The organism is Qipengyuania vulgaris, from assembly GCF_009827325.1.
GTDB classification, from domain to species: Bacteria; Pseudomonadota; Alphaproteobacteria; order Sphingomonadales; family Sphingomonadaceae; genus Qipengyuania; species Qipengyuania vulgaris.
In genome coordinates, this window is the sequence record NZ_WTYC01000003.1 from 222,235 (window position 1) to 276,150 (window position 53,916).

The following is a 53,916-nucleotide window of genomic DNA, read 5'->3' on the forward strand; positions in this document are numbered from 1 at the left end:
GGCGGATTGCTCGGCTATGCGATCGGCTGGGGGCTCTACGACACGATCGGCGTCTGGCTGATCGGTGCGCTCGGCCTGACCGAGGCCTTCCCGGTCGCCGCCTGCCATTTGCGCGAATATGATTTCGAGGCGATCCTGATTGCGGGCGCCACTCCGGTACCCTTCAAGCTGCTGACGATCACGGCCGGCTTCATCGGCATGAACCTCGTCACCTTCGTGCTTTCCAGCATCGTGGGCCGCTCGCTGATCTTCATGACCGTGGGCATATTGTTCCGCGTGTTCGGCGCCCCGATCAAGCGCTTCATCGACAAGTATCTCGGAACGGTGACGACCGTCTTCGTGCTGCTGGTGGTCGGCGGCGTGCTGGTCCTCACCCAGCTGGGCGGCAGCGGCGAAGAGGGCGGGGTGTGTTCCAATCCCCCGCCGATCGCAGCGCGCTAGGCCAGCTTGGCCACGCCTTCGGCCACGATCCCTACCCCGATCAGGATGACCATCACGGCGAACCCGATCTCGAGCGTCCGCTTGCGCCCCGCCAGCCGCTTGCCCGCCATCCGCCCGAGCAGCGTGCCCGCGATTCCGCCGCCCAGCATCCAGCCGATCAGCAGCCAGTCGACCAGTCCCGACAGCGCATAGGACGCCGCCGTTGTCGCGCCCAAGGCGGTGACCACCAGCAGCGAACTGCCGATGGCGAGCGAGATGGGCATGGCGGTCGCGAAGACGAGGCCGGGCACGATCAGGAACCCGCCGCCGATCCCGAAGAAGCCCGCCATAACGCCCACGCCGAGGCCGGTCGGTATGATCCGGCGCAGCAGCGGACGAGCGGTTTCGCGGGTCATGCGGACATCGGGATTCTCGCCCCCGGTGCGCTTGCGCAGCATCAGCGCGCCGACCACCACCATCAGCAGGCCGAAGAGCGCCAGCAGCTTCTCCCCGTCGAAGGCCTTGCCTGCCTCCGCGCCCAGCGCCGCGCCGATCACCCCGGACAGTGCGAAAGAGGCCGCGCAGGCCCAGCGCACGTTCCCGGCGCGGGCATGCCCGGCAAGACCGGTCGCCGCATTGAGCGCCACCGCCACTGCCGCGGTGCCGATCGCCATATGCGGCTCGCCCACGCCTACGAAATAGACCAGCAGCGGGACGGCCAGTATCGATCCGCCGCCGCCCACCAGCGCCAGCACGAAACCGATCAGCGCGCCCGATAGCAGCGCGGGCAGGACGAAGTCGGCGACAGGCATGAGAGCCTCAGACCGCCGAGCGGTTCCACGGCATCAGCGCCAGCAGGTTGGCCATGCCGCACCAGCCGGTCACTCCGGCAAAGGTCAGGCCTGCGCCGACAAAGGCGGACAGGCCGAACCAGGCAGGCGCCACCGCGAAGCCCAGCACCACGCCCGCCAGCACCAGCAGGCCAGCGGTGATCTGCACCTGCCGCATGATCTCCAGCGGAGCCGAACGGTCTTCTTCCACCGGCAGGCCCGCCGCGCGCCAGGCATCGAGCCCGCCTTCGAGGCAGAAGGCCTCGCCTTCGCGCAGTGCGGCCAGCTTCGCCGAATTGGTGCTGGTGCGCATGCCCGAACGGCACAGGAAGACGACCGGCGCCTCGCCGGTGACGGGGCCAAGCGTGTCGAGCGGATGGCTCTCCGCGCCCTGGGCATGCGAGCGGGCGAATTCGTCCGCGCCGCGAATGTCGATCAGCCGGGCGCCGCGGCGTACCAGCTCGCGGGCATTGACGGGGGAAATGGTCGGAAGGCTCATGTCTCGGGTTCCTCGCAATAGAGATGGTGAAGCGTGGCCAGCAGCGTCTCGCAGCGCGGATCGGCGATCCGGTACCAGAGCGACTGGGCCTCGCGCCGGAAAGCCACCAGATCCTCCGCCCGCAGCTTCGCCAGGTGCTGCGACAGCGCCGACTGGCCGAGCCCGACCTCGTCGGCGAGCTCGCCCACGCGCATCTCGCCATGCTCGGCCAGTTTGCACATGATCATCAGACGCCGCTTGTTGCCGAGCGCCTTGAGCAACTCGGCAACACTGCCGGCATTGGCCTCGAACGTAGCGAGGTCCATTGGGGGAAGCGCAGACGGGGGGAAGTTAGATGTCTTGTCCATTAGCTCTTGCTAAATAAGAAAGGCCTAATATATGTCAAGGGCAAGCGAAAGGAGCTTCCCATGAATACCCCCCGGATCCGCGCCTTCTTCGATGAACCCACCAATACGGTGAGTTATCTCGTGTGGGATGCGGCCAGCATGCGCGGCGCGGTGATCGACCCCGTGCTCGATTTCGATCTCGCCGCGGGCAAGGCGGACATCCGCTCGGCCGAGACCATCCTCGATGCAGCGCAGGAGGAAGGCGTCACGCTCGATTGGGTGCTGGAGACGCACGCCCATGCCGATCACCTCTCCGCCGCGCCCTTCATCAAGGCGAAGACCGGCGCGGCGATCGGTATCGGCGAGGATATCCGCAAGGTGCAGAAAATCTTCCGCCCGGTCTTCGGGCTGGACGACCTGAAGACCGACGGGTCGGATTTCGACCATCTGTTCGCCGATGGCGAAACCTTCCGGATCGGCGAGCTCGAGGTCGAGGTGCTGCACGTGCCCGGCCACACCCCCGCCGATGTCGCCTATCACATCGGCGATGCGGTCTTCGTCGGAGATACGCTGTTCATGCCCGATTTCGGTACCGCGCGGGCGGACTTCCCGGGCGGCGATGCGCGCCAGCTCTACCGCTCGATCCGCCGCCTGCTCGAGCTGCCCGGGGACACCCGGCTGTTCATGTGCCACGACTATAAGGCGCCGGGACGTAGCACCTACGCCTGGGAAACCACGGTGGAGGAACAGCGCCGCAATAGCGTCCACGTTCATGACGGCATCAGCGAAGACGAATTTGTCGCCATGCGCGAAACGCGCGACGCGGACCTCGCGGTTCCGCGGCTGCTGCTGCCTTCGGTCCAGGTGAACATCCGCGCGGGCAAGTTCCCGGAAGCGGAGGAGAACGGCGTCGCCTATCTGCGCATTCCGGTGACGCCGATGCGGGAATCGGTGGAGCCGAAGTCCCTGTCTTGACAGCCGAGTAACCCACAGGTTACATGTAACCCATGAGTTACAAAGATCATGTGGAGGAACACGGGATGGTCGATGATTTCGAACGGGCGGAACAGTTCGCACGGGTGCGGGCGCTAATGGCGCCTTTCCTCGGGCTGCTGGTACTCACCATGCAGCAGGGGACGTTCTATGCGTGGGACTGGGGCAGCGATTCGCTCGTCCAGATCTTCGTCTGGCTGAGTTTCGCGCTGGTCATGCTGGCGCTTCTGTTGACCGGGGGCGGTTGGTTCCTGCCGCGGCGCGCACGCGAGCTTGCCAATGACGAGGTGACGAGGGCCAACCGCCAGCGCGGCATAACCGTAGGCTTCGTGACCGCAATGATCACCGGCTTCCTCGTCTGGGCGATCTCGCCCTTCGAACCGCTCCATGCGCAGCGCGCGGCCAACATCATTGTCAGCATGGGCCTGGGCTGCGCCTTGGTGGCCTATGGCATGGCCGAAGTGGCGACCCATGCCGGAGACGCTTGAAAACCGCATCCGCCATTTCCGCGAAGCGCGCGGCTGGACGCAGGCCCACCTTGCCGAGGAAATGGGGGTCAGCCGCAAGACGGTGAACACGGTGGAAAACGGCGTGTTCTCGCCCTCGCTCATAGTCGCCCTGAAATTCGCCGCCGCGCTGGACCAGCCGGTCGAACGCCTATTCAGCCTGACCGTGGATGGCCGCGAGAAGCCTTGGGACTAACGCAGGGCAAAAGCGGCCAATGCGGTGCGGTCGGGCAGCCGGATGCGGCCATAGCTGCGTTCTATCAACCTTTGGCGTTGCAATTCGCGTAGGGCGGCGTTGGCGGTGGCGCGGGTCACGCCGAGGAGGTCTGCCAGTTCCTGCTGGGTGATGGTGACCTCCGCCGCGTCGGGTCCCTCGCCCGCCATGGCGGCGAGCAGCCCAGCCAGCCGCGCCGGGTTGGTCCCGTGCCGCAGGCCCGCCAGCAACGACAGCGTATCCTGCAACTGCTCCGATAGCGCGCCCAGCAGCGCGCGGCTGGAAGCGGGGTAATTGCCCAGCGCATCGAGGAAGGGCCGCGCGCCGATCAGCCGCACCCGGCTGGTCCCGCGGGCAATGGCATCGACGATCCGCGGCTTGCCCGAGAATACCGCCAGCTCGCCATAGGAATCGCCGGGACCAAGCAGCGCCACCGCGCGAAACTCCCCATCGGGAAGGAATTGCCCGACGCGCACCGCGCCATCCTCGATCAGCCAGAAACCGTCGGCCGCATCTCCGCGCTGCTGGATGATCTGCCCGTCGGCAAACTCGCGCAGCCGCGAAATGCGGATGAGATGCGCCTGAAGTCCGCTGTCGAGCGCCGAAAAAAGCATCGGCGTGACCAGCGATCGCCGAGTCGCGCTCAAATGTAAAATTCTGGACATTCTTGCGCTTCGGTAAACGCTAGAAGGTAAATCGACAAGTTCGCCTCGGGGAGAGAGAACCATGCCCGCATCGACCATCGCCATCCTTGCCATCTATCTCGGCTTCGCACTGCTCGAGCTGTGGCGCAGCAATCTGTTCGCGAAGCCACAGCAGACCCGCGACGACGGGATCGTCGAGGCGGCCAGTATTATCGTGCTGCTCGGCCTGACCCAGCCGGCGATCCTGTTCTTTTCCGCCGCGCTCGCCGGAACTGTGGCCCCGCAATATGCAGGCGCGCTGGCCGACCTCAACGTCTTCGCCGCGATCGCGCTGTTCCTCGTGCTCGACGACTTGATGCAATATTGGTGGCACCGTGCGGCGCACACCTTCCCGTGGCTCTACAATCTCCACCGCCCGCACCATAACGCGCGCTACATGAGCGTGCGGCTCGTCTACCGGAACAATCTGTTCTACTACATGATGATGCCGGGCATCTGGCTGTCGGGCGTGCTGATCTACCTCGGCCTTGGCTGGGTCTATGCAGGCTATATCGTGGTCAAGCTGGCGGTGATCACCGGCGCGCATTCGGATGTCGCCTGGGACCGGCCGCTGTACGCGGTCAAGTGGCTGTCACCGGTAATGTGGCTGGTGGAGAGGACCATCTCGACCCCCGCCACGCACCACGCGCACCACGGCCGCCACGCGAGCGATCCCGCGGTCCACTACAAGGGCAATTACGGAAATCTGCTGTTCTTCTGGGACGTAGTGTTCTGCACCGCCAAGATCACGCGCAGCTATCCGGAAAGTTACGGTGTGGAGAACCTGCCGCCGACCACGCTAGGCCAGCAATTGCTGTGGCCGGTGTTCCCGGAGAAGAAGGGGCCGGGCGCGGAGGAAGTGCATGTGGAGCACGAGGCGGTATCGACCTCGGCATGAGGCGCCCGATCATGTTGCGGCTGGTTGATTATCCACCCGGTTTGTCCAAAAACCTTAGCCAATCTCGGTGGGCGGTCCAGCTATTGCGAAGGTAGAGGTTGATTCAGTCGCCGGCTATGCCGCATCCACTCGAAACAATTCACCATCGGCATCGAGGATATAGATTGCGTCAGCATCGTCGATAATGATCTTAACCACCTCGCCGATCTCGCCCACGTCGGGGATGAAATCGGCGGAGCGATTTTCGAACGAACTAACGCCGAAATTGCGATCAAGTGTCCAAATCGTGCCATTGAGATCCCCAAAGACAAAGTCGCCATCAAGGCCCGGAACGCCGTTGCCCAAGGAAATCACCCCGGCCACAATGCCCAGTCCCTGAAGTGCGCCGTTACCAAATTCGTAGATAAAGCTCGGTGAGACTGTAGCGGAGGGGCCACCCGCCATCAGCCGTGTCGTTCCCTCGAGGAACGGCCAGCCGAAACTGGCTGGCGGGCTTGTCTCAATGCTGTTGAGTTCATGTGCCACGCTTCCGCCTTGATCGGCAAAAAAAGGTATGAAACCTTGCTGTGATATCCAGCCACCCGGTTGACGAACGCCTCGTCCAATCACCCTTACGGTGCTGCTTTGACTGGCTTCGGGTCGCGAGACTGATGACAGGTTGCCATATCCGCTGGCACCGCCCACCCGGTTTCCGGTAGGGTCGCCGACTGCGACCAGCACTTCTCCCTGGTCGAAATCCGCACGAAAATTGTAGGCAATCTTTCCAGCGGCGCCTTCCGGCGCTCCCGTAGCTACGCGAACGTCTTGGGTCGAACCTTCATTGATATTGAACCGGAGCGACATTCCTGCTGGCTCGCTGAACAAAACTACCGGAAAAAACGGGCTCGCCCCCAATGTTTCGCTCGCAATGTCCAGCACCGCGCCGCCTGCGGGCAGTGCCACCGTGCGGTAATCGGTGGTCGTACCATCGCGACCATCGACTGAATGAATCTGTCCGGCACGCTCGGCCACCAACAGAGTGCGGCCGAAGAGCAGCGACATGCCGGCCGGCTCGACGAAGCCCGAGGCGATTCGAGTCACACGAAAGCCTTCGCGCTGATTAGCCACCGTGACGGTCAGCGTGCGGCGCACGGTCCCGCCGCGACCATCGCTCGCCTGCGCAACGACAACATAGTCGTTGTCGCTGTCGTCATCTGCGAAGCGATCGTAATTCGGCGCCGCAGTGAAGGTTACCGCTCCGCCCGCGCCGAGCGTGAAGAAGGCAGCGTCCGCGCCGGTCAGCGACAGATTGACCGGATCCCCGTCGGGATCGCTCGCCGAAAGGGTGAACAGGGTCCCGGTGGAATTCTCGGCCACTGTGACGGTGGTCGAACTCGGAGTTAGCGTGGGTGCCCGGTTGGTTGGTGAAGGCGCAGGAGAGCCGCCGCCCCCGCCCCCGCCACAAGCCGCAAGCGAACAGGCGAGAATGACCGCAAGCGCGGACGAAGACTGCGATGACATGACGACCCCCCAAGTAGAGGGAATCGTGATAGATTCCGACCTGAAATCTTACAAGCGGATTCGATCCGTGCGGAAGGCGTCAGCCCTCGAACTTCGTCTCCAGCGTGATCTCAGCGTTCAGCAGTTTCGAGATCGGGCAATTTGCCTTCGCGTCCGCTGCCAGCTCCTCGAACTTGGCTTGGTCCATGCCCGCGACCTTGCCCTTGGTCGACAGCGCGGATTTCGTCACTGTGAAGCCGCCATTCTCCTTTTCCAGCGTCACTTCGGCGCTGGTAGTCACGCGGCCGTCGGTGAAGCCGGCTTCGGCCAGCTTGAAGCTCAGCGCCATGGTGAAGCAACTGGCGTGCGCCGCGGCGATCAGCTCTTCCGGGTTGGTTCCGGGCGCGTCCTCGAAACGGGTGTTGAAGCCATAGGGCTGGGCGGCCAGTGCGCCCGATCCGGTGGAGACATGGCCCTTGCCGTCCTTGCCGAGGCCCTCATAGGTGGCGCTGCCCGAATTCGTGGTTTTCATAAAAAAGCTCCTTTCGGGAATGAGACGTCCCGAAAGGCGCGATGTTCCTTTGCCCAGCGTGCGGGCGGCGATCAATCGTCCCGGTCGCGGCGCCTTTCGCGGCGGCGTTCGCGCCGATCCTCCCGGCGGGCGTCGCGCCTCGCATCGCGGCGATTGTCCCTGCGCGCTTCGCGGCGGGCATCGCGAATGGCCTCGCGTCGGGCCTCTTGCCTGGCTTCCTGCCGTGCCTGCTGCCTGGCGCGCTGGCGGGCCTGCTGGCGCGCTCTCTGCCGGGCCTCCTGCCTAGCCTCGCGTCGTGCGTCCTGCCGTGCATCGTGCCGGTAATCGCGCCTGGCATCCCGCCTCGCATCGCGGCGATATTCGCGCCGTGCCTCGCGGCGTTCCCAGCGATTCCAGTTGGCGCGGATGCGGCGCTGGTCGCGGAGCGCGGCCCTGCGTGCGAGCCAGTAACGCTGCTGGCGTGCATTCCAGCGGTGGGCCTTTCGATTGCGGTCGTAAACGTAGTGGCCGGTGCCCGGATAATAGTAATCGTCGTACCAGCCATAGTATCCGTCGTTATAATAGCCGTCGTCGTAATAGCCGGCGCTGCCGACCGACAGTCCGCCATAGGAACCGACGCTGCATGCGCCTAGTAATGTGGTCGCCGCGGCGAGTCCCGCTGCCTTTGCTAATGAAATGGTCATCCCGATATCTCCTGAAATATTGGGAACCTTCTAGGGCAACTCCATTGAACGCATTCTGAACTCGGGGTCACGTCCCGTTCAGAAATGAAAGTGGCGACTAACGGCAGGAATTTCGTTTCGATTACTGCCGGGGTGCGTCAGATGCCGAAAGCTTTCAGGAAGGCATCGAACAGCCCTTCCAGCCCGCCGCGCAAACCCTTGCGGCGGCCGGCATAGGGCGCTTCCTCCAGCACCAGCACGCCCGCACCGCCTTCCACCCGGTCGCGCAGCAGTGGTTCACGGCCGAGGAGATAGGGCACGAAGGTCTCGTTGCGGGCGACCGAATAGGACAGGTCGGCGGAAAAGCCCGCCAGCTGGTCCTGCCCGAAGCGGCGGCCGCTATCGACCGGCTCCACCCGCACGCCGCGCCCGCCTTTTATCACCAGCCGGGCAGGGCCGTGGAAGACGAGAAAGCGCAATTGCTGCGTCAGCCATGCGTTGAGGCTGAAGAGCCGCCAGTGGCTGGTGATCCGCAGCGGCCTCTCCTGCGGCTGGACTACTGCCGCCAGTGCGCGCGGCTGGAGCACCATGGCAGCGCCTTCTGGCAATTCGATGGCGGTGACTTCGGCGAAGGGATCGTCGTCAGCGGAGATGACCGTCGTCGTGTCGCTGCCGCGGACACGGGTCAGCATGGCCATGCCGCTGGCGAAGCTGGCGAGGGGGGCCTTCCAGTCGAGCAGGGCGCGCGTGCGCAGCTTTGCTTCCGCCGGACTGGACTGGAGGAAACCCTGCCGGACCAGCAGTTCCTGCCCCGCTTCGAGGCGGACGGGGATCGAGGCGCGCGACTGTTCCTGCGGCGCTTTCCCCGCGACGCTGTTCGTACCCGGAACCGCAATCCGGATCGCCCGTCGCCGCTGCGCGAAGGGGGCGACGAGGTAGTAGAGAAAGGTGCGGATCAGATAGGGCAGGAGCAATATGCCCAGCAGCGCCCAGGCCGCAGCAACCAGCACCTCGCGCAGGCTCGTTTCCGACATGCCCCTCGTGGTGTCGGGCAAGGCGCCCATCCTCCATTCCCGCGCTCCTTCATAGGCGCGGCGGGCCCGTGCCAGTTGCTGGCTGGCCGCGAGACCGGCGTTCCGCAGGGTCTGGCGGCTTTCTGCCGCCTCGCAGCGGCGGTCGCGATTAGCCTCGAGCAGTTCTCGTTCGCGAAGGAGGATTTCGCGCGTGGTCTGGTCCAGCATGCTGCGCCGTTCGAACTCTTTCAGATCCGTCTCGGCATTGGCGCAAAGACGAAAGGATACGCGCACCGCATTGGCAGTCGGAATTCTTGGATAGCGTCCGAACTCGGCCTCGGCCCGGTTTACAAGTGAACCGGTGAGCTTTTCCTGGCGGGCGGCTTCGAGCGCGTCGATCTCGGCTTCGAGCGCGGCTTCCTGCAGCTTCGCACGTTGCAGGGCGAGGATGCGCGACGGCCGTACTGCATCGAGAAAGCCATTGCTGTCCTCGATCTCGCGCTGCACCTCGTCCTTTTGGCTGCGCGCCTGTGCCAGCCTCCGGTCGATCGCCGCCACGCCCATTTCCCGGATCGCCGCCTCGCGCTGCACCAGTGCCGATTGCAGCTGTTCGCGTTCCCGACCAATCGTCTCGCGGATCTGGGTGACGGACATGGTGTCCTGCCGCAGGCTTTCGCTGCCGAGTTGCGGTACGATGCGCGGCCAGGCGAGGATGTAGAAAGCGAAGGCGAGGCACAGAACGAGATAAAGCAGGCCCGTGCGCCCCAGCCAGCCGAAAACGGCTTTCACGCGTATTGCCGGGCGGGCCCGCCCCGTCCTTGCCTATCGGCGGAGAATTCGGGGCGACCCGGGTTCACCGATTCGTCTCAGATTATCCCGGTTTCGCTGCCCGCCTTATCGAAGATGTCGAGGATTTTTCCGACTTCCTCTTCGCTGTGCTCGGCGCAGAGCGAGCAGCGCAGCAGCGTCATGTTGGCAGGCGTCGCTGGCGGACGCGCAAGGTTCACGTAGAGCCCGCCTCGGATGAGCGCCTCCCACATGTGCGCGCCCTTTTCGAGATCGGGCATGATCACCGCGATGATCGCGCTCTGCGCCTCCTCGGTCCCGAGTTTGAAGCCCAGATCGCGCAGGCCCTTGTGCAGGGTCCGTGAATTTTGCCACAGATGCGCGCGCTTGTCGGCGGCATCCATCAGCTTGCGGATGCTGGTCGCCGCGGTCGCCACCACGGACGGCGGCAGCGAGGCTGTAAAGACATAGGGCCGGCAGACGAGACGCATGATCTCGAACTTGGGGTGGTTGGAAACGCAGAAGCCGCCAACGGTGCCCACGCTCTTGGAGAAGGTGCCGATGATGAAATCGACATCGTCGATCACGCCTGCATCTTCCACCACGCCGCGGCCATTCTCGCCGATGAAGCCCATCGAATGCGCTTCGTCGACCAGCACCATCGCGCCGTATTTCTTGGCCACCGCGACCATTTCCTTCAGCGGCGCGATATCGCCCAGCATCGAATAGACGCCTTCGAGAATAACCAACTTGCCCGCACCTTCGGGGATCCGGCGCAGGCGCTTTTCCATCGCCTCGACATCATTGTGCTTGAACGGCACGACCTCGGCATTGCCCAGGGCGCAGCCGTCCCAGATGCTGGCATGGCTGTCGATGTCGAGGACGATGTAATCGCCCTTGCCGGCAATCGTGGAGATGATCCCGAGATTGGCCTGGTAGCCGGTCGAGAAGACCATTGCATGGTCCATGCCGTAGAATTCGCGCAGGGCCTCTTCGCATTCCTTGTGGCCCTGGTAGGTGCCGTTGAGGACGCGGCTGCCGGTGGTGCCCGAACCGAAGTCGGCCAAGGCCCGTTTTCCGGCCTCGATCACATCCGGGTCGAAGGTCATCCCCATGTAATTGTAGGTGCCGAGCAGGATGGTCTCGCGCCCGTTGCAGATCGCGCGTGTGGGCGAGAGCACCTTTTCCATAACCAGGTTGAACGGATCCTCGCGGCCCTGCGAAAGAAGACCTTCGCGCAGCGCGATGATGTCGTCGAACTTGGAGAACAGGTCCCTATCGTCGCCTTCGAGCGCTTCGGGCTTGTCCGGCTGGAGAATGCCTTCGCTCATGAATTGGCCTGAAGCTTGTGGACCGCATCGACCAGCTGGCCGTAATTCTCGATCTCGGCCTGCTGGTTCATCGAGATGATGATGTCGAATTCGTCTTCGATCTCGGCCACGAAATCCATCACCGTCAGGCTGTCGAATTCGAGATCGTTCTGGAAGGTCGTCTCGTCCTTGATCTCGATGCCCTTCTTGTTGAAGGGTTCGGCAAGTTCGCGGATTTTCGCGTCTACCTCTGCACGGTCCATGAGTGGGTCCAGTTCTTCAAAATAAGCGGTGCGGCCCGCGGTACTGCGGGTCTGAACGAATGGGGCGGCAAAGCGGTTTCCGGTGCCGCTTGTCAAGCGCGCAGCCGTTTCTCTCAGTCGGAAAGCAGCTTGCGCACGGCGGCCATGAAGGGACCGATCGATACCGGCTTGGCGAGATAATCCTCTGCCCCGGCATCGCGGATGCGTTCTTCATCGCCCTTGCCGGCATAGGCGGTGACGGCCAGAACGGGTATGCTTTCCAGCGACTTGTCGGCTTTCAGCTGGGCGATCAGGTCGACCCCGCTTACATTGGGCAGCTGGATGTCCATGATGACCAGTTGCGGTTCGGATTTCTTCGCGGTGGCCAGAACATTGCTTCCGTCGGAAACCGGCACCACCTCATAACCGTTCGCCTTCAGCACGTCACAAAACAGCTTACGGTTAAGGTCGTTGTCCTCGACAACGAGGATTCTCTTTGCCACGGGGCCAATCACTCCTGCGAATATGGACCGCGGGCTTAGGAGCAAGCGAAAGGGCTGACAATTCCGGGACACGATAAATCGGCGGATCGAGACGAGCGCACGCCGGAGGTGTTCGCGCTGGAAGCCCTCGGCTGGGCGCTGACCGACGAGAAGCGCGCCGAACGCCTGCTCTCGCTGACCGGACTGACCCCCGAACGCCTGCGCCACGGGATCGACGACCGCAGCGTCCAGGCTGCGGTGCTGGACTTTCTCGCGGGTCACGAGCCCGACCTCGTTGCAGCTGCCGATGCCCTGAATACCAAGCCCGAAACCCTTGTCGCTGCAGCGAAGGAATTGAACGCATGACCCGCCCCCTGATCATCTCCGATTGCGACGAGGTGCTGCTCTACATGGTGTCTCCGTTTAGGGACTGGCTGGCCGAGACGCAGGGCGTCGAATTCCGGATGAGCGGTAATGATTTTTCGCAGGCGCTGCGCTGGCAGGATAGCGGCGAGGTGCTGGAACAGGACGAAATCTGGCGCAAGCTAGGACTGTTCTTCGACACTGAAATGCACCGGCAGGATCCCATTCCGGGCGCGATCGAGGGGATCAACGCGCTGGCCGAGGAAGCCGATGTGGTTATCCTCACCAATCTCGTCGACAAGCGGCAGGCGATGCGGACCGAGCAGCTTGTCGGCCACGGCCTCGATGCGCGGGTCTTCACCAACCAGGGCCCCAAGGGTCCGGCACTGCAGAACATCCTCCACGAGTATCGCCCCTCCAAGGCGATTTTCATCGACGATCTGGCGCAGCACCACCGGTCTGCGCGCGAAACGATTTCGGACATCACGACGCTCCACCTGTGCGGCGAACCCATGCTCGCTCCGCACATCGACTGCGCCCATACCTCGGGCCATGCCGATGCGCGGATCGACAGCTGGGACGAGGCGCTGCCATGGCTGAGAGCGCAACTGGAAAGGGAAAACGCATGAGCATCGAAGCCAAACTGGAAGAACTGGGGATCACGCTGCCGGAAGCGGCTGCGCCCGTCGCCAGCTACCAGCCGCTCGTCGTGTCGGGCGGCACCGCCTACGTTTCGGGACAATTGCCCTTCGTCGATGGCAATCTGGTGACCGGCAAGCTGGGCCAGGAGGTGACGCTGGAACGCGGGCAGGAGGCGGCGCGCGCCTGCGGATTGATGATCCTGGCGCAGCTGAAGGCTGCCGGCCTGCTCGATCGGGTGGAAAAAATCGTCAAGCTGGGCGGCTTCGTCAGCAGCGTCCCGAACTTTACCGACCAGCCCAAGGTGGTGAACGGATGCAGCGACCTAATGGCCGAAGTGTTCGGCGAGGCGGGCCGCCACGCCCGCAGCGCGGTCGGCGTGCCGGTGCTCCCGCTCGACGCTGCGGTCGAGGTCGACGCGATTGTCGCTCTTCGCCCCGCTTGATCGGCTGATCGTTCATCCGCCCGATCCCGAGCGGGTCGGGTGGCTGCGCAATTGGACCTACGCCCACCGTGGCTTGCATGGGCCGGGCGTGCCCGAAAACTCGCTTGCCGGATTTGCGCTGGCAGCCGATCGCGGTCTGGGCATCGAATGCGACATTCAGCGCAGCCGCGATGGTTGTGCCATGCTGGTCCACGACTGGGAGCTCGAACGGCTGACCGGCGTAACCGGGCCGCTGGCCGCGCACAGCGCCGAGGAACTGGCGCAGATCGCCTTCCTCGACAGCGAGCACAAGCTGGCGCGGCTCGACGACCTTCTACCCATCGTCGGCGGAAAGGTACCGATCCTCATCGAGATCAAGTCGCGCCGCCGCTATGACGTGAAGCACAGCTGCCGCGCAGTGGCGAAGGCGCTCGAAAGCTATTCCGGGCCGCACGCCGTGATGAGCTTCGATCCGCGCGTTTCCGTCTGGTTCGCGAACCATTCCCCGCAGACGGTCCGCGGCCTCGTTATCCGCGAGGACGATGCCGGGATGACGCAGAAGGCATGGCAGCGGCATATGGCGCTGTGGGCCGCGAAGCCCGAATTCGTCGCCTACCATGTCGCGGCCTTGCCCAGTCCGATGGTATCCTCGCTGCGTGCGCGCGGCATCCCCGTTTTGACCTGGACGGTGGATACGCCCGCGACCCGCGCCAACGGCCTGGCGCACGCAGACGCCCTGATCGCAGAGGGAGAAGGCCTAGCGTGAGCGGGGAAGGGCTAGCCGCGCGAATCGCCGGGTCGGTCGGCTCGATCGATGCCGGGGCGTGGAATGCGCTGGCAGGTGACAACCCTTTCGTCTCCCACGAATTCCTGACCGCGCTGGAAGATTCGGGCAGCGTGGGGCCGGGGACCGGCTGGCAGCCCGTTCCGATGGTGATCTCGTCCGACGGCGGCCCCCCGCTTGCCGCCATGCCCGCCTATGCCAAGGGGCACAGCCAGGGCGAATATGTCTTCGATCACGGCTGGGCCGATGCGTATGAGCGAGCCGGGGGAAGTTACTACCCCAAGCTTCAGATTGCCGTGCCCTTCACCCCTGCCACGGGACCGCGCCTGTTGCTGTCGGATCCGGCGCTGGCCGCGCCGATGCTGTCAGCGGCCGAGCAGCTTTGCCTGCAGAACGAATTTTCTTCCGCGCATGCCACTTTCATCGAGCCGGATCAGATCCCGCTGTTCGAGGAAGCAGGATGGCTGCTGCGAAGCGATATCCAGTTCCACTGGATCAACCAGGGCTTCGCGAGTTTCGAGGATTTCCTCGCCACGCTCACCTCGCGCAAGCGCAAGGATTTGCGCAAGGAACGCGCCGCCGCTCGGGAGGGGCTCGAAATCGTTCGCCTCACAGGAGAGGCCATCCGGCCCGAACACTGGGATGCCTTCTGGCATTTCTATCAGGATACTGGCGCACGCAAATGGGGCCAGCCCTACCTGACCCGCGAGACCTTCGACCTGCTGGGCGAGAGGATGGACGACAAAATCGTGCTGGTGCTGGCGATGGAAGACGGCGAACCCATTGCCGGGGCGCTCAACTTCATCGGCGGTGAGGCGATCTACGGCCGCTATTGGGGGTGCACGAAGCAGGTCCGCTTCCTGCATTTCGAACTGTGCTATTACCAGGCCATCGACCTTGCGATCGAGCGGGGCCTATCGCGGGTCGAGGCGGGCGCCCAGGGCGGGCACAAGCTCGCTCGCGGTTACGAGCCGGTCGAAACCGTTTCCGCCCACTGGATCGCCGACCCGGGCTTCCGTGCGGCGGTGGCGGATTTCCTCGAGCGCGAGCGCGAAGGCGTGGCCGCCGATCGCAATTATCTCGAGCGTCGAACGCCCTTCCGCAAAGGGAGCTGATTCAGGCAACCTTGCGCGTTCCGTGCGCCAACCACTCGCGGGCACGGCGCTGGGCTTCGGCGATTTCGCGTGCGGTCATCTCATCGGACACGTCGGCGCGGCACCAGGACGCTTCCTCGTGCCCCTTCGACGCTGCGATATTGAACCATTTGTGGGCTTCGATCATGTCGGCGGTGCAGCCATGGCTGCCGGTCGAAAAGGCGACCCCAAGGTCATAGAGCGCGTCGAGACTGCCGCTCTCGTACTCGCGCATGTATTCGTTGATGGTGACCTGAGCTGTGTCGCCCTGTTCTATGCGGCCTGCACCGCCTTCGATGGCCTTGAATTGCATGTTCGAAACTCCCCCGTTTCAGATCCGGCCCCCCGCCGGTAAGCCCAAGTTCGCCTGTTATGGTCAATAAATAGTTAACGCCGAACAACATCGAATAGCGCCGGACCGTTTCGGTAGGCTGCGCTTAATCTGTCACAGGCTATGGGACTTTTCTGAAAGCCGCTTGCGGGCATTCTGCGGCGCTCCTATAGGCCGCGCCATCGGAGCGTCGCAGGTGCCGGAAAAATTCGGACCAGCGGGTAGGGCGGCTCTCCGCGAGAGAGAGTTGGGAAGAAGGGTACCAAGCTCAATGGCCACATCGGCTTCGAATGTTTCGGAAAAGCTCGCTGAGGCGAAAGCTTCCGTCGCTCCAGACTATGTCCCCTCGGATGACGAAGAATACATGGGGCCAAGGCAGCTCGCTTATTTCCGCATGCTGTTGCTCGACTGGAAGAAGTCGATCCATGACGCGGCCGGCCAGACGCTGCAATCGCTGCAAGATGGCCCCATCCGCGAACCCGACCTCAACGATCGCGCCTCTTCCGAAACCGACTGGGGGATCGAACTGCGGACCCGCGACCGCCAGCGCAAGCTCATCTCGAAAATCGATTCTGCGCTGCGTCGGATCGATCAGGGTGAATACGGCTGGTGCGAAGTGTCCGGCGATCCCATCGGCCTCAAGCGCCTGATCGCCCGCCCGGTGGCGACCATGACCGTCGAAGCGCAGGAAGCACACGAGCGCCGCGAGAAAATTTCGCGCGACGATTGAAGCCTTTCTCCAAAAGTTAGCGGATTAACCTTTTTCGCCAACCATTGGTTATTATCCTCGACTTAGCCTGTTCTCCAGTGGGGAAGGGTCAGCCGGGATCGCTGATAATCAAGGCGAAAGAGATGACTGCAATAGATACGCGCAATCTGAAGCGCGACAGCCTTTTCCTCATGGCCGACGTGCGGCTCGAAGGCTCGCTCCGGAGCGAGCGGGTAAAGGTCCGGAACCTCTCCGATGGCGGAATGATGGTGGAAGGTGAGCTGGTTGCCTCGCCTGGCCAGCGCGTTGTCGTCACCCTGAAGAAGATCGGCGAAGTTGGCGGCGTGGTGGCATGGAACCAGAGCGCCCGCGTCGGAATTTCCTTCGACGAGCAAGTCGATGCCAGCCTCGCGCGGACCAGCCTCGTCGGCGAAATGCCGGAAGCGCCGCGCTATGCCCGGCCAGCGGTGGCCCCGACGACGCACATCTGGAGCGTCCGCAAGCTCTGATCGGCATGCTTGAACCTGGCTGCGGCGGTGCTAGGTCGAGTTCATGCGCTGCCCTATCCCGGTCCTGCTGATGTCAGCCCTGCTGGGTGCCTGTAGCGCCGGCGCGGACGATGGCGTGGTCGATGTCGCCTATATCGGCAATACGGCATCACTGTTTTCCTCCGATCCGGAACTTGCACCCGGTGCCCGGCTGCTGCGCTCGGCCCAGCGTCAGGGGCTGGTCCGCCTGAACGCGCAGGGCGAAGTTGTGCCCGGACTGGCCGAACGCTGGATCGTAACCGACGACGGGCGAAGCTACATCTTCAGGATAAGGGAATTCGACCTGCCTGACGGGACGCGCCTGACTGCGCAGGCCGTGGCAGACGATTTGCGCAGCACTATCGAATTGCTAGAGGGTACCAGTCTGGGCCTGGATCTGGAGAAGGTGTCCGAAGTGCGTGCGATGACGGGGCGGGTCATCGAAGTCCGGCTGCGCAGCCCGATGCCGGGCTTCCTCAGCCTGCTGGCGCAGCCGGAGCTGGGTGTTGCCTTGCGCAACACCGATGCCGGGCCGATGGTCGCACGCCTCGATGACGGAACGGCCGTTCTGCAGGCAATGCCTCCCGAACAGCGCGGACTGTCGCCGGAAGAGGGCTGGGAAGAGCTGGTCAGCATCGTGCAGATCAGCCCGCTCGCCCCGACCGAGGCGGCGCGCGCCTTCGCGGAGGGGCAAGTGGACGTCCTTCTCGGCGGCCGGCTGGAAACCTTGCCGCTGGCAATCACCGGCGCCCTTTCGCGGGGCACGGTGCGCGTGGATCCTGCCATAGGTCTTTACGGAATCGACGTTGCGCGCCCCGAAGGATTCCTCGCTTCGGCGACCAATCGCGAGGCACTGGCGCTGGCGATCGACCGGCCCACGCTGGTGCAGCAGTTCAACCTCGCCGGATGGACGGGTTCGAACCGGATCGTGGCCGATGGCATGCCCGGTGACGACGAGACGGTGGGCGAGCGCTGGCAAGGCCTGTCGCTGGAGCAAAGACGCGCGCGGGCTTCTTCGATCGTGCAACAATGGAAGGGCGGAGGCGGAGGAGACGTCACGCTATCCATCTTCCTGCCGCAGGGGCCCGGCTCCGACCGGCTCTTTACCGCCCTGGCGCGCGATCTCGCGACGATCGGGGTCGCCCTGGAACGGGTTCAAGACGCAGAAGATGCGGACCTCACCCTGCGCGATACGGTCGCGCGCTATCCGGGTGCACGGTGGTTCCTCAACCAGTTCAATTGCGAGTTTTCCGCGCCGGTCTGCTCGCCCGATGCGGATTTCCTCGTCCAGCTGTCGCTCGATGCGGCGGACCCCGCGGAAGAAGCCTCGTACCTTTCCGAAGCCGAGCAGACACTGACCGCGACCAATCTGTATATCCCGCTGGGCTCACCGATTCGCTGGTCGCAGGTGCGTGCGGGGGTCGAGGGCTTCTCGGAAAACACCTGGGCGTTCCATCCCTTGTTCCCATTGAGCCGCGCTCCCATCTAGCCGTTTATGGAAGATAATCGTCTCACGCCGATCGAACCCGACGACACGCGCGGTCAGGGCTTTACCGATGATTCCGGCGCCCGCCCGATGCGCTTCGATTTTCCGATGGGCAACGATCCGCAATCGGTTCGCCGCCGCGTGGAAGCGATGGAAATCATCCTCGAGCGCAGCATGGTTATTCCGGGGACGAACTACCGTATCGGCCTCGACACGATCGTCGGGCTCGTGCCTGTGATCGGCGATATCGTGACGGCCGCGATGGGCAGCTATATCGTCTGGGAAGCGCGCAATCTTGGCCTGCCGAAATGGAAGCTGTGGCACATGATGGGCCGCGTCGGCCTCGATACCGCAGTGGGCGCGGTGCCTCTGGTGGGCGACGCCTTCGACCTCGTTTACCGCTCGAACACGAAGAACCTGAAGACGATCAGGAAGCACCTCGACAAACATCATCCGCAGACCCGGGTCATAGACCAGTAGTTTGCGCGCGCCGTAATGCGCGCTAGGGCGGCGGGCATGGCTTCCGACGTTACCTATTCGAGCTATCTCGATCTCGACCGCATCCTGTCCGCCCAGCATCCGGCGAGCGATGCGCATGACGAGATGCTGTTCATCATCGTCCATCAGGCCAGTGAGCTGTGGCTCAAGCTGTGCCTCCACGAGCTGGAGGAAGCCCGGACCTGCATCCAGCAGGATCGGCTGCGCCCTGCCTTCAAGATGCTCGCCCGCGTGGCGCGTGCGCAGGGGCAGCTGATCCAGAGCTGGGACGTGCTCAGCACCATGACCCCGCACGATTATTCGACCATCCGCCCCTTCCTCGGCGGATCGAGCGGGTTCCAGAGCGCGCAGTACCGGATGATGGAATTCCTGCTCGGCGGGCGCAATCCTGACATGATCACCATGCACGAAGCAACGCCCGAAGTGGCGGAGGGCCTGCGCGAGGAACTCACCCGCAAGAGCATCTATGCCGAGGCCATCGCGCTGCTGGCCCGGCGCGGGTTCGACATTCCGGACGATATCCTGGGGCGCGATCACGGCAGCGCGTGGGAGCATTCCCCGGCAGTCGAGGCGGCTTGGGCAAAAATTTACCGTGACCCGAAGGAATATTGGGACCTCTACGAACTGGCCGAAAAGCTGGTCGATCTGGAATACCATTTCCAGCGCTGGCGCTTCGGCCATCTCAAGACGGTCGAACGGATCATCGGCTTCAAGAAGGGCACCGGCGGGACCCCCGGTGTGCCCTATCTCGCGGGCGTGCTGAAGGCGGCCTTCTTCCCCGAACTTCTCAGCGTGAGGACCGCCCTGTGAGCAGCTGGAAAAGCAAGCGCCGCATCTGGGACATCAGCCAGGTCCTCCGTCCGGGCCTGCCCGTCTGGCCGGGTGATACCGCCTTCGGTTTCGAGCGCACATGGCGGATGGACGAGGGCTCGCCGGTCAATGTCGGCAGGATGACCATGAGCACGCATTCGGGCACCCATGCCGATGCGCCGCTGCATTATGCCGAAGACGGTCTCGACGCCGCCAGCATGGAGCTCGACCCCTATATCGGAACCTGCCTCGTGGTCGATGCGCGCGGCGTGAACGGCGAAGTCGACGTGGCCGACCTGCCGCATATCGAAAGCGTGGACCGCGTGCTGTTCCGCACCTGGGACGCGTTCCCACATGACGAATGGCGCAGCGACTGGCTGCCGATCGCCGCCGAAACGGTCGAATGGCTCGCGCTGCAGGGCGTCAAGCTGATCGGCACCGATGCGCCCAGCGTTGATCCGCAGGAGAGCAAGACGATGGACGCCCATCACGCCGTGTTGAAACACGACATGCGTATCCTCGAAGGGCTGGTGCTCGATGACGTGCCGGAAGGGCGTTACGAACTGATTGCGCTCCCGCTGAAAGTCGGCGGCGGCGATGCCGGGCTGTGCCGCGCGATCCTGCGGGAGCTTGCGTGATGCTCGACCGGGCAAGAGTCCTCGATGCGGGCGATCCCTTGGAGGAATATCGCGAGCGCTTCCTCGTGCCAGAAGGCGTGATCTACCTCGATGGCAATTCGCTGGGCTGCCTGCCCAAGGCAACGCCAGCACGGATCGAACAGGTGGTGCGCGAAGAGTGGGGGCAGGACCTCATCCGCAGCTGGAACAGCGCCGGCTGGATCGACATGCCCGCCCGCGTCGGGGCCAAGATCGCCCCGCTGATCGGCGCGCAGCCGCACGAAGTCATCGCCTGCGATTCGACCAGTGTGAACCTGTTCAAGCTAATCTCCGCCGCGCTGGCGTTGAGGCCGGATCGCAAGGTGGTCCTCAGCGAACCCGGCAATTTCCCGACCGATCTCTATATGATCGAAGGGTTGGAGAAGCAGGGCCTTGCCGAGCGGCGACTGGCCGAACGGGGCAAGCTGGTCGAAGCGCTGGATGACGGCGTAGCCCTGCTGCTGCTCACCCACACGCATTACAAGACTGGCGAACTGTTCGACATGGGCGAACTGACCCGCGCCGCACATGACGCAGGCGCGCTGGTGCTGTGGGACCTGTCGCATTCGGGCGGCGCGCTGCCGGTGGACCTGAACGGGTGTGGAGCCGACTTTGCCGTCGGCTGCGGCTACAAGTATTTGGGTGGCGGCCCCGGCGCGCCGGCCTATGCCTTCGTTGCCGAGCGGCATCTGGAAGCCGCGCAGCAGCCGCTGACCGGCTGGATGGGCCACGCCGCCCCCTTCGCCTTCAGCGACGATTACGCGGCTGCACCGGGCGTCGAGAAACTGCTGTGCGGCACGCCTCCGATTCTCGGCCTCGCCGCGCTGGAAGTGGGTGTCGACCTCATCGCCGAAATCGGCGTTGAGCGGCTGTATGCAAAAGCGCAGAAGCTTTCCGAATTCTTCCGTCAGTGCCTCGCCGAAAACGGCGTCACCCTCGACCTCGTCAGCCCGGCAGACCCCGCCCGGCGCGGCAGCCAGCTCTCCTTCCGTGCGGGCCAAGCCTATGCGATCTGCCAGGCGCTGATCGCCCGCGGCGTTATCGGCGACTTCCGCGATCCCGATATCCTCCGCTTCGGCTTCGCCCCGGCCTACCTGCGCTTCGAGGACGTGGCCGAAGCCGCGCGGCATCTGGCCGAAGTGCTCGAAACCGGGGAATGGCAGCGCGAGGAATTCCGCGAGCGGGCAGCTGTTACCTAGTGGCTGCTATGGGGTGGATTGCTGCCTTGCGCCCTATGCGAACCTGAGCAACAAACGCACCATGAATCAATTCAAGCGAGCTCAGCTGTTTATCGTTGCTTTTTTTGTATCGCTGCCTCTGGCTGTCGTAGCAGGGCATTGGTTACCAGTAGAGGAGCAAAAGGCCCCGCTTGCGGTCGTAATTCCAATGGCTGTGTTTGGGTTCACCGCGCTATGGGGGTTTCGGTGCAAGAATTGTCACGAATCTATCTTTATGCGGCGGGGTCGCAGTTTTGATTATTCGCTCCCTTGGCCCTCGCGCCGGTGTTGTAGCTGCGGCGCGAAGTTCGATACCTAAGGCGCCATTATAGACCGGAATGGCGTCGTTAGCTGCCATCCCAGCCCGGGCCGCGGCTGTGTCTCGATGATGCACCAAACTCGAGAAGAGCATTTTCCTACAAGAACAGGCCTGTTCTATGTCGGGTTGCCGCTCTTTTCCATCGTCGGACCGTTTCTATCCATGCGATGCCGGCGCGAGGGCTGGGAACCGGATTTCGGGTGAACTTTGGGTGAACTTTGGCGGCTACGCTTCCAGTTCGATGTCCCAATAGAGCCAGTCGCGCCAGGTTTCGTGGAGGTAGTTCGGCGGGAACTGCTTGCCGTGCTGCTGCAACTGCCAGTGCGTCGGCCGGATCGGTTCCGCATAAAGTTGCATGCCCGCCTGCTTCGGTGTGCGCCCGCCCTTCTTCATGTTGCAGGGCGCGCAGGCGGTGGCGATGTTTTCCCATGTCGTCTTGCCGCCCAGCCGGCGGGGGACGACATGGTCGAAGGTGAGATTGTGCTGGTCGCCGCAGAACTGACACGAAAACCGGTCGCGCAGGAACAGGTTGAAGCGGGTGAAGGCGGGAAATTCGCTCGGCTTCACATATTGCTTCAGCGCGATCACGCTGGGAATCTTCATGTCGAGATTGGGCGAATGGACCTCGCGGTCATAGGTCTCGATCACATCCACCCGGTCGAGGAAGATCGCCTTGATCGCCGTCTGCCACGGCCACAGGCTCAGCGGATAATAGGACAGCGGCGTATAGTCCGCGTTGAGCACCAGGCTCGGGCACGATTGCAGGTTGCGCGTCGGATCCTCGGCGCTACTTCGGAACCTGGCGGCCCTTTCCAGCAGTTCGGCCCTGAACACTTTGGCGTTCTCCCCGATCTCTTGGGTCTGATACATCCACTTGCACGGGAAAGCGTCAAGTCTGTTACGCACTTGCTATCCACAGACTTGTCCCGTGCATATCCACATGGGCCGCAGTAGGAAGCACGCATGGTGGTCACCCGTTTCGCGCCGAGTCCCAACGGATCGTTGCATCTCGGCCACGCCTTTTCGGCGATTGCAGCGCATGACATCGCGCAAGAGCGGGGCGGGCGCTTCCTCCTGCGGATCGAGGATATCGACGGCGAACGCTCAATGCCTGAAAAGGCGGCAGAGTTTCGCAAGGATCTCGCCTGGCTGGGTCTCGAGTGGGAAGAGGTGCCTGCGCAATCGACCCGGCTGGCGAATTACGAGGAGGCGGCGCAATACCTGCTGCACGAAGGCCTGCTCTATCCCTGCACCTGCACGCGCAAGGACATCGCCGCGCGCAATCCGCGCATGGGGCCGGAAGGCGCGGTCTATCCCGGCACCTGCAAGGGGCAGTCGCTCGATCCGGACAAGCCGGCGGCGCTGCGACTCGATGTCGACCGCGCGATGGCGGGCCTCGGCGAACTGTCCTGGGAAGACGAGGTGGGCGGCACGCAGATCGCCGACCCACGACCTTTCGGCGATGTCGTGCTGGTGAGGAAGGATGCGCCCGCCAGCTATCACCTCGCCGCGACGCTCGACGATGCCGCTGACGGTGTGACACTGGTCACGCGCGGTGAGGACCTGTTCTCTTCCACGCATGTCCACCGCGTGCTGCAGGAACTGCTCGGCCTGCCGGTGCCGACATGGCACCACCACCCGATCCTGCTCGACGAGGAGGACGAGAAGCTGGCCAAGCGGCGCTGCTCTCCCAGCCTGGCTGATCGCCGGGCGGCAGGAGAGGATGGACGCGCACTGGCGCGCCAGCTTCGCATGGGGGAATTCCCCGCTGGAATTACGCAGTCGAATGCCTAAGTAGACCGCATGAACACATTCCTCATCGTCGTCCTGCTCCTGGCCATGATCATGGTTGTCATCTCGCTCGTGCGCGGAGTGGTCGCGTTCCTGCAAAGCACCAAGATCGATCTGGAAAGCGGCCAGCAGGTCGACGCCACAGAGATGCAGCTGAAGCAGAACAAGGCGATGATGGCGCGTGTGAAATGGCAGGCGGTGGCGATCGCCGTGATCGCGATCATGCTCGCCGTCGCTAACTGATCCGCACCGTGGTCAAGCTCAACAAGATCTACACTCGTACCGGGGACGATGGCACTACGGGCCTAGTCGATGGCTCGCGCCTGCCCAAGCATGCCGTGCGCATGGAAGCGATCGGCGCGGTGGACGAGGCGAACTCCGCGCTCGGCCTCGCCGCCGTGGCGCTGGCCCCCAGCGAGCATGGCGAGGCGCTCAATCGTATCCAGAACGACCTGTTCGATCTTGGCGCCGACCTTGCCACACCGGCCGGGGAGGGTGACGATTTCAGCCCGTCCGAAATGGTCCTGCGGATCGTATCGCCGCAGGTCGAATGGCTGGAGAAGGGTATCGATGCCCTCAACGCAAACCTCGAGCCGCTGACCAGCTTCGTGCTGCCGGGCGGGACCGAGCAGGCCGCGCGCCTCCATGTCGCGCGCGCCGCAGCCCGCCGCGCCGAGCGTGCGATGACGTCCATGGCGGCTACCGAGCCGACCAATCCGCAGGCGCTCGCCTACATCAACCGCCTGTCGGATTACCTCTTTGTGCTCGCCCGCGTTGCCAACGACGGCGGTAAGGGCGACGTGAACTGGATTCCGGGCGCTAATCGCTAGCCAAGGCTCCGCTCCCTCGTTAGACCGCGCGCTTTGCTGCAAGTGCGAAGGGATGTTTCGATGAGCAAGACGATCGCCATTATCGGCGCGGGCCAGATGGGTTCGGGCATCGCCCAGACCATTGCCCAGAACGGCATGGACGTACTGCTCGCCGACGTCAGTCTCGAACTGGCCGAACAGGCCGTCGGCAAGATCGACAAGGCGCTCGGCAAGCTGGTCGGGCGCGGCAAGATCGAGATCGCCGAAGCGGACGCCGCGATGAAGCGCATCACCCCGGTCGGCGACTACGACCGGATGGGCGAGGCCGAATTCATCATCGAGGCGGCGACCGAGAAGGAAGAGATCAAGAAGGCAATCTTCGAGAAGGCGGGCGAGAAGCTGGGCGCGGACGCTGTCATGGCCTCGAACACCAGTTCGATCCCTATCACCCGCATGGGCAATTACGCGCCTGATCCTGCCCGTTTCATCGGCCTGCACTTCTTCAATCCGGTTCCGGTCATGGGCCTCATCGAAGTCATCCCCGGCCTTGCGACCTCCGAGACCACGACTGAGCGCACTAAGGCTCTTGCCGAAGCGCTGGGCAAGGAAGTGGTGCTGAGCCAGGACGAACCCGGCTTCGTCGTCAATCGCATCCTCCTGCCGATGATCAACGAGGCCGTCTTCGTGCTCGGCCAGTCGACGGCCGCAATCGAGGATATCGACAAGGGTTGCCGTCTTGGTCTCAACCACCCGATGGGGCCGCTGCAACTGGCAGATTTCGTCGGGCTCGATACCTGCCTCGACATCCTGATGGTGCTCTACAAGACCACGCGCGACACCAAGTACCGCCCGGCTCCGCTGCTGGTGAAATATGTCGAGGCCGGCTGGCTTGGCCGCAAGACCGGACGTGGTTTCTACGATTATTCGGGCGAAGAGCCGGTCCCCACCCGATAAGGGGCTATAAGACGGGAACGGGGCGGAAGCGCCGCTCGTTCATGGGGAAAGGAGATTTTTCCAATGAGCGACAGCAAGACCAACACCCCCGTCGGCGAAAGCCAGGAAGCGCGGAAGGCGGACCTCGCCCCCGAAACCCATAATGACGAGCAGGACGATCACCGCAACCAAGCGCAGCAAGTCGCCGAGGAAGCGCGCGCCGTAACCACGGAAACCCGCTCGCCGACAGAAAGCGAGAAGGACGACAACAAGTCCGGCCTCATGGGCGATTCGACGCAGGACGCCGTCGATCACATGCGCGATATGGAAAGTTCGGGCCGCGTCGACATGGGCGCCTATCGCGGCGAAGACAATCATGACGACAATGTCGACAAATACGGGAAGGGCCACAAGCCTGACGACCTGCGCGGCGACGGCACCTGATCAGCCGCCGTCGAGGGTACCGTCGTTGAGTATCCAGAGACCGGCAGTGAGCAAGACCGATCCGAACGCCACCGAATAGGCCAGCAGGCGGAAATTCGGCCGCGCGATCGGATCGAACTTGTGTGAATGCAGGCGCTTCATCGTATGGCAGGCACGCCGCTGCGCATTGATCGCGAGCCAGCCGCCGGCAAGAATGAACAGGGTGGCAATCGCCTTCGCGAGCCAAGGCGGATCGAAATCACCGAACACGGCCTTGAAGGCGAGGCCGATGCCGATGGCGGCAAAGGCAGTGCGCATCCATCCGGCGAAGGTGCGTTCCATCGCCATGATATTCCGGTCTTCCGCAAGGTCCGTGCGGACCTCCGCCCAATGGGTGTTCTTGTCAGCGTCTTCGGGCGGATCGTCTTGGGCCATGTTGGATCAACAGAACTGGCGTGAGCGGGGTTCCCGAACAATCAATCAGTTTCGATATCGATCAGCGGCTTGGCGTCGTTTATCAGATAGCTCTTGTCCTCGGGGGTGGTATCGACCGGCCCTTCTGCGGCACCAGCATCCGCATACCAGCTATCCAGTGTCATCGGCTCCTGTGGCGAAGAACGCGCCAGCTCCGGCGAATCGTCGCCCAAGATGGCGGGCGCTTCACTCGGCGTTGAAACTGGCATGGTGGAGCCTGCGGCGTGTTCGGCGAGAAAGGTCCGCTCGGAACTGCGCATCTGCGCCTCGCGGCCGAAATAGCTTTGCAGGAGGTAGAGGCCGCCGCCGCAAAGGGCGATAATCAGGGCGATTCCGATGAAGGTCGAGCGCAGTGACATCGCGCCGCACCGTGGCGTGAAATGGTTAAGATCAGCTTTTTGCGGCTTCGGATTTCAGACGGTAAAGTTCGTCCAGCGCCTCGCGCGGGGAAAGCGCATCCACGTCCAGCGCACCCAGAGCGTCACGAAGGGCATCACGCTTTTCCTCCTCGGCCGCCGCAGTCACGGCGAAGAGCGGGAGATCGCCCAGGCCCGCCGCGAGACCGCCCGTTTCCGCACGGCCCTTCTCCAGCTTGTCGAGCACCGCTTTCGCGCGCTTGATCACCGGCGGGGGTACGCCTGCCAGCTTCGCGACCGACAGGCCATAGCTGCGGTCGGCTGCGCCCCTCGCCAATTCGTGCAAAAGCACCAGATCGCCTTTCCACTCGCGCGCGCGAACATGGTGGAGGCTGAGCGCGTCGCAGGTTTCGGCCAGCCGCGACAGCTCGTGATAGTGCGTGGCAAAGAGGCAGCGGCATTTCAATTGCTCATGCACCGCTTCGACCACTGCCCATGCCAGTGCCATGCCGTCGTAGGTGGACGTGCCGCGCCCAACCTCGTCTAGAATCACGAAGCTGCGCTCGGTCGCTTGCGAAAGGATCGCCGCGGTTTCGACCATCTCGACCATGAAAGTCGAGCGTCCGCGTGCCAGATTGTCCGCCGCGCCAACCCGGCTGAAAAGGCGGTCGGCGAGCCCGACCCTTGCCGCGGTCGCGGGGACGAAACTGCCCGCCTGCGCCAACAGCATGATGAGGGCGTTCTGGCGCAGGAAGGTCGATTTACCGCCCATGTTGGGCCCGCCAATCAGCCACAGCCGGTCGTCCTGCGCGAGCGTGCAGTCATTGGCGACGAAACGCTCGCCCGCCTTGGCCAGCGCCTGCTCGACTACCGGATGCCTGCCCTCGGTAATCTCGAGGCAGGATTCGTCGAGCATCTGCGGGCGCGACCAGTCGCCTTCGGCCGCGCGCTCGGCAAGCGCCGCCGACACATCGATCCGGGCCAGGGCCGCAGCGGTGGCCGCGATGGCTTCGCGCATGGCGACGACCTCGCCGACGAGTTCCTCGAAATGCGCTTCCTCTGCCGCCAGCGCGTGCGCACCCGCTTCGGCGATGCGGCTGGCTTCCTCGTGCAGGCCGATGGAGTTGAACCGCACCGCGCCCGCCATGGTCTGCCTGTGCGTGAACCCGCTGTCCTGCGCCATCAGCTTGTCGCCGTGCTTTGCCGGAACCTCGATGAAATAGCCCAGCACCTTGTTGTGCTTGATCTTGAGAGAGGACGTGCCGGTTTCATCGCGATATTTCGCTTCGAGCGCGGCGATGGCCTTGCGCGCATTTCCGCTGGTTTCGCGCAGAGCGTCGAGCGCGTGGTCGTATCCGCTGGCGACAAAGCCGCCCTGGCTGCGCTCGGTCGGGGGCGAGGCGACCAATGCGCGGGCGAGGTGATCGACCAACGCGGCGTGCCCGCCAAGCGCTTCGATCATTCGGCCAAGCAGCGGCGGCAGATCCGCGCTCGCGCCCAGCATGTCGCGTATTCGCCGCGCTTCGGACAGGCCGTCACGGATCTGGCCAAGGTCGCGCGGGCTTCCGCGGCCTGCAACCAGCCGTCCCAGCGCGCGCCCGATGTCGGGTGCCTGCCGCAGGACGGCGCGCAGGTCGGCACGCAGCAGCGGATCGACATGGAAGTGATGCACGCTCGCCAGCCGCTCCTCGATCGCGCCCAGATCGGCGAGGGGGGCCGAAAGGTCCTCGGCCAGCTGGCGCGCACCCGCGCCGGTTGCGCAGCGATCGACGCAGGCGATCAGGCTGCCTTCGCGCCCGCCGTTCTGCGCCGCGAGGATTTCGAGGCTGGTCCGCGTCGCCGCATCCATGGCGAGGTGCGCGCCGCTACCCCTTGCGACAGGGGGCAGGAGGAAGGGCAGCTTGCCGCGTCCGGCATGGTCGAGATAGGCAATAAGTCCTGCCGCTGCCGCCAGCATCGGCCGGCTGAAATCGCCCAGCCCGTCGAGCGTTGCGATCCCATGAATACCCTTCAGCCGCGTTTCACCGTCTTCGCTGCGGAAATCATGCCGCGGGCGGACAATGACGTCGGCTGCCGCATCCTCCCAATCTTCGGGCCCGACGACCTCGCTTGCCCCAAGCCTTGCCAGCGCCGCATCGAGCCGGTCCGGAGGGCAATCTTCCAGTTCCATCCTGCCGGTCGAAATGTCGCAGGCCGCGATGCCGACCCCGTCACGTATCGGGGCGACCGCCACCAGCAGGTTCGCGCGCCGGGGCTCGAGCAGTGCTTCTTCCGTCAGGGTGCCCGCCGTGACGAAGCGCACGATGTCGCGCGAAACCAGCGCCTTGGACACCGGCTTGCCTTCACGCTTCGTGCGCTCCCTCGCGTCGTCGGGGGTTTCGGTCTGTTCGGCAATCGCGACGCGGCAGCCGCCCTTGATCAGCCGGGCGAGATAGCCCTCCGCTGAATGCACGGGCACGCCGCACATCGGCACGGGCTGGCCCCCGTGCTCTCCGCGCGTGGTGAGCGCGATATCGAGCACCTGCGCGGCGACTTTCGCATCGTCGAAGAACAGTTCGAAGAAATCGCCCATCCGGTAGAACAGCAGCGCTTCTCCCGCTTCGCGTTTGAGCGCGAGGTATTGCTGCATCATTGGGGTGGGTTGGTCGGCCATTTGCCATGCCGTAGCGGCCCGTTCGGCGATTCGGGAAGCGGCGCCACAGGTGTTTCCCCTATGACTTCGCCAAAAATCCCCTTAGGGGCTTGCCTCTAGACACCAGAGGATCCGCCCAAAGGACAAGCATGGCCGAAGAAAAGCAGACCGGTTTCAACACGCGCGAGGCGCTGTTCTATCACGAAACGATCCGCCCGGGTAAGATCGAGATCATTGCCAGCAAGCCCATGGCAACGCAGCGCGATCTGGCACTGGCCTATTCTCCCGGAGTTGCGGCCCCGGTCGAGGCGATCGCCGCCGATCCCAAGAATGCAGCGCGCTATACCGCCCGTTCCAACCTCGTTGCGGTGATTTCAAACGGCACCGCGATCCTCGGTCTCGGCAATCTCGGCGCGCTGGCTTCCAAGCCGGTGATGGAAGGCAAAGCAGTGCTGTTCAAACGCTTCGCCGACGTCGATTCCATCGATATCGAACTCGATACGGAAGATCCGGAAGCCTTCATCAATGCAGTCGCGCTGATGGAGCCCAGCTTTGGCGGCATCAATCTCGAAGACATCGCCGCACCCGAATGCTTCATCATCGAGCAGGCGCTGCGCGAGAAGATGAAGATCCCGGTTATGCATGACGACCAGCACGGCACCGCGATCATCGCGGCGGCGGGCCTGATCAATGCCTGTCACCTGACCGGGCGCGATCTCAAGGACGTGAAAATGGTGGTCAACGGCGCAGGTGCCTCCGCGCTCGCCTGCACCGCGCTGATCAAGGCAATGGGTGTGCCGCACGACCAGGTCATCGTGTGCGACCGTTCCGGTCCGATCACGCCGGGGCGCGACAATGTCGACCAGTGGAAAAGCGCCCATGCCGTCGCCACCGAGGCGACCAGTCTCGAAGAGGCGCTGGTTGGCGCCGACATCTTCCTCGGCCTGTCCGCCGCCGGTGCGCTCAAGCCCGAATGGGTGGCGAAAATGGCCGATCAGCCGATCATCTTCGCCATGGCCAATCCGGTGCCGGAAATTATGCCCGAAGATGCCAAGGCCGTGCGGCCCGACGCGATCATCGCGACGGGCCGTTCCGATTATCCCAACCAGGTCAACAACGTACTGGGCTTCCCTTTCATCTTCCGCGGCGCGCTCGACGTGCAGGCAACCGCGATCAATGAGGAAATGAAGATCGCGGCCGCGCATGCGATCGCGCAGCTTGCCCGCGAGCGGGTGCCCGAAGAGGTCGCCGCCGCCTATGGGGTGAGCCACCAGTTCGGCCGGGAATACATCATTCCCGCACCCTTCGATCCGCGGCTCATGGAACTGGTATCCTCCGCCGTCGCCAAGGCGGCGATGGATAGCGGTGTGGCGCAGGCCCCGATCGAGGATTTCGACGCCTATCGCCATTCGCTCAAAGCGCGGCTCAATCCGACCACCGGCGCGCTCACCAATATCTACGATCAGGCCAAGGCCAATCCCAAGCGGATGGTTTTTGCCGAAGCGGAAGAGGATGTCGCGCTGCGCGCGGCGATTCAGTACCGCGATTACGGCTATGGCGAGCCCATCCTCGTCGGGCGGACCGACAAGGTTCTCGACAAGCTGCGCGAGCTGGGCGTGGACGATCCCGACGACTGGATCATCGAGAATTCGAAGGTGTCGGACAAGGTGCCGGCGATGAACGACTATCTCTACAAGCGCCTGCAGCGCCGCGGCTATACGCAACGCGATGTGAGCCGGATGGTCAATCAGGAACGCAACGTCTTCGCCGCGCTGCTGGTCGCGCTTGGCCACGGTGAGGGCATGATTACCGGCCTGACCCGCACCTATGCGCAGACCGCGCGCGAAGTGGCGCGGGTGCTCGATCCGAAGCCCGGTGCCACGCCCTTCGGCGTGCACATGATGATCGGCAAGAATCACACCACCTTCCTTGCCGACACCACGATCAACGAACGTCCGAGCGCGTCCGAACTGGCGCATATCGCCAGAGAAACCGCGGCCGTGGCGCGGCGCATGGGCCATGAGCCGCGCGTCGCCTTCATGTCCTATTCGACCTTCGGCAATCCGTCGGGCCAGTGGCTCGGCAACATTCGCGATGCCGTGGCTCTGCTCGATGCCGACGAAAGCGTCGATTTCGAATACGAAGGAGAGATGGCCCCGGATGCCGCGCTGAACCGCAAGGTGATGGAACTCTATCCCTTCAACCGCCTGTCGGGCCCGGCGAATGTCCTGATCATGCCCGGCCTGCAATCGGCCAATCTCTCGGCCAAGTTGCTGCGCGAACTGGGCGGCGAGACCATGATCGGCCCGATGATGATCGGCAGCGAAAAGCCGGTCCAGATCGCCCCGATGACCGCTATCGCGCCGGACCTGCTCACGCTGGCCGTGCTTGCCAGCGCGGGCGTGGTCGGCTGACGGCAAGGCGGGCGCACCGCCTCTGTCCCCTCGGCTGGGCTGCTCGCCGAAACGGCTCGTCTCTCCGATTGCCGCCGGTTCATTCGGCGGCAATCGGGCGGGGCGCTAAGCGCCTTTCACCGTGCATGGGATCGCACAGGAAAGGACAAAAAATGAAGAAATTTATCGCTCTCGCCGTGATCGGGGCAGGTTTCGCCGCCACTCCCGCATTGGCGCAGTCGAATGAAGCCCCGGGCGGCTTCTACGTAGGCGCGCTCGGCGGCTATGAAGGCGTCGATGTCGAATCTGCGGACGGTTCGGCAACCGCAACCGCCGACAGCGCGGTCTACGGCATCAACGCCGGCTACGACCTCAGCCTCGGCGGCGCGTTCATCGGCGTCGAAGGCGAGATTTCGACCAGCGACGGATCGACCAGCTTTCCCGACAGCTTCGACGGTGCCCGTGAGGGTCTCGAGACCGGCGGACAGTATTACATCGGCGCGCGTGCCGGTTTTGCCCTGACGCCGGGCATCGCGGCCTATGGCAAGGTCGGGTACACCGCGCTCGACACCAAGGCCTTCACCGAAAGCGGCTCGCTCGACGAACTGGACGAGAACGCCAACGGCATCCGCTACGGTGCGGGCCTGCAGGTTCAGCTTCCCGGACCGCTCGAAGGCCGTCTCGAATATCGCCGCTCGCAATATGACGACCTGGCCGACATCGACCAGGGCGACGCCACGACCGACCAGGTCACACTTGGCCTGGGCCTGCGCTTCTAAGGGCTAACCCCCGCTAGAAGGGGAGGGTCTTGCCGGTGTAGTCGACGAATGCATAGCCACCGCGAGCATTCTCGACCACATCGGCAAGGCCCTTCGCGCTTTCCTCGACAGTGATTTTGGCGTTCGGGCCGCCCATGTCGGTCTGTACCCACCCCGGGTGGAGCGAGAGCACAGTCACACCGCGTTCCTTCGCCTCCTGCTCGGCAATGCCCTTGGCGAGCATGTTCTGCGCCGTCTTGCTGGTGCGATAGAGATCGAAGCCGCCGGACGAATCCTCGATCGAGCCCATTAGCGAGCTCATGAAAGACAGTGAGCCGCCCTGCCTGATATGCGGTAGCAGCTTCTTGCCCAGATGAACCGGGCCGAAGGCGTTGGTCATCATGACCTCGGCCACTTCCTCCGCTGTCGCCTGTTCGCTCGATTGGTGCTTCGCGCCCGTAATCCCTGCATTGACGATTACCGCGTCAAATTCCCCCTCGATAGCACCGAATGTGGAAGCATCGGTGACGTCCAACCTCTCTATCGTGATGCCTTCGACGGCGTGCAGTTCTTCGCTCTCCGACCGTTCCGTGCCGGTTACGTCCCAGCCGCGCGCCTTGAACTCCTTTGCCAGGCCGAGGCCGATACCGCGCGATGCGCTGATGATGAGGATATGCTTGCTCATTTCGAATAACTCCTAGGCCGGGTTGACCAGCGTTTTCAGGTTCATGAATTCGTGAAGGCCGAATTCGGCCAGTTCGCGCCCGTGTCCGGAACGCTTGATGCCGCCGAAGGGCGCTTCGATCCTGGAGCCGTTGACGCCGTTGAAGGTGGTCATGCCCGCCTCGATGGCATTGGCGAAATGCTCCTTCTCGCCTTCGTCGCGGGTCCAGACCGCGGAGCCGAGGCCAAAAGGTATGGCGTTGGCAATGGTCGTTGCTTCGTCGACATCCCTAGCCTTGTACAGCTGTCCCACGGGCCCGAAGATTTCGTCGGTTCCCGTCTTGCTGGCGAGCGGAACGTCGGTGAGCAGTCCCGCGGTCATCCATGCGCCGGGGCGGTCTATCTTCTCGCCGCCGAACAGCAGCGTGCAGCCTTCTTTCCTGGCTTTGGCAACCTGCTTCAGCACCGTGTCGCGCTGGCCCTCGCTCGAAAGCGGGCCGAGTCCGGTATCATCATCCATCGGATCGCCCAGCTTCACGTCCTTGAGTACGGCGCTGAACCGATCGGAAAAATCGTCATAGATTTCGGCATGGACGATGGTGCGCTTGCCGCAGATGCAGGACTGGCCGTTGTTCTGGATGCGTGCGGTCACCGCGTCCTTCACCGCCTGGTCGAGATCGGCGGACGGCATGACGATGAAGGGATCGCTGCCGCCCAGTTCAAGCACCACCTTCTTAAGGTGCTTGCCCGCCTGCTGCGCCACTGCGCTACCTGCACCTTCGCTCCCGGTCAGCGTTGCGGCTACGATGCGGGTGTCCGCGATTATGTCGCCAATCGGGTCGGAGGAAACGCACAGGTTCTGGAACAGCCCTTCCGGACCGCCGGCTTCCATGACCAGTTCCTCCATCCGCTGCGCCACGCCCTGCACGATGCTGGCGTGTTTCAGCACGCCGACATTGCCCGCCAGAATCGTCGGCGCAAGGAAGCGGATAACCTGCCAATAAGGGAAGTTCCACGGCATCACCGCCAGTACCGGACCTTGCGGCAACCAGCGGCCCTCCGCGCGGCCACCGTCGGATAGGTCCCAGAATTTCGAATCGAGCATGGGCGGCCCGTGTTCGGCGTAATAATGCAGCAGGCTCGCGCATTTCGCGATCTCGCTGCGCGCCTGCGTTATCGGCTTGCCCATCTCTGTCACCGCCAGGCGGGCGAGCTCCTCCTTGTTCGCCTCGTAAAGATCGCCGAGCGCGGAGAGCACCGTCGTGCGCGCGTCAAGCGAGGTGCCGCGCCACTCCCCATAGGCGCGCGTCGCCGTCTCGAGCTTCGCGTCGATCCCGTTATCGTCGAGTGTTTCGTAAGTGGCGATAGTCTCGCCGGTTGCGGGATTGGTGGTGGTGATCACGGGGAGGGGCTCCGGACTGCGGTTCACCCAATCAATCGCCGCAACCCGGTCCCGTTCCGAAACCTATTTGCGCCGGAACCGGAAATACCACACCTCGTGGCCGTAGGTGTTTCGTGCCTTGTGTTCGTAACGCGTCTCGCACCAGCCGGAGGGCCGGTTTTCCCAGCTGTGCCGGTCCTCCACCACCCATTCGAACTCCGCAGTAAAACGGCGCATCACCATCAGCGCATGGCGCAAATAGACGGCGTGGTCCGTACCGAAGCGAAATTCGCCGCCAGGCTTCAGTTTGTCGGCGATCATGCGGACCGGCCCGTCGTTCATCATCCGGCGCTTGGCATGCTTGTTCTTCGGCCATGGATCGGGATGGAGGAGGTAGACCATGCTGAGGCCGCCATCGGGCACGCGGGCCAGCGCCTCCAGCGCGTCGCCATGATGGATGCGCACATTCGCCAGCCCGCCGTCGCGCACATGGCCCAGAGCCTGCGCCACGCCGTTGAGGAAGGGTTCGGCCCCGATGAAACCGTGATCGGGCAGCAGGTCGGCGCGATGGGCCAGATGCTCGCCCCCGCCGAAGCCGATCTCGAAATGCAGCGGGCGGTCGAAGCCGAACAGGGTTTCCGACGTGACCAGGCCTTCCTGCGGCACGGCGATCTGGGGCAGAAGCTTGTCGACCAGTTCCTGCTGGCCGCTGCGAAGGGGTTTGCCCTGGCTGCGACCATATAGCCGGTTGAGCGTGGTCGGATCGCCTTCCTTGAATGCTGACATGCCGCCGCGCCTATGCCGACAATTGCCGCGATGTCCAGAGGCGCGGGGGTTGAGGGGAGTGGGGAGTTGTCGCTAGGCGCACCGGCGATATGCAGACGCTCCTCGACGATTATTCGCAGCTCGCCCTCTGGCTCCAGTCGCTGATCGCGCTGGCCGGTCTTGTCCTGCTGGCGCTGCTGGCCAACTGGCTCATCAAGCGGGTGCTGCTGCGGCTGGCCAGGCCCTATCTCGACACGCGTAGCGACACGGCCGACCGCGCGGCAGCCTGGCTCGCCACGCTGATTCCCCTGCTGATCGTCTCGCGCGGCATTCAGCTCGTGCCGCATATCCCCGAAGAAGTGGTGACGATCACCGTCAATGTGGTGCGGGCCTCGATCATCTTCTCGGTCGCCATGGCGATGAACTGGGCTCTGAATTACGCCAACGAGCTTTATGCACGGCGGCCAGAGGCGCGCAGCCGCCCGATCAAGGGCTATGTGCAGGTGCTGAAGATCGTGATCTTCTGCGGTGCGGCCATCCTGATGATCGCGGTGCTCATCGAACAGTCGCCCCTGCTCCTGCTGTCCGGTCTCGGCGCCATGGCCGCTGTCCTGCTGCTGGTTTTCAAGGACACCATCCTCAGCCTCGTCGCCAGTGTCCAGCTGACCAGCAACGACATGCTGCGCGTCGGTGACTGGATCGAGATGCCGAGCATGGAGGCCGATGGCGATGTGATCGATATCGCGCTGCATACGGTTAAGGTTCAGAACTTCGACAAGACCATTACCACCATCCCGACCCACCGGCTGATTGCCGACAGCTATCGCAACTGGCGCGGCATGAGCGAAAGCGGCGGGCGGCGAATCAAGCGCAGCCTCGTGATCGACCAGAATTCGGTCCGCTTCCTCGGTGACGGCGAGGCTGCCGGGCTGCGTCGCTTCCGCCTGCTGGGCGATTACCTCGCGCGCAAGCAGGAGGAAATCGCCGAGTGGAACCGCCATGAACTGTCGAGCGACTGCGACGAAATCAACGCCCGCAGGATCACCAATATCGGGACCTTGCGGGCTTACATCATCGCCTATCTGAAGAGCCATCCGCGAATTGCGGATGAAGGGTTCACCCTGATCGTGCGCCAGCTGCCGCCCGGGCCGCAGGGGCTGCCGATCGAGATTTACTGTTTCACCGACACTGTCGCCTGGTCCGAATACGAAGGGATCCAGGCCGATGTGTTCGACCACCTGATCGCCATCCTGCCCGAGTTCGGATTACGCATCTTCCAGCAACCGAGCGGACTCGATTTTGCGCGGCTGGGCGAGGGCTGAGGCCAAACAAAACGCCCGGAAGCCGAAGCTGCCGGGCGTCTTGCCGTCCGTCCAAGGAGAAATGGGTATCAGGCGGCTTCCGCCTCATCGTCCTGGTCGCGCAGCACATAGCCGCGGCCCCAGACGGTTTCGATGTAATTTTCGCCGGCGCATGCGTGGCTCAGCTTCTTGCGCAGCTTGCAGATGAACACGTCGATGATCTTGAGCTCTGGTTCGTCCATCCCGCCATAAAGGTGGTTGAGGAACATTTCCTTCGTCAGCGTGGTGCCCTTGCGCAGGCTGAGCAGCTCGAGCATCGCATATTCCTTGCCGGTCAGGTGCACGCGCGCGCCATCGACCTCGACGGTCTTCGCATCGAGGTTCACGGCCAGCTTGCCGGTGCGGATGATCGACTGGCTGTGGCCCTTCGAACGGCGCACAACAGCGTGGATGCGGGCGATCAGTTCTTCGCGGTGGAACGGCTTGGTAACGTAATCGTCGGCGCCGAAACCGAAGCTGCGGATCTTGCTGTCCATCTCGGCCACGCCGGAAAGGATGAGGACCGGGGTCTGCACCTTGGCGACACGCAGTTTCTTGAGCACGTCATAGCCATGCATGTCCGGCAGGTTCAGATCGAGCAGGATGATATCGTAATCATACAGCTTGCCGAGATCCAAGCCTTCCTCGCCCAGATCGGTCGAGTAGACGTTGAAGCCTTCGGTGGTGAGCATGAGCTCGATGGCTTTCGCCGTTGTCGGCTCGTCTTCGATCAGCAGTACACGCATGGGTGGTCCCCCCTAGCCCTGAATTGCGGTGCCTCTTCCCCCTTAGGAGAGGCGGTGTCCCTTGTTAACCATTTGGGGTGTGAAAGAAAAAGGTTAACGCGAGGTAAAAGCCGTTAACTTTTTCCCTGTTGCAAGAAGGACTCAGAGACCGCGCAGTTTCTTCTGACGGCGGCGCTGCGCCGATGATCCGATACCTATGGCCTCGCGATATTTCGCGACGGTGCGCCGGGCGAGATCGAAGCCTTCCTGGTTGAGCAGGTCGGCTAGCTTCTGGTCGGAAAGGACTTTTTTCGGGTCCTCCGCATCGCACAGCGTCCTGATTCGCGCCTTGATCGCTTCGCTGCTGGCGCCTTCACCATCGGCTGCGCCGACGCCGCTGGAGAAGAAATACTTCATCTCGAAAGTGCCGCGCGGGCAGGACAGGTATTTATTGCTGGTGACGCGGCTGACCGTCGATTCGTGCATCTCGATCTTCTCGGCCACCTCTCGCAGGGTCAGCGGACGCATGGCGGACACGCCCTCGCGGAAGAAGCCTTCCTGCCTCTTCACGATTTCGCTCGCAGTCTTCAGGATGGTCTTCTGCCGCTGGTCCAGTGCGCGGATCAGCCAGTCCGCCTCGCCCAGTTGCTCGTTCAGCCACGCACGCGAGGCCTTGTCCCGCGCTCCTGCTTCCAGCTCGACATAATATTCGCGGTTCACCACCAGACGGGGCAGGCTCGCCTCGTTGATGCGGATTTGCCACCCGCCGTCCTGGGCTGGGTTGACGATGACATCGGGTACGATGGCCGTTTCGCTCTCACCGCCAAAGCGGCAGCCGGGCTTGGGGTCATAGCTGCGCAGTTCGGCCAGCATGTCGGCAAAGTCTTCCTCGTCGACATCGCACAGGCGTTTGAGCCGCGCGATGTCTCCGCTGGCAAGCAAATCCAAATGATCGATCAGCCGCGCCATGCATGGATCGTACCGGTCCGCCTCCTTCGCCTGCAGGGCGAGGCATTCAGACAGGTTGCGCGCACCTACTCCCGTCGGATCGAGTGATTGAACGAGTGCCAGGGCGCGTTCGACCTCGGCCAGAGGTGCGCCCATGTCCTCTGCGATTTCGCGCAGTTCGGCATGGAGGTAACCGGCCTCATCCAGTTCGTGGACGATCCGACCAGCGATCAGGGCTTCGCGGGTGTCATGGGCGAGGGCGCCGATCTGGCCGGACAGATGCTCCGCAAGGCTCGGCCCGCCAGAAGAACGGTTTTCGAGATCGGGGAGGCCTTCTCCGCCAGACCCGGTCGCCCCAGCCTCCGACCAGTCACCACGGTCGCCGGGTGCGGCTTCGGGATCGCGTGCATAGTCGGCGATATCGAGGGCGGAATCCCCGTCGAAGTCGGGCGTCGCTTCGTGCTCACCCGTAGCTTCGCCTGTATCTTCGGATTTCTCGCGGCTGACCTCGCCCACATCGAGCAGCGGATTGCTCTCCAACGCCTCGGAGACGAAGCTTTCGATTTCGAGGTTCGACAGCGCCAGCAGCTTGATGGCCTGCTGCAACTGCGGCGTCATCACCAGCGATTGCGTTTGCCGTAGGTCTAGCCTCGGACCGAGCGCCATGGTCTACCTCCGGGCGCGCGCCGCAATCACAGCGTGAAGTTCTCGCCGAGATAGAGGCGTTTGACGTTCTCGTCCGCCACCAGCGCTTCGGGCGTGCCGGCGAACAGCACCTGACCGCCATAGATAATGCAGGCGCGGTCGACGATTTCGAGCGTTTCGCGGACGTTATGGTCGGTGATCAGCACGCCGATGCCGCGGGTCTTGAGATCTTTCACGAGATCGCGGATGTCGTTGATCGACAGCGGGTCGATCCCGGCGAAGGGTTCGTCCAGCAGCATGATCGACGGTTTGGCGGCTAGCGCACGGGCGATTTCCGCACGCCGTCGTTCACCGCCGGAAAGCGCCATGGCCGCACTATCGCGCAGGCGGGTAAGGCCGAATTCGTCGAGCAGTCGGTCGAGTTCGGCGGCCCGTGTCTCCTTGTCGGGCTCGACCAGTTCGAGCACGCAATTGATATTCTGTTCCACCGTCATGCCGCGAAAGATGCTGGTTTCCTGCGGCAGATAGCCGAGCCCGAGGATCGCGCGGCGATACATCGGCAGGTTGGTGACATCCTCGCCGTCCATCAGGATGCGTCCGGCATCGGGGCGCACAAGGCCCATGATCGAATAGAAACAGGTGGTCTTGCCGGCGCCGTTCGGGCCGAGCAGGCCGAGCACTTCGCCCTTGCCCACGCTGAGCGAAATGTCGGTCAGCACCTGCCGCTTGTCGTAGCTCTTGGCGATCGAGATCACTTCGAGCCCGCCCTGCGGGATCGGCGGGGCGGCATCATGCACCGCTTGGTTTTCAGGGCTCATCAGGTCTTCGGCCATGCGCCGGGCCATAGCACGCGCGGCGGAGAGGAAAACCCCCAGGAAGGCACTGTTCGACGAAGTTGGCAAGAATCGTGCATGAGCGGCAGGGTGACGGGCATTTTTGGCGCGTACCGCTTGCCAGACTGCAACAATTTTGAAACTATGCTCGTTCGGAGAGAATGTCCGGGGAGACATGCGATGGGCAAGGTGATCGAAAACCACCACGATATGGGCACTGTGGACCACGGCCACGCGCGCGACTGGCGCAAGGCCATGAGCGACAATGTCGCGCTTGCCCTGATCGTCTACACCGGCCTGCAGATTTTCGTGACGGTCAATGCGCTCAAGGAAGGTGTATCCTCCACGCTTCCTTATTTCGCCCTCATCATTCTTGTCGCGGCGATCATCCCGGCCTGCCGCTGGGCGGAAAAGCGCTGGAAGGATCTCTCGCCCGAAGCGGCCAGCGACGAATCGCTGAAAGGCGAATTCCGCCGCGACCAGTTCATCCTCTGGGCCGCCGCGATCGGGCTTCCGCTCATTCTCACGGCATTGTTCAAGGTGATGTTCTCCGTAACTGCCTGAGGCCTTGCGCCATCCGCTGCGGCTCCCTAGCCGGACCTCTCGAAGGATTGCGGAGTAGTGAAACGGCATGATCGACAAGGAAACCGCTCTGGCGCGCTGCCAGGACCTCGTGGCGCTTGCCCGGCGGACGGGCGCGGACGCGGCGGATGCCGTCGCGCGCGCCAATGCTTCCGAAGCGGTGACCATGAGGCTGGGCAAGCTCGAGGAAGTCGAGCGGTCGGAGAGCGAGGAGATCGGTCTGAGAGTGTTCGTCGGCAAACGCTCCGCCTCGATCCATACCAGCGATTTTGCGCCAGACGGGCTTCGCGCGCTCGCCGAGCGGGCGGTCCAGATGGCGCGCCATGCGCCGGAAGACCGGCACTCCGGCCTCGCTCCGCAGGACAGGCTGTTTACCGGCGAATTGCCCGATCTCGAACTGGACGATCGGGACCAGCCCGATCCCGAGACCCTGCGCGAAGCGGCGCTGGCGACCGAAGATGCGGCGCGCGCCGTCGGCGGGGTGACCAACAGCAATGGCGGCAGCGCGGGGGCGGATCGCGCAGTGGTCGCCCTTGCGACTTCGGAAGGTTTCGCACGCGGTTATGCCGGCAGCGGCTTTTCGCTCTCCGCCAGCGTCATCGCCGGTGAAGGCGGATCGATGCAGACCGACTACGCATCGCGCAGCGCGCGCTTTCGCGCCGACCTGCCGTCTCCCGAAACGGTGGGCCGGGAAGCGGGCGAACGCGCCGTTGCCCGGCTCAAACCGAAATCCATGCCGAGCCGCAAGCTTCCCGTAGTGTTCGAACCGCGTATCGGCGGCGGCTTGTTAGGTCACCTGCTCGGCGCAATGTCGGGCCCTGCCATCGCGCGGAAATCAAGTTTCCTGTTGGGGCTGGAGGAAAAGGAGCTATTTGATCCCGCAATCCGCATCCTCGAACAACCCTTGCGCAAGCGCGGCCAGCGTTCGCGCCCCTTCGATGGCGAAGGAGTACCCTGTACCGACCGCACGCTGGTCGAAGGTGGACGGGTTACCGGCTGGCTGACCAATGTGTCATCCGCCGACCAGCTGGGCTTGGGACTTACCGGGCATGCCTCGCGCGGCGGGGGCGGATCGCCCGGGGTGAGTGCCAGCAACGTCCACATGGAGCCGGGAGATGTCTCGCCCGGGCAGCTGATGGAGGACATCGAGGATGGGCTCTACGTCACCTCGCTCTTCGGGCAGGGCGTGAACCCCGTCACCGGTGACTACAGCCGCGGCGCCACGGGATTCCGCATTCGCAAGGGAGAGATTGCCGAGCCGGTGGCCGAAATCACGATCGCAGGCAATCTCATCGACATGTTCCGCGCGCTGACCCCGGCGGACGATCTGGAGATGATCCGATCCATCAACGTGCCTACATTGCGCATCGACGGTATGATGGTGGCTGGTGAATGAAGCGCTTCATTGGAGCCTTTATTGTTCCGATCCTTGTCCTGATCACCGGGACACCTGCATCGGCGCTCCTGCCCACGGCACCTGACACGGTAGAGCCATCCGAGGCCGAGTCGCCGGTGCGGGCCATCGAGGATACGCAGGATGCAGGGGCCGATGAGCGCATGGCACAGCGCATCGCGGGCATCTTCGCCGAGCTTCCGGCACTCGGAGCGGTCGAGGTCGATGTGAACCAGGGCGTGGTGACGCTTTCGGGCACCGTGCCGCGGCAGGAAGACATTGACCGCGCCGAAGCCATAGCTGGCCGTGTCAGCGGTGTGGTGACGGTCGAAAACGCGCTGGAGCGCGACCTGTCGATTTCTTCGCAGGGAAGCGGCATCGCCAGCCTCGCCGAACGGTGGGACGGCTTCGTCGCCATGATGCCGCTGATCGGGCTGGCGGTGCTCGTCTGGGGGGTGATCGCACTGGTCGGCTATCTGATCGCGGGGCTGGGTTCGCTGTGGCACCGGATCGCCCCGAACAGCTTCCTCGCCGAACTGATCGCCAGTTCCATCCGTTTCGTCTTCGTCATCGGCGGGTTGGTGATCGCGCTCGATATTCTGGGGGCAAGCGCCTTGCTCGGCGCGGTATTGGGCGGCGCCGGGCTGCTCGGCCTCGCGCTCGGCTTCGCCTTGCGCGAAACCATCGAGAATTACGTCGCCTCGCTGATGCTGTCGCTGCGCCAGCCTTTTCGCGCCAACGACTGGGTCATGATCGGCGACCTTGAAGGCCGCGTCATCCGCCTGACCAGCCGTGCGACGGTGATGATGACGCTGGACGGTAACCACCTGCGGATCCCCAATGCCCAGGTGTTCAAGGCGGTCATAACCAATTTCACCCGCAATCCGCAGCGCCGGTTCGATTTCGATCTCGGTGTGGACGCGGACGACGATGCCGAGGCCGCCCGCAAGCTCGGCCGCGAAACGCTGGCAGCTTTCGACTTTATCCTCGCTGACCCGCCCGCCGAGGCGCGCATCGTGGAGGTGGGGGATTCGAACGTGGTGATCCGTTTCCTCGGCTGGATAGACCAGAACGAAACCGATTGGTGGAAAGCGCAAAGCCGCGCCATCCCGGCAGTGAAACAGGCTCTGGAAAACGCGGGCTTCGGCCTGCCCGAGCCGATTTACCGACTGCGCTTCGATCCGCGATCGGCCAGCCTGCCGTTCGAGAATATTTCCGACGGCAAACGCGCAGATACCGCCAAGCCGCCGAAAAAAGCGGCGCGTCCAACCAGAGACACCGAAGCGGACGAAGATGTGCGCCCGGTCAACGAAATTGCGGAAATGGTGGAGAAGGAGCGCCGCGAGAGTGGCGGGGAACAAGAAAAAGATCTTCTCGATCATTCCCGCCCGGTAGAATGAAAAAGGGGCGCTTCGCGGCGCCCCTTCTCGCTTACTTTTCCTTGTTCGCTTCGTAGCGCTCGATGCTTTCATGCACGATCTTCCGGGCCTCCGCCGCATCGCCCCATGCGCCCACGCGGACCCATTTTTCCTTCTCCAGATCCTTGTAGTGGGTGAAGAAGTGCTCGATCTGCTGGAAAATGATCGAGGGCAGATCCTTCGTTTCTCCGACATCGGAGTAATAGGGGAAGGTCGTGTCCACCGGCACGCAGATCAGCTTTTCGTCCCCGCCATGCTCGTCTTCGAGGTTCAGGACACCGATCGGGCGGGCGCGGACGACACAGCCTGCGATGAAGGGCGAACGCGCGATGACCAGCGCGTCCAGCGGGTCGCCATCGGGGCTCAGCGTGTGGGGGATGAAGCCGTAATTCGCGGGATAGCGCATCGGCGTGTGCAGGATGCGGTCGACGAACAGCGCGCCGCTTTCCTTGTCGAATTCGTACTTCACCGGTTCGCCGCCGGTGGGCACTTCGATGATGACGTTGAGGCTGTTGGGCACGTCGTCGCCCACGGGGATCATGTCGATACGCATTGCGGCTCTCTTTATTGGGTTGCGGCTCCGACCCGCTCCCCCTCCCAGCCACCCGATCATGCCTCGATAGCGTATCGGGTGGCTGGGAGGGGGAGCGGGCCGGCACCGTCCCGCCGGGAGGCGGATTGGATGTCGGCCCCTCTCCCCAGAAAGACTTCGCGGGGCCGATAGCGGCTGGTGACGCATTGCGGAAGGGGGCAGTTCGCTCTAATCGCGCGGCCCATGGCAAAAACACCCCAGGCCATCCGTGGCACACAGGATATTTTCGGACCCGACGCAGAAAGCTTCGCCTTCGTGGTGGAAACCTTCGAGCGCGTGCGCCGGCTCTACCGGTTTCGCCGTGCCGAAATGCCGGTTTTCGAGAAGACCGAGGTTTTCGCCCGTTCGATCGGCGAGACGACCGACATCGTCTCGAAGGAAATGTATTCCTTTGAAGATCGCGGCGGCGAATCGCTGACCCTGCGCCCCGAATTTACTGCCGGGATCGCGCGTGCCTATCTTTCCAACGGCTGGCAGCAATACGCGCCGGTCAAGCTGGCGACGCACGGGCCGCTGTTTCGTTACGAGCGACCACAGAAGGGGCGCTATCGCCAGTTCCACCAGATCGATGCGGAAATCATCGGCGCTGCTGAACCGCAGGCCGATGTCGAGCTGCTGGCGATGGCCGACCAGTTGCTGAAGGAACTGGGCATCACCGGCGTGACGCTGCACCTCAATACGCTGGGCGATGGCGACAGCCGCGAAGCATGGCGCGCCGCGCTGGTTGAACACTTCCGCGCCGTGAAGGATGAACTCTCGGAAGATTCGCAGGAACGGCTGGAAAAGAACCCGCTTCGCATCCTCGATTCAAAGGATCGCCGTGACCGGAAGTTCGTCGCCGATGCGCCGAAGATCGACCAGTTCCTGTCCGACGATGCACGGGCGTTTTTCGAGGCGGTGACCAGCGGCCTCGATGCCGCAGGCGTCAAATGGCAGCGCGCCGAAAGTCTCGTGCGCGGGCTCGACTACTACCGCCATACCGCTTTCGAGTTCATTCCCGACGAGGGTAGCGAAGCGGCGGGCAAACTTGGAAGCCAGAGCACCATTCTCGGCGGCGGACGCTATGACGGGCTGATGGAAAGCCTCGGCGGAGCGCCAACGCCTGCGGTGGGTTGGGCAGCGGGGATCGAACGGCTGGCGATGCTGGTCGGTGAGAAAGAAGAAGCCGCTGCCGATGTAATCATGGTGGTCGAAGATGACAGCCGACTCGATGAAGCAATTGCCGCATTGAGAGACTTGCGCAGAGAAGGACTTACGGCAGAAATGGTCGCAAGCGGCTCGCCTCGCAAGCGCTACGACAAGGCTGCGAAAAAGCATCCCGGTGCAATCATTTCGCTCCAGACCAATAGCGGGCATAGCTTCAGCGGCGATGAGGCCACAGATCCTCGCATCCTGCAGGTCTTGCCAGTCTACAAATGACCATTCCAGCAGAACGCCTAGACCAGATCGCCCACCGCTTCGCCGAGCTCGAGGCGCGCATGGCTTCGGGCATGCTCGAGGGTGACGAATTCGTCCAGGCCAGCCGTGATTATGCCGAGCTGGAGCCGGTGGCGAAAACCGCCGCGGAGGTTAAGGCGGCGCGCGAGGAGATCGCCAGTCTCGAGAAAATGCTCGCCGATCCGGAAATGCGGGCGATGGCCGAGGAAGAGCTGGCCGATCTGCGCAAGCGTCTGCCCGATGCCGAGCGCGAACTGGCGATCGCCATGCTGCCGCGCGATTCCGCCGACAGCAAGCCCGCCATGCTTGAAATCCGGGCGGGAACGGGCGGCGACGAGGCGGCGCTGTTCGCGGGCGATCTCTACCGGATGTACGAACGCTTCGCCGCCGAGCAGGGGTGGAAGGTCGAACCGGTCAGCATGAACGCCAGCGAGGTCGGCGGCTTCAAGGAAATCGTCGCCAATGTCGCCGGGAAGGGCGTGTTCGCGAAGCTGAAATTCGAAAGCGGCGTGCACCGTGTCCAGCGCATTCCCGAAACCGAAAGCGGCGGGCGGATCCACACCTCGGCGGCGACCGTGGCGGTGCTGCCCGAGCCCGACGAGGTCGATGTGCAGATCGGCCCGAACGATCTCAAGATCGACACTTACCGTGCCAGCGGTGCGGGCGGGCAGCACGTCAACACCACCGACAGTGCGATCCGCATCACCCACTTGCCTACCAATACCGTCGTCACCTGCCAGGACGCCCGCAGCCAGCACAAGAACAAGGAAAAGGCGATGCAGGTGCTCCGCGCGCGGCTTTACGAGGCGCAGCGCGAGGCGACACAGGGTGCCGAAGCCGATGCGCGCAAGGCCATGGTCGGCAGCGGGGACCGATCCGAGCGCATCCGCACCTATAATTTCCCGCAAGGACGCGTGACCGATCACCGCATCGGGCTGACCTTGCACAAGCTCCCCGAAATTCTCGCCGGGCCGGGACTGGGCGAGCTGGTCGACGCGCTGATCGCCGAGGACGAAGCCAAGCGGCTCTCGGCGCTGAATGAGTGAGCCTGCGGCGATGACTGTCGCCGAAGGCATCCGCACGGCGGCGGAGAGTCTGTCCGCATTCAGCGAAACCGCGCGGCTCGACGCGGAACTGTTGATGGCGGATGCGCTGGGGATCGAACGGTCGGACATGCTGCTGCGTGCAATGCGCGATGCCGTGCCGCCGTCCTTCGCAGGGCTGGTCGAACGTCGCTCCCGTCACGAACCCGTGGCGCATATCCTCGGCCATCAGGAATTCTTCGGCCGCCGCTTCAAGGTAACGCCCGACACGCTGATTCCGCGCGGCGACAGCGAAGTGCTGGTCGAGGCGGCGCTGGAACTGAAACCCGGAGCGGCCTGCGTGCTCGATCTCGGCACGGGGACGGGCGCACTGCTTCTCAGCGTCATTGCCGAAACCGGCGGACGAGGCGTGGGCACCGATCGCTCGCCCGCAGCGCTCGGCGTCGCGCATGACAATGCCGACCTGCTCGACTTGGAAGACCGGGTCCGTTTCCATCTGCTCGACTGGCGGCAGGAAGGCTGGGCGGGCGAACTCGGCCGGTTCGACCTGATCCTCTGCAATCCTCCATATGTCGAAGAAAGCGCCGCGCTCGATCCCGATGTGCGCGACCACGAACCACATGGCGCGCTGTTCGCAGGTGTCGACGGGCTCGACGATTACCGCATCCTCATTCCGCAATTGCGCGGCCTGATGGAAGATGGTGCATTGGCCATCCTCGAAATCGGACACGAGCAGGCCGAGGCCGTGAGCACGCTTGCGCAGACGCATGAATTCGCCGTAAGCCTGCGCCGTGACCTTGCGAATCGGCCCCGCGCCCTCATTTTGACATAAAGGGGTTGGCAAAGCGGAAGCGAGGCTCTACCTCTGGCCATAGGCCAGCGGTGCGCGACAAGTTCGACCCGCCGGTCCACAGCTCCGACATGGCAGTTCTGGTGCGAGGCTTCGGCCCCGCATACCATGCACAGACAGGGGCGCTCATACTGCGAGAGGGCGGAGTATGACCAATGGGCAACGCGGCCAGAGGCGGACCGAGGGTTCGCGCCGCGCCATGAAAAGGACGAGTATTCCTTGAACAACAACCGTAATAACAATCGCCGTCGTGGCCGTCAGAACAATCGCAACCAGGGCGGTGCCAATTCCGGCAACCGGATCGACAGCAGGGCACGCGGCAATGCGCCCCAGCTGCTGGACAAGTACAAGAAGCTTGCACAGGACGCCCAGCACAATGGCGACCGGGTACAGGCCGAGTATTACCTCCAGTTCGCCGATCACTATTTCCGCGTGATCGCCGACAACAAGGCCCGTCAGGACGAGGCCAAGGGCAAGCGCCCCGACGATCGCGGCCAGAACCAGTCGGACGATGACGATTCGAACGACGACGGTGACGACAATCGCCACAACCGTCAGCCGCGCTCGCGCCGGGATGACGATCAGGGCCAGCAGGACAATCGCGATAATCGTGACAACCGCGATAATCGCGGCCGTAAGCCCCGCCGTGCGTCGCGGGACGACGAGGGCGATGGCAGCGATTTCGAACCTGCCGAAAACCCTTTCATCCGCAAGGATGACGAGGTCGAAGCGCCCAAGAAGCGCCGTGCCCCGCGCAAGGCGAAGAAGGTCGAAGAAGGCGTGCCCGGCAATGAAGGCGAAATCGATGCGGCTGCCCTGCCGCCTGCGATCGGCGGGGACGAAAAGCCCGCGCCGCGCCGCCGCCGCCGCAAGGTCGAAGACAGCGAGGATGTGAGCGCGGTCGGCTGATCGCGCTTACCCCTTTCGCTTTTCCTTGCCATCGCCGCGCCCCGGTTTAACAGGCGCAGCGATGGATCGTATCCCTGAATTCCTGCAGCGCCACCCTCGCTGGAGCGCGCTTCTTCTCGGCCTGATTTCGGCGACTGGCTTCCAGCCGCTCCACTTGTGGCCCGCAGGGCTCGCTGCGATGGCGGCATTCGTCTGGCTGGCTTACCAGCAGGACAGCGGCAAGCGCGCATTCCTGCTCGGCTGGCTGTTCGGCGTTGCCCATTTCACGCTGACCAACAACTGGATTGCCACGGCCTTCACCTATCAGGCCGAAATGCCTGCCGTACTCGGTTGGGCGGCTGTTCCGCTGCTCTCGCTTTACCTCGCGGTCTGGCCTGCGTTGGCGGTGCTCGGTGCATGGCTGCTGGGGAGAGGGCGCGGGCTGGGCGTTTTCGCGCTCCTGCTGGGCGCTTTCTGGATCGCGGCGGAATGGCTGCGGAGCTGGGTCTTCACCGGCTATGCCTGGGGCCCGTTCTCGCAGATGATGCTCGGCGATTGGGAGCGGCCGGGGGTCGCGGGCCTGCTGCCCTACATGGGTTCCTACGCGCTCTCGGGACTCGTCGTTGCCCTGGCCGGCATTCTCGCCCTGCTCGCATCCACGCGCCGGTGGAAAGGTCTGGCGGCGGCGATCGTGATTGTGACCGCGGGCATGTTCTGGCCGGCACCCGAAGCCGAAGAGGGTTTCCTTCCCCTGACGCTGGTTCAGCCGAATCTCAGGCAGAAAGAACTCGACGATCCGACCAAGTACGAAGAGCAGTTCCAGCGCATCGCCGCCCTCAGCGAACCGCAGCGAAGCTATAGCCGCAGGCTGGTGCTCTGGCCCGAAAGCGGCGTGCCCGACTATCTGCGCGGTGGCTATCCGCAGCGCTATTACACCCAGATGACCGCCGCGGGCGATCCGGCCTTCGCGCGTTTCCGTATCGGACGGACGATCGGCGAGGGCAGCCTGCTGCTGACCGGTGCGGTTGACCTGGAAATAGCCGAAGTCGATGGGCGTGAACGGGCGGTGGGCGCCTACAACGCGATCACGCCGATCGATGCGGAGGGCAATCTGGGCCAGCGCTACGCCAAGGCGCATCTGGTGCCCTATGGCGAGTATCTCCCGATGCGCGCCCTGCTCGAACCGCTCGGTATGTCGCGGCTGGTGGCAGGTTCGATCGACTTCATCCCCGGCCCCGGGCCCCAGACCATCGACCTTGGCGCTTACGGGCAGGCCGGAATGCAGATCTGCTACGAGATCGTTTTCTCGGGCGAGGTGGCCGAACGCGGCAACCGGCCCGATTACATCTTCAATCCCTCCAACGATGGCTGGTTCGGTGCCTGGGGTCCGCCCCAGCACCTGGCGCAGGCGCGCATGCGGGCGATCGAGGAGGGCCTGCCGGTGCTGCGCTCTACCACGACGGGGATCAGCGCAGTCATCGATGCGCGCGGTGTGGTGAGAAGCCATATCGGCCGCGGTGTTGCCGACCGGATCGATACGCTCGTGCCGCCGCCTGCGGATCCGACGTGGTTCGCAAGGCTGGGTCACTGGCTCACGCTACTATGGGGCATAGCGCTTCTTGCCGGATCGCTGGTTGCCATGGGCGCGCGCCATCGTTACCTGTCCCGGGTAACATAAAGCTTTCTTTATATCTTTCTTCCGGGGTTTTGATGCGCACCAGTTACCTGTTCACTTCCGAGAGCGTTTCGGAAGGTCATCCGGACAAGGTGTCCGACCAGATCAGTGACGCAATCGTCGATTTGATGCTGTCGAAGGACGCGGAATCGCGCGTCGCCTGTGAAACCATGACGACCACGCAGCGTGTGATCCTCTCCGGAGAGATTCGCTGCGCGCCTATGTATGACGCGAACAATGCCGCATGGGCCGAGAACGGCGGCTGGGCCCCGGGCGCGAAGGAAGAGATCGAACAGGCCGTGCGCCGCACGGTACGGGAAATCGGATACGAGCAGAGCGGCTTCCACTGGAAGACGCTGACCTTCGAAAACCACCTCCACGGCCAATCGAGCGAGATCGCCCAAGGCGTGGACGCCAATGGCAACAAGGACGAAGGCGCGGGCGATCAGGGCATCATGTTCGGCTTCGCCTGCGACGAGACGCCTGATCTCATGCCGGCGACGCTAGACTATTCGCACAAGATTCTCGAGCGGCTGGCGGCCGACCGGAAGAACGGCAATGCCCCCTTCCTCGAACCCGATGCCAAGAGCCAGCTTTCGCTGCGGTATGAAGATGGCAAGCCGGTCGCGTGCACCGCAATCGTCGTGTCGACCCAGCATGCCAAGGGCTATCACGAGGGCGAGAAGGAAGCCGAGCTCAAGGCCTATGTGAAGGGTGTCGTTGAAGAAATCCTGCCCGAAGGCTGGGTTTCGGACGAGACCGAATGGCACATCAACCCGACCGGCGCTTTTGAGATCGGCGGCCCCGATGGGGACGCAGGCCTGACGGGCCGCAAGATCATCGTCGATACCTATGGCGGCGCGGCGCCGCATGGTGGGGGCGCGTTCAGCGGCAAGGATCCGACCAAGGTCGATCGCTCGGCGGCCTACATCACCCGCTATCTTGCGAAGAACATTGTCGCGGCCGGCCTCGCCCGGCGCTGCACGATCCAGCTGTCCTATGCGATCGGCGTTTCGAAGCCGCTTTCGATTTACGTCGACACCCATGGAACGGGAGCGGCGGGCGTAACCGACGAAGCACTCGAAGACGCGATCCGCAATATCGAGAAGCTCGGCGGGCTGACCCCACGCGGTATCCGCATGCATCTCGGCCTCAACAAGCCGATCTACCGCAAGAGCGCCGCCTACGGTCACTTCGGCCGCCAGGCGGATGGCGAACACTTCCCTTGGGAACGCACCGATCTTGTCGAGGATCTTAAGGCTGCCCTGCGCTGACAGGAAAAGGGCGGCCATTGGACCGCCCCTTTCGTTGACCCTTAGGGTCGCTCAGTCGAGGATGCCGCGTTGCGGCTCTGGCTTTAACTGACTGCCGAAATCATCCTCGCGCAGCCACTGTCCTACCTTGCGGCCGAATTTGGCGACAGCATTCATATTGAAAAAGTGCATGAAGCCGAGCGCGACGACGACCAGTCCGATTTTCGTCGAAAGGAACTCGAAGGCTTCGGCTAAACCCTGAGGTTCGCTGCCGAACCGCAGCGACAGCAAAATCCATCCCAGATTGACCAGATAGAAGCCTACGACCAGCAGGTGGTTCGTCGAATGGGCGAGATTGTCGTCATGCCCGAAACATTCCTTGAGGAATACGATTCCGTTCTTCGACAAGGTGCGTGCAACCCAGACCGTTAGCGCGATGCTCACAGCGAGATAGACGATATAAGCGGGAACGAGGTACATACTGCTTCTCCTCTAATTTCTGTAATTTAAGAAATCACTGGTGAAATTGAGTGTGTCATCCATCCTTTCAATGGTTCGCGGGGATCAGGTTTTCGTCTTGCTTCCAGGCAGCAGGCGCGCGACGCGGCTGCCGAGCTTCATCAGCGTAACCAAGGTCGATTTGGGCAAGCGCCGTACGTCGGCATACCAACCTGCCAGATTGCCGATGAATTCGTGCATCCGGCCGACACGTTCGCGCACGTGGGCAGGTACGTCGTCGCGCTTGTCGAGGCTTTCCGACAATTCGCCGAGCAGCTGGATCGTGGGATCGATCTCGCGCCGCTTGCGCTCCGCTGTGATCTTCATCAGCATGTCCCACAAGTCGCTCTCGGCGACGAAATGGTCACGCCGGTCGCCCTCGACATGGACGCGGCGGACAATCTGATAGGATTGGAGTTCCTTCAGGCCGTTCGACACATTGGACCGGGCCAGGCCCAGCTTTTCGCAAATGTCCTCTGCATGCCGAGGCCGGTCTGAAAGATAGAGGAGGGCATGAACCTGCGCGACCGAACGGTTCACGCCCCATTCGCTGCCCATCTCGCCCCAGTGGAGGATGAAGGCGCGCGCCTCGGGGATGTCCATGATGTCGGCCATAAACCGATTTCCTTTTCTCTATTTCTGAAATTACAGAAATTACTGGCGGCGTCAACTGTCTTTTGCAGAGGGACGATACTCTGTCGTTCTAGCTCTTGGCGGGAGAAGGCTTGTCGAGAGTCAGTTCGGCGGCGGAAAACACGAAGGGGCTGCGCACACCGGGCATTCCTTCGGGGACGATCCGCATCCCTCTTGAGATCACTTGCGGATCGGAGAAGACCTCGTCGATGGAATTGATCGGGCCTGCGGGAATGCCGGATTTCGCACAGGCCGCGAGGAGATCATTGCGCGACCATCTTGCCGTGGCTTCACGGATGAGCGCGTCACATTCAGCGCGATGTTCGACGCGGTCTGCATTGGTACCGAAGCGTGGGTCTTCAAGCAGGTCGTTGCGGTCGATCAGCGCCAGCAGCTTCCGGAACAGCGCATCGTTCGCCGGGGCGAGGACTATCGGACCATCCCGGGTCGGGAATACGCCATAGGCGCTGACCTGCGCGTGCGCATTGCCCATGCGGGGCGGGTTCTCCCCGGTCGCTAGGTAGCTCATGGCCTGGTTGGCAAGCAGGCCGACCGAACAATCCAGCAGGCTCATGTCGATCCACTGCCCCTTGCCGGTGCGGTGCCGCATCAACAGCGCTGACTGCACGGCGTTGGCGGCCCATAATCCGCAGGACAGGTCGCTGATGGACACGCCCATTTTCATGGGATCGCCTTCCGGCTCTCCGGTCAGTGCCATGAAGCCGCTCATCGCCTGGATCACGAAGTCATAGCCGGGCTCGTCGCGGCGCGGGCCGTCCTGCCCGAAGCCGGTGATCGAGCAATAGATGATTCCGGGATTTGCGCGCGCCAGCGTCTCGTAATCGAGGCCGAATTTGGCGAGCCCTCCGGGCTTGAAATTCTCCAGTACCACGTCCGCATCCGCCGCCAGTTTTGCGATACGCGCCAGATCTTCGTCGTCCCTGAAATCCGCCGTAATCCCGCGCTTTCCGCGATTGCAGGCATGGTAATAGGCGGAAGTCGTTTCGCCGCCATGCTCGACCCAGGGCGGCCCCCAGATGCGCGTATTGTCGCCTTCGGGGCTCTCGACCTTGATCACGTCTGCGCCGAGATCTGCAAAGATCTGGCCCGCCCATGGGCCAGCCAGCACCCGGGCGAGTTCGAGCACCTTCAATCCCGCGAGCGGGCTGTTCTCGTTACGCGGATTCTCGAGCCAGTCGGCCATGGACGGTCAGCCCAGCGCGACCTCGTATTTCGCGGTCGTTTTCTGGGCGATCTCCTCGGCGGTCACTCCGGGGGCCAGTTCGATCAGACGGAAAGCGCTCTCGTGATCCGGGCGATGGAAGACGCCGAGATTGGTCACGATCATGTCGACCACGTTCTGCCCGGTCAGCGGCAGAGTGCAGGACGGAATGAACTTGGGCGATCCGTCCTTGGCATTGTGGTCCATCACCACGATGATCTTCTTCACGCCGGCCACGAGATCCATCGCGCCGCCCATGCCCTTGATCATCTTGCCCGGGATCATCCAGTTGGCGATGTCGCCGTTCTCCGCAACTTCCATCGCGCCGAGCACGGTCAGGTCGATATGGCCGCCGCGGATCATCGCGAAGCTCTGCGCACTGTCGAAATAGGCGCTGTGGGGCAATTCGCTGATGGTCTGCTTGCCGGCATTGATCAGGTCGGCGTCTTCCTCACCCTCATAGGGGAAGGGGCCGATGCCCAGCATTCCGTTCTCGCTCTGCAGCGTGACATGCATGCCTTCGGGAATGTGGTTGGCGACCAGCGTGGGGATCCCGATGCCGAGATTGACGTAATAGCCGTCTTCCAGCTCCTGCGCGGCGCGCGCGGCCATCTGATTGCGATCCCATCCGGTGAGGGTGGCGGTATCGGTCATGTCACTTGCCTTCGTTCATGATTGCGGGCGCATCGGCGGGGGCGGTTTCGGGCGACCAGCGCGTGCCTTCGGGATAGACCTCTTCAAGGGTGCCTTTCAGCGAATCCCCGTAGACGGGGTTCGGGAAGACGAACCAGC

Annotated in this window: 62 protein-coding genes (2 of these 62 cut by a window edge); 34 read left to right on the forward strand and 28 right to left on the reverse strand. The window is 63.4% G+C overall.

The features are described from left to right. On the forward strand, positions 1-441 hold the 3' portion of the coding sequence (locus tag GRI69_RS07930; protein ID WP_160727725.1) for a YqaA family protein. It extends 207 nt beyond the left edge of the window; the window shows 441 of its 648 coding nt (coding positions 208-648); its start codon lies beyond the left edge, outside the window; its stop codon occupies positions 439-441. On the opposite strand, the gene GRI69_RS07935 is transcribed toward GRI69_RS07930, so the two are convergent. From GRI69_RS07935 to GRI69_RS07945, 3 genes are read right to left on the reverse strand one after another with little or no spacing between them, the layout of a single operon-like run. Next, the gene (locus GRI69_RS07935; protein WP_160727726.1) at positions 438-1,232 is read right to left on the reverse strand and encodes a sulfite exporter TauE/SafE family protein; all 795 of its coding nucleotides are present in this window, start codon (positions 1,230-1,232) and stop codon (positions 438-440) included. The genes GRI69_RS07930 and GRI69_RS07935 overlap by 4 nt on opposite strands. 7 nt (positions 1,233-1,239) lie before the next feature. Then, positions 1,240-1,749, reverse strand: a complete 510-nt coding sequence (locus GRI69_RS07940; protein ID WP_160727727.1) for a rhodanese family protein — start codon at positions 1,747-1,749, stop codon at positions 1,240-1,242. Continuing rightward, positions 1,746-2,096 carry an ArsR/SmtB family transcription factor gene (locus tag GRI69_RS07945; protein WP_237453002.1) on the reverse strand — a complete coding sequence of 117 codons (351 nt, stop codon included), beginning with the start codon at positions 2,094-2,096 and terminating at the stop codon, positions 1,746-1,748. The genes GRI69_RS07940 and GRI69_RS07945 overlap by 4 nt, the downstream gene beginning before the upstream one ends. Positions 2,097-2,156: 60 nt before the next feature. Here GRI69_RS07945 and GRI69_RS07950 point away from each other — a divergent pair, with 60 nt between their 5' ends. The 3 genes from GRI69_RS07950 to GRI69_RS07960 are packed head-to-tail and all read left to right on the forward strand — an operon-like array spanning position 2,157 to position 3,770. Beyond that, positions 2,157-3,050, forward strand: coding sequence for an MBL fold metallo-hydrolase (locus GRI69_RS07950; protein ID WP_160727729.1), 894 nt, complete (start codon positions 2,157-2,159; stop codon positions 3,048-3,050). Between the two features lie 32 nt (positions 3,051-3,082). After that, positions 3,083-3,556, forward strand: coding sequence for a hypothetical protein (locus GRI69_RS07955; protein ID WP_160727730.1), 474 nt, complete (start codon positions 3,083-3,085; stop codon positions 3,554-3,556). Then, positions 3,540-3,770, forward strand: coding sequence for a helix-turn-helix transcriptional regulator (locus GRI69_RS07960; protein WP_160727731.1), 231 nt, complete (start codon positions 3,540-3,542; stop codon positions 3,768-3,770). The genes GRI69_RS07955 and GRI69_RS07960 overlap by 17 nt, the downstream gene beginning before the upstream one ends. Here the strand turns inward: GRI69_RS07960 and GRI69_RS07965 are convergent. Beyond that, the gene (locus GRI69_RS07965) at positions 3,767-4,402 is read right to left on the reverse strand and encodes a Crp/Fnr family transcriptional regulator (protein ID WP_160727732.1); all 636 of its coding nucleotides are present in this window, start codon (positions 4,400-4,402) and stop codon (positions 3,767-3,769) included. The genes GRI69_RS07960 and GRI69_RS07965 overlap by 4 nt on opposite strands. Positions 4,403-4,514: 112 nt before the next feature. Between GRI69_RS07965 and GRI69_RS07970 the strand changes: the two genes are divergently transcribed. Further along, on the forward strand, positions 4,515-5,369 hold the full coding sequence (locus GRI69_RS07970) for a sterol desaturase family protein (protein ID WP_160727733.1): 855 nt from the start codon (positions 4,515-4,517) through the stop codon (positions 5,367-5,369). A gap of 114 nt (positions 5,370-5,483) precedes the next feature. Here the strand turns inward: GRI69_RS07970 and GRI69_RS07975 are convergent, their stop codons facing one another. The 7 genes from GRI69_RS07975 to GRI69_RS08005 form a co-directional block, all read right to left on the reverse strand. Next, positions 5,484-6,869, reverse strand: a complete 1,386-nt coding sequence (locus GRI69_RS07975) for an Ig-like domain-containing protein (protein WP_160727734.1) — start codon at positions 6,867-6,869, stop codon at positions 5,484-5,486. A gap of 79 nt (positions 6,870-6,948) precedes the next feature. Beyond that, the gene (locus GRI69_RS07980) at positions 6,949-7,380 is read right to left on the reverse strand and encodes an OsmC family protein (RefSeq protein WP_160727735.1); all 432 of its coding nucleotides are present in this window, start codon (positions 7,378-7,380) and stop codon (positions 6,949-6,951) included. 71 nt (positions 7,381-7,451) lie between these two features. Then, entirely contained in the window at positions 7,452-8,063 is a 612-nt protein-coding gene (locus GRI69_RS15755; protein ID WP_202391911.1) for a hypothetical protein, read from the reverse strand. 137 nt (positions 8,064-8,200) lie between these two features. Next, a complete protein-coding gene (locus tag GRI69_RS07990; RefSeq protein WP_160727736.1) occupies positions 8,201-9,844 on the reverse strand; it encodes a coiled-coil domain-containing protein in 1,644 nt (547 codons plus the stop codon). A 77-nt stretch (positions 9,845-9,921) separates the two neighbouring features. Then, on the reverse strand, positions 9,922-11,172 hold the full coding sequence (gene spt, locus GRI69_RS07995; RefSeq protein WP_160727737.1) for a serine palmitoyltransferase: 1,251 nt from the start codon (positions 11,170-11,172) through the stop codon (positions 9,922-9,924). Further along, positions 11,169-11,414, reverse strand: a complete 246-nt coding sequence (locus tag GRI69_RS08000) for an acyl carrier protein (protein WP_160727738.1) — start codon at positions 11,412-11,414, stop codon at positions 11,169-11,171. Before GRI69_RS08000 ends, spt begins: the two co-directional genes overlap by 4 nt. A gap of 113 nt (positions 11,415-11,527) precedes the next feature. Further along, on the reverse strand, positions 11,528-11,896 hold the full coding sequence (locus GRI69_RS08005; RefSeq protein WP_160727739.1) for a response regulator: 369 nt from the start codon (positions 11,894-11,896) through the stop codon (positions 11,528-11,530). A gap of 108 nt (positions 11,897-12,004) precedes the next feature. On the opposite strand from GRI69_RS08005, the gene GRI69_RS08010 reads away from it, so the two are divergent. Genes GRI69_RS08010 through GRI69_RS08030 form a run of 5 tightly spaced genes read left to right on the forward strand, consistent with a single transcriptional unit; the run spans position 12,005 to position 15,200 of the window. Next, positions 12,005-12,241 (forward strand): DUF3572 family protein, encoded by a 237-nt coding sequence (locus GRI69_RS08010; RefSeq protein WP_337191046.1) that lies wholly within the window; start codon positions 12,005-12,007, stop codon positions 12,239-12,241. Further along, the gene (locus tag GRI69_RS08015) at positions 12,238-12,867 is read left to right on the forward strand and encodes an HAD family hydrolase (RefSeq protein ID WP_160727740.1); all 630 of its coding nucleotides are present in this window, start codon (positions 12,238-12,240) and stop codon (positions 12,865-12,867) included. The genes GRI69_RS08010 and GRI69_RS08015 overlap by 4 nt, the downstream gene beginning before the upstream one ends. Further along, positions 12,864-13,322, forward strand: coding sequence for a RidA family protein (locus GRI69_RS08020; RefSeq protein ID WP_160727741.1), 459 nt, complete (start codon positions 12,864-12,866; stop codon positions 13,320-13,322). Before GRI69_RS08015 ends, GRI69_RS08020 begins: the two co-directional genes overlap by 4 nt. Beyond that, the gene (locus GRI69_RS08025) at positions 13,300-14,067 is read left to right on the forward strand and encodes a glycerophosphodiester phosphodiesterase family protein (RefSeq protein WP_160727742.1); all 768 of its coding nucleotides are present in this window, start codon (positions 13,300-13,302) and stop codon (positions 14,065-14,067) included. Before GRI69_RS08020 ends, GRI69_RS08025 begins: the two co-directional genes overlap by 23 nt. Next, positions 14,064-15,200, forward strand: a complete 1,137-nt coding sequence (locus tag GRI69_RS08030) for a GNAT family N-acetyltransferase (RefSeq protein ID WP_160727743.1) — start codon at positions 14,064-14,066, stop codon at positions 15,198-15,200. The genes GRI69_RS08025 and GRI69_RS08030 overlap by 4 nt, the downstream gene beginning before the upstream one ends. A 1-nt stretch (position 15,201) precedes the next feature. Here GRI69_RS08030 and GRI69_RS08035 read toward each other — a convergent pair whose 3' ends face one another. After that, the gene (locus GRI69_RS08035) at positions 15,202-15,531 is read right to left on the reverse strand and encodes a sel1 repeat family protein (protein WP_160727744.1); all 330 of its coding nucleotides are present in this window, start codon (positions 15,529-15,531) and stop codon (positions 15,202-15,204) included. Positions 15,532-15,820: 289 nt separating this feature from the next. Between GRI69_RS08035 and dksA the strand changes: the two genes are divergently transcribed. The 7 genes from dksA (at position 15,821) to kynU (ending at position 21,434) form a co-directional block, all read left to right on the forward strand. After that, positions 15,821-16,279: an RNA polymerase-binding protein DksA gene (dksA, locus tag GRI69_RS08040; RefSeq protein WP_160727745.1), complete on the forward strand. Its 459-nt coding sequence runs from the start codon at positions 15,821-15,823 to the stop codon at positions 16,277-16,279. A gap of 122 nt (positions 16,280-16,401) precedes the next feature. Then, entirely contained in the window at positions 16,402-16,767 is a 366-nt protein-coding gene (locus GRI69_RS08045) for a PilZ domain-containing protein (RefSeq protein WP_160727746.1), read from the forward strand. Between the two features lie 43 nt (positions 16,768-16,810). Then, on the forward strand, positions 16,811-18,274 hold the full coding sequence (locus GRI69_RS08050) for an ABC transporter substrate-binding protein (RefSeq protein WP_160727747.1): 1,464 nt from the start codon (positions 16,811-16,813) through the stop codon (positions 18,272-18,274). A 6-nt stretch (positions 18,275-18,280) separates the two neighbouring features. Next, complete coding sequence (locus GRI69_RS08055; protein ID WP_160727748.1) at positions 18,281-18,751, forward strand: DUF4112 domain-containing protein; 471 nt, start codon at positions 18,281-18,283, stop codon at positions 18,749-18,751. Between the two features lie 36 nt (positions 18,752-18,787). Beyond that, complete coding sequence (locus GRI69_RS08060) at positions 18,788-19,579, forward strand: tryptophan 2,3-dioxygenase (protein WP_160727749.1); 792 nt, start codon at positions 18,788-18,790, stop codon at positions 19,577-19,579. After that, positions 19,576-20,217 carry an arylformamidase gene (gene kynB / locus GRI69_RS08065; protein WP_160727750.1) on the forward strand — a complete coding sequence of 214 codons (642 nt, stop codon included), beginning with the start codon at positions 19,576-19,578 and terminating at the stop codon, positions 20,215-20,217. Before GRI69_RS08060 ends, kynB begins: the two co-directional genes overlap by 4 nt. Continuing rightward, entirely contained in the window at positions 20,217-21,434 is a 1,218-nt protein-coding gene (gene kynU, locus GRI69_RS08070) for a kynureninase (RefSeq protein WP_160727751.1), read from the forward strand. Before kynB ends, kynU begins: the two co-directional genes overlap by 1 nt. Before the next feature lie 562 nt (positions 21,435-21,996). Here kynU and GRI69_RS08075 read toward each other — a convergent pair. Then, positions 21,997-22,641 (reverse strand): HNH endonuclease, encoded by a 645-nt coding sequence (locus tag GRI69_RS08075; protein ID WP_202391914.1) that lies wholly within the window; start codon positions 22,639-22,641, stop codon positions 21,997-21,999. Positions 22,642-22,734: 93 nt separating this feature from the next. Here GRI69_RS08075 and gluQRS point away from each other — a divergent pair, with 93 nt between their 5' ends. The 5 genes from gluQRS to GRI69_RS08100 all read left to right on the forward strand — a co-directional run bounded on the left by gluQRS (position 22,735) and on the right by GRI69_RS08100 (position 25,748). Next, the gene (gluQRS, locus tag GRI69_RS08080) at positions 22,735-23,565 is read left to right on the forward strand and encodes a tRNA glutamyl-Q(34) synthetase GluQRS (RefSeq protein WP_160727752.1); all 831 of its coding nucleotides are present in this window, start codon (positions 22,735-22,737) and stop codon (positions 23,563-23,565) included. 9 nt (positions 23,566-23,574) lie between these two features. Then, positions 23,575-23,805: an HIG1 domain-containing protein gene (locus GRI69_RS08085; RefSeq protein ID WP_160727753.1), complete on the forward strand. Its 231-nt coding sequence runs from the start codon at positions 23,575-23,577 to the stop codon at positions 23,803-23,805. 8 nt (positions 23,806-23,813) lie between these two features. After that, the gene (locus tag GRI69_RS08090; protein ID WP_160727754.1) at positions 23,814-24,392 is read left to right on the forward strand and encodes a cob(I)yrinic acid a,c-diamide adenosyltransferase; all 579 of its coding nucleotides are present in this window, start codon (positions 23,814-23,816) and stop codon (positions 24,390-24,392) included. Positions 24,393-24,452: 60 nt separating this feature from the next. Next, entirely contained in the window at positions 24,453-25,325 is an 873-nt protein-coding gene (locus tag GRI69_RS08095; RefSeq protein ID WP_160727755.1) for a 3-hydroxyacyl-CoA dehydrogenase NAD-binding domain-containing protein, read from the forward strand. Positions 25,326-25,388: 63 nt separating this feature from the next. Continuing rightward, positions 25,389-25,748, forward strand: coding sequence for a hypothetical protein (locus GRI69_RS08100; RefSeq protein ID WP_160727756.1), 360 nt, complete (start codon positions 25,389-25,391; stop codon positions 25,746-25,748). Here the strand turns inward: GRI69_RS08100 and GRI69_RS08105 are convergent, their stop codons facing one another. The 3 genes from GRI69_RS08105 to mutS are packed head-to-tail and all read right to left on the reverse strand — an operon-like array spanning position 25,749 to position 29,210. After that, entirely contained in the window at positions 25,749-26,162 is a 414-nt protein-coding gene (locus GRI69_RS08105; RefSeq protein ID WP_160727757.1) for a YidH family protein, read from the reverse strand. 41 nt (positions 26,163-26,203) lie between these two features. Beyond that, complete coding sequence (locus tag GRI69_RS08110; RefSeq protein ID WP_160727758.1) at positions 26,204-26,560, reverse strand: hypothetical protein; 357 nt, start codon at positions 26,558-26,560, stop codon at positions 26,204-26,206. Between the two features lie 31 nt (positions 26,561-26,591). Then, complete coding sequence (gene mutS / locus GRI69_RS08115) at positions 26,592-29,210, reverse strand: DNA mismatch repair protein MutS (RefSeq protein ID WP_160727759.1); 2,619 nt, start codon at positions 29,208-29,210, stop codon at positions 26,592-26,594. A gap of 128 nt (positions 29,211-29,338) precedes the next feature. Between mutS and GRI69_RS08120 the strand changes: the two genes are divergently transcribed. Together GRI69_RS08120 and GRI69_RS08125 are read left to right on the forward strand one after the other, a co-directional pair. After that, on the forward strand, positions 29,339-31,603 hold the full coding sequence (locus GRI69_RS08120) for an NADP-dependent malic enzyme (protein ID WP_160727760.1): 2,265 nt from the start codon (positions 29,339-29,341) through the stop codon (positions 31,601-31,603). A gap of 152 nt (positions 31,604-31,755) precedes the next feature. Continuing rightward, positions 31,756-32,361: an outer membrane protein gene (locus GRI69_RS08125; RefSeq protein WP_160727761.1), complete on the forward strand. Its 606-nt coding sequence runs from the start codon at positions 31,756-31,758 to the stop codon at positions 32,359-32,361. Positions 32,362-32,374: 13 nt separating this feature from the next. On the opposite strand, the gene GRI69_RS08130 is transcribed toward GRI69_RS08125, so the two are convergent. The 3 genes from GRI69_RS08130 to trmB form a co-directional block, all read right to left on the reverse strand. Next, complete coding sequence (locus tag GRI69_RS08130) at positions 32,375-33,025, reverse strand: SDR family NAD(P)-dependent oxidoreductase (protein WP_160727762.1); 651 nt, start codon at positions 33,023-33,025, stop codon at positions 32,375-32,377. 12 nt (positions 33,026-33,037) lie between these two features. After that, positions 33,038-34,405, reverse strand: a complete 1,368-nt coding sequence (locus GRI69_RS08135) for an aldehyde dehydrogenase family protein (protein ID WP_160727865.1) — start codon at positions 34,403-34,405, stop codon at positions 33,038-33,040. Positions 34,406-34,468: 63 nt separating this feature from the next. Further along, positions 34,469-35,170 (reverse strand): tRNA (guanine(46)-N(7))-methyltransferase TrmB, encoded by a 702-nt coding sequence (gene trmB / locus GRI69_RS08140; protein WP_160727763.1) that lies wholly within the window; start codon positions 35,168-35,170, stop codon positions 34,469-34,471. Positions 35,171-35,259: 89 nt separating this feature from the next. Between trmB and GRI69_RS08145 the strand changes: the two genes are divergently transcribed. Continuing rightward, positions 35,260-36,471, forward strand: coding sequence for a mechanosensitive ion channel family protein (locus GRI69_RS08145; protein ID WP_160727764.1), 1,212 nt, complete (start codon positions 35,260-35,262; stop codon positions 36,469-36,471). Between the two features lie 68 nt (positions 36,472-36,539). On the opposite strand, the gene ctrA is transcribed toward GRI69_RS08145, so the two are convergent. The 3 genes from ctrA to lptB all read right to left on the reverse strand — a co-directional run bounded on the left by ctrA (position 36,540) and on the right by lptB (position 39,625). Next, positions 36,540-37,235, reverse strand: coding sequence for a response regulator transcription factor CtrA (ctrA, locus tag GRI69_RS08150; protein ID WP_160727765.1), 696 nt, complete (start codon positions 37,233-37,235; stop codon positions 36,540-36,542). 141 nt (positions 37,236-37,376) lie between these two features. Continuing rightward, positions 37,377-38,828, reverse strand: coding sequence for an RNA polymerase factor sigma-54 (rpoN, locus tag GRI69_RS08155; protein WP_160727766.1), 1,452 nt, complete (start codon positions 38,826-38,828; stop codon positions 37,377-37,379). Between the two features lie 26 nt (positions 38,829-38,854). Continuing rightward, entirely contained in the window at positions 38,855-39,625 is a 771-nt protein-coding gene (gene lptB / locus GRI69_RS08160; RefSeq protein WP_419957068.1) for an LPS export ABC transporter ATP-binding protein, read from the reverse strand. 195 nt (positions 39,626-39,820) lie between these two features. Here lptB and GRI69_RS08165 point away from each other — a divergent pair, with 195 nt between their 5' ends. The 3 genes from GRI69_RS08165 (at position 39,821) to GRI69_RS08175 (ending at position 43,015) form a co-directional block, all read left to right on the forward strand. Beyond that, positions 39,821-40,204 (forward strand): hypothetical protein, encoded by a 384-nt coding sequence (locus GRI69_RS08165; protein WP_237453003.1) that lies wholly within the window; start codon positions 39,821-39,823, stop codon positions 40,202-40,204. A gap of 67 nt (positions 40,205-40,271) precedes the next feature. Beyond that, entirely contained in the window at positions 40,272-41,618 is a 1,347-nt protein-coding gene (locus GRI69_RS08170) for a TldD/PmbA family protein (protein WP_160727768.1), read from the forward strand. After that, on the forward strand, positions 41,615-43,015 hold the full coding sequence (locus GRI69_RS08175; protein ID WP_160727769.1) for a mechanosensitive ion channel family protein: 1,401 nt from the start codon (positions 41,615-41,617) through the stop codon (positions 43,013-43,015). The genes GRI69_RS08170 and GRI69_RS08175 overlap by 4 nt, the downstream gene beginning before the upstream one ends. Positions 43,016-43,046: 31 nt before the next feature. Here the strand turns inward: GRI69_RS08175 and ppa are convergent, their stop codons facing one another. Then, positions 43,047-43,586: an inorganic diphosphatase gene (gene ppa, locus GRI69_RS08180; RefSeq protein ID WP_160727770.1), complete on the reverse strand. Its 540-nt coding sequence runs from the start codon at positions 43,584-43,586 to the stop codon at positions 43,047-43,049. A gap of 222 nt (positions 43,587-43,808) precedes the next feature. Here ppa and hisS point away from each other — a divergent pair, with 222 nt between their 5' ends. The 6 genes from hisS (at position 43,809) to metK (ending at position 50,792) form a co-directional block, all read left to right on the forward strand. Further along, positions 43,809-45,044 carry a histidine--tRNA ligase gene (gene hisS, locus GRI69_RS08185; protein WP_160727771.1) on the forward strand — a complete coding sequence of 412 codons (1,236 nt, stop codon included), beginning with the start codon at positions 43,809-43,811 and terminating at the stop codon, positions 45,042-45,044. Further along, the gene (prfA, locus tag GRI69_RS08190) at positions 45,041-46,108 is read left to right on the forward strand and encodes a peptide chain release factor 1 (protein ID WP_160727772.1); all 1,068 of its coding nucleotides are present in this window, start codon (positions 45,041-45,043) and stop codon (positions 46,106-46,108) included. Before hisS ends, prfA begins: the two co-directional genes overlap by 4 nt. Beyond that, positions 46,101-46,937 carry a peptide chain release factor N(5)-glutamine methyltransferase gene (prmC, locus tag GRI69_RS08195; protein ID WP_160727773.1) on the forward strand — a complete coding sequence of 279 codons (837 nt, stop codon included), beginning with the start codon at positions 46,101-46,103 and terminating at the stop codon, positions 46,935-46,937. The genes prfA and prmC overlap by 8 nt, the downstream gene beginning before the upstream one ends. 237 nt (positions 46,938-47,174) lie before the next feature. Then, positions 47,175-47,864 carry a DUF4167 domain-containing protein gene (locus tag GRI69_RS08200; protein WP_160727774.1) on the forward strand — a complete coding sequence of 230 codons (690 nt, stop codon included), beginning with the start codon at positions 47,175-47,177 and terminating at the stop codon, positions 47,862-47,864. A gap of 61 nt (positions 47,865-47,925) precedes the next feature. After that, on the forward strand, positions 47,926-49,521 hold the full coding sequence (lnt, locus tag GRI69_RS08205; protein ID WP_160727775.1) for an apolipoprotein N-acyltransferase: 1,596 nt from the start codon (positions 47,926-47,928) through the stop codon (positions 49,519-49,521). Positions 49,522-49,553: 32 nt separating this feature from the next. Continuing rightward, on the forward strand, positions 49,554-50,792 hold the full coding sequence (gene metK / locus GRI69_RS08210) for a methionine adenosyltransferase (protein WP_160727776.1): 1,239 nt from the start codon (positions 49,554-49,556) through the stop codon (positions 50,790-50,792). Between the two features lie 51 nt (positions 50,793-50,843). Here the strand turns inward: metK and GRI69_RS08215 are convergent, their stop codons facing one another. The 5 genes from GRI69_RS08215 to GRI69_RS08235 all read right to left on the reverse strand — a co-directional run. Next, the gene (locus GRI69_RS08215) at positions 50,844-51,251 is read right to left on the reverse strand and encodes a hypothetical protein (protein ID WP_160727777.1); all 408 of its coding nucleotides are present in this window, start codon (positions 51,249-51,251) and stop codon (positions 50,844-50,846) included. Positions 51,252-51,335: 84 nt separating this feature from the next. Further along, a complete protein-coding gene (locus GRI69_RS08220; protein WP_160727778.1) occupies positions 51,336-51,884 on the reverse strand; it encodes a GbsR/MarR family transcriptional regulator in 549 nt (182 codons plus the stop codon). Between the two features lie 88 nt (positions 51,885-51,972). Further along, positions 51,973-53,106: a CaiB/BaiF CoA transferase family protein gene (locus tag GRI69_RS08225; RefSeq protein ID WP_160727779.1), complete on the reverse strand. Its 1,134-nt coding sequence runs from the start codon at positions 53,104-53,106 to the stop codon at positions 51,973-51,975. A gap of 6 nt (positions 53,107-53,112) precedes the next feature. After that, positions 53,113-53,778 carry a CoA transferase subunit B gene (locus tag GRI69_RS08230; protein ID WP_160727780.1) on the reverse strand — a complete coding sequence of 222 codons (666 nt, stop codon included), beginning with the start codon at positions 53,776-53,778 and terminating at the stop codon, positions 53,113-53,115. 1 nt (position 53,779) lies between these two features. Further along, positions 53,780-53,916, reverse strand: partial view of an HAD family acid phosphatase gene (locus GRI69_RS08235; protein WP_160727867.1) — the end only. The gene runs 763 nt beyond the window's last position; the window shows 137 of its 900 coding nt (coding positions 764-900); its start codon lies off the right edge, out of view; it ends in the stop codon at positions 53,780-53,782.

Coding starts and splice junctions, on each gene's coding strand:
- GRI69_RS07935 (WP_160727726.1), bottom strand. CDS start 1,232: ATGCCTGTCGCCGACTTCGTCCTGCCCGCGCTGCTATCGGGCGCGCTG.
- GRI69_RS07940 (WP_160727727.1), bottom strand. CDS start 1,749: ATGAGCCTTCCGACCATTTCCCCCGTCAATGCCCGCGAGCTGGTACGC.
- GRI69_RS07945 (WP_237453002.1), bottom strand. CDS start 2,096: ATGGACAAGACATCTAACTTCCCCCCGTCTGCGCTTCCCCCAATGGAC.
- GRI69_RS07950 (WP_160727729.1), top strand. CDS start 2,157: ATGAATACCCCCCGGATCCGCGCCTTCTTCGATGAACCCACCAATACG.
- GRI69_RS07955 (WP_160727730.1), top strand. CDS start 3,083: ATGAGTTACAAAGATCATGTGGAGGAACACGGGATGGTCGATGATTTC.
- GRI69_RS07960 (WP_160727731.1), top strand. CDS start 3,540: ATGCCGGAGACGCTTGAAAACCGCATCCGCCATTTCCGCGAAGCGCGC.
- GRI69_RS07965 (WP_160727732.1), bottom strand. CDS start 4,402: ATGCTTTTTTCGGCGCTCGACAGCGGACTTCAGGCGCATCTCATCCGC.
- GRI69_RS07970 (WP_160727733.1), top strand. CDS start 4,515: ATGCCCGCATCGACCATCGCCATCCTTGCCATCTATCTCGGCTTCGCA.
- GRI69_RS07975 (WP_160727734.1), bottom strand. CDS start 6,869: ATGTCATCGCAGTCTTCGTCCGCGCTTGCGGTCATTCTCGCCTGTTCG.
- GRI69_RS07980 (WP_160727735.1), bottom strand. CDS start 7,380: ATGAAAACCACGAATTCGGGCAGCGCCACCTATGAGGGCCTCGGCAAG.
- GRI69_RS15755 (WP_202391911.1), bottom strand. CDS start 8,063: ATGACCATTTCATTAGCAAAGGCAGCGGGACTCGCCGCGGCGACCACA.
- spt (WP_160727737.1), bottom strand. CDS start 11,172: ATGAGCGAAGGCATTCTCCAGCCGGACAAGCCCGAAGCGCTCGAAGGC.
- GRI69_RS08000 (WP_160727738.1), bottom strand. CDS start 11,414: ATGGACCGTGCAGAGGTAGACGCGAAAATCCGCGAACTTGCCGAACCC.
- GRI69_RS08015 (WP_160727740.1), top strand. CDS start 12,238: ATGACCCGCCCCCTGATCATCTCCGATTGCGACGAGGTGCTGCTCTAC.
- GRI69_RS08020 (WP_160727741.1), top strand. CDS start 12,864: ATGAGCATCGAAGCCAAACTGGAAGAACTGGGGATCACGCTGCCGGAA.
- GRI69_RS08035 (WP_160727744.1), bottom strand. CDS start 15,531: ATGCAATTCAAGGCCATCGAAGGCGGTGCAGGCCGCATAGAACAGGGC.
- dksA (WP_160727745.1), top strand. CDS start 15,821: ATGGCCACATCGGCTTCGAATGTTTCGGAAAAGCTCGCTGAGGCGAAA.
- GRI69_RS08045 (WP_160727746.1), top strand. CDS start 16,402: ATGACTGCAATAGATACGCGCAATCTGAAGCGCGACAGCCTTTTCCTC.
- GRI69_RS08050 (WP_160727747.1), top strand. CDS start 16,811: ATGCGCTGCCCTATCCCGGTCCTGCTGATGTCAGCCCTGCTGGGTGCC.
- GRI69_RS08055 (WP_160727748.1), top strand. CDS start 18,281: ATGGAAGATAATCGTCTCACGCCGATCGAACCCGACGACACGCGCGGT.
- GRI69_RS08060 (WP_160727749.1), top strand. CDS start 18,788: ATGGCTTCCGACGTTACCTATTCGAGCTATCTCGATCTCGACCGCATC.
- kynU (WP_160727751.1), top strand. CDS start 20,217: ATGCTCGACCGGGCAAGAGTCCTCGATGCGGGCGATCCCTTGGAGGAA.
- GRI69_RS08075 (WP_202391914.1), bottom strand. CDS start 22,641: ATGTATCAGACCCAAGAGATCGGGGAGAACGCCAAAGTGTTCAGGGCC.
- gluQRS (WP_160727752.1), top strand. CDS start 22,735: ATGGTGGTCACCCGTTTCGCGCCGAGTCCCAACGGATCGTTGCATCTC.
- GRI69_RS08085 (WP_160727753.1), top strand. CDS start 23,575: ATGAACACATTCCTCATCGTCGTCCTGCTCCTGGCCATGATCATGGTT.
- GRI69_RS08095 (WP_160727755.1), top strand. CDS start 24,453: ATGAGCAAGACGATCGCCATTATCGGCGCGGGCCAGATGGGTTCGGGC.
- GRI69_RS08100 (WP_160727756.1), top strand. CDS start 25,389: ATGAGCGACAGCAAGACCAACACCCCCGTCGGCGAAAGCCAGGAAGCG.
- GRI69_RS08105 (WP_160727757.1), bottom strand. CDS start 26,162: ATGGCCCAAGACGATCCGCCCGAAGACGCTGACAAGAACACCCATTGG.
- GRI69_RS08110 (WP_160727758.1), bottom strand. CDS start 26,560: ATGTCACTGCGCTCGACCTTCATCGGAATCGCCCTGATTATCGCCCTT.
- mutS (WP_160727759.1), bottom strand. CDS start 29,210: ATGGCCGACCAACCCACCCCAATGATGCAGCAATACCTCGCGCTCAAA.
- GRI69_RS08120 (WP_160727760.1), top strand. CDS start 29,339: ATGGCCGAAGAAAAGCAGACCGGTTTCAACACGCGCGAGGCGCTGTTC.
- GRI69_RS08125 (WP_160727761.1), top strand. CDS start 31,756: ATGAAGAAATTTATCGCTCTCGCCGTGATCGGGGCAGGTTTCGCCGCC.
- GRI69_RS08130 (WP_160727762.1), bottom strand. CDS start 33,025: ATGAGCAAGCATATCCTCATCATCAGCGCATCGCGCGGTATCGGCCTC.
- trmB (WP_160727763.1), bottom strand. CDS start 35,170: ATGTCAGCATTCAAGGAAGGCGATCCGACCACGCTCAACCGGCTATAT.
- GRI69_RS08145 (WP_160727764.1), top strand. CDS start 35,260: ATGCAGACGCTCCTCGACGATTATTCGCAGCTCGCCCTCTGGCTCCAG.
- ctrA (WP_160727765.1), bottom strand. CDS start 37,235: ATGCGTGTACTGCTGATCGAAGACGAGCCGACAACGGCGAAAGCCATC.
- rpoN (WP_160727766.1), bottom strand. CDS start 38,828: ATGGCGCTCGGTCCGAGGCTAGACCTACGGCAAACGCAATCGCTGGTG.
- lptB (WP_419957068.1), bottom strand. CDS start 39,625: ATGAGCCCTGAAAACCAAGCGGTGCATGATGCCGCCCCGCCGATCCCG.
- GRI69_RS08165 (WP_237453003.1), top strand. CDS start 39,821: ATGGGCAAGGTGATCGAAAACCACCACGATATGGGCACTGTGGACCAC.
- GRI69_RS08170 (WP_160727768.1), top strand. CDS start 40,272: ATGATCGACAAGGAAACCGCTCTGGCGCGCTGCCAGGACCTCGTGGCG.
- GRI69_RS08175 (WP_160727769.1), top strand. CDS start 41,615: ATGAAGCGCTTCATTGGAGCCTTTATTGTTCCGATCCTTGTCCTGATC.
- ppa (WP_160727770.1), bottom strand. CDS start 43,586: ATGCGTATCGACATGATCCCCGTGGGCGACGACGTGCCCAACAGCCTC.
- hisS (WP_160727771.1), top strand. CDS start 43,809: ATGGCAAAAACACCCCAGGCCATCCGTGGCACACAGGATATTTTCGGA.
- prfA (WP_160727772.1), top strand. CDS start 45,041: ATGACCATTCCAGCAGAACGCCTAGACCAGATCGCCCACCGCTTCGCC.
- prmC (WP_160727773.1), top strand. CDS start 46,101: ATGAGTGAGCCTGCGGCGATGACTGTCGCCGAAGGCATCCGCACGGCG.
- lnt (WP_160727775.1), top strand. CDS start 47,926: ATGGATCGTATCCCTGAATTCCTGCAGCGCCACCCTCGCTGGAGCGCG.
- metK (WP_160727776.1), top strand. CDS start 49,554: ATGCGCACCAGTTACCTGTTCACTTCCGAGAGCGTTTCGGAAGGTCAT.
- GRI69_RS08215 (WP_160727777.1), bottom strand. CDS start 51,251: ATGTACCTCGTTCCCGCTTATATCGTCTATCTCGCTGTGAGCATCGCG.
- GRI69_RS08220 (WP_160727778.1), bottom strand. CDS start 51,884: ATGGCCGACATCATGGACATCCCCGAGGCGCGCGCCTTCATCCTCCAC.
- GRI69_RS08225 (WP_160727779.1), bottom strand. CDS start 53,106: ATGGCCGACTGGCTCGAGAATCCGCGTAACGAGAACAGCCCGCTCGCG.
- GRI69_RS08230 (WP_160727780.1), bottom strand. CDS start 53,778: ATGACCGATACCGCCACCCTCACCGGATGGGATCGCAATCAGATGGCC.